This window comes from Amycolatopsis tucumanensis (assembly GCF_021654135.1).
Taxonomy (GTDB): domain Bacteria; phylum Actinomycetota; class Actinomycetes; order Mycobacteriales; family Pseudonocardiaceae; genus Amycolatopsis_E; species Amycolatopsis_E tucumanensis.
Map to the genome: position 1 here is coordinate 1 of NZ_JAKGSD010000057.1, position 52,678 is coordinate 52,678.

The window sequence follows — 52,678 nt, forward strand, 5'->3', positions numbered from 1 at the left end:
GACCGGCCGATGCCGGCCCGCCGTCCCGGCGTGCCGCGTCACGCCCGGCCCGAACCGCAGGCGCCTGCCACTCCGCCGACGCCTGCGGCGCCGCCCGCGCAGCCGCCGATGCCGCCGCGCCGTCCGCCCGCGCGCCGCCCGGCGCCGCCCGACCACGGCCTCGACCTGTTCGACGAGCGGCCTCCGCCGCCGCGTCCCCGCCGGCCGCGCCAGCCGCCGCCGGACGAGTCGCCCACCGAGATCATCCACCTCGAGGACGACTACGAGTACGACGACTACGACGACTACCCGGAGAACGCCGACGAGGAGCGCGCCGAGCCCGAGTACATCGAGCCGGCCGACGACGACGAACCGGCCGAGACGCGGCGCAAGCGCAAGCCGCTGCGCTGGCTGGTCGCCCTCGTCGTGCTCGCCCTGATCGGCGGCGGCGCCTGGTACGGCATCGACGCCGTGTTCGGCTACGACGACTTCGAGGGCAGCGGCGAGTCCGACGTGCTGATCGAGATCAGCGCGGGCGACTCGACCGGCGCGATCGGCCAGGAACTGGCCGGAGCCGGGGTGGTGGCCAGCGCGAAGGCGTTCGTGAAGGCCAGCGAGGACAACTCGAAGGTGCTGAGCCTGCAGCCCGGCTACTACGTCGTGAAGACGAAGATGTCCGGCGCCGCGGCGGTGGCGAAGCTGACCCAGGACGGCTCGCGCGTCGGCGTCCTGCAGGTGCGCGCCGGCACCCAGCTGGACGACATCACGCAGCCCGACGGCACGGTCACGCCCGGCGTGTTCACGCTGCTGTCGAAGGCCTCGTGCGCCCAGCTGAACGGGCAGAGCACCTGCATCCCGGTGGAGCAGCTGCGCGACACCGCGGCCAAGGCCGACCTGGCGGCGCTCGGCGCGCCGGACTGGGCGGTGCCGGTGGTCTCCGGGTCGACCGACGCCCGCCGCATCGAGGGCCTGGTCGCGCCCGGCGTCTACGACGTCAAGCCCGGCTGGTCCGCCGAGGAGCTGCTCGGCTACGTGCTGAAGACGTCGGCCACCCGGATCCAGACCGCCGGGCTGACCGCGACGTCGAAGTTCCAGGGCCGCACGCCGTACGAGACGCTGATCGTCGCCTCGCTCATCGAGCGCGAGGGCGTCAAGCAGGACTTCGAGAACATCGGGCAGGTCATCTACAACCGGCTCGCGCAGAACATGCGCCTGCAGCTGGACTCGACGGTGAACTACCTGCTGGACAAACCGGTCGTGACCACCACCGACGACGACCGGAACCGGCCGGGCCCGTACAACACGTACAAGATCCCGGGGCTGCCGCCGACGCCGATCTCCTCGCCGAGCCCGGAGGCGATCCAGGCGGCCGAGGAGCCGACGCAGGGCACGTACGTGTACTTCGTGAAGTGCGAGAAGAACGGGCTGTCCTGCTTCGCGTCGGACCTCCCGGAGCACGAGCAGAACAAGACACTGGCGAGGCAGCGCGGTGCGTACTGAGCGCAGGGCGGCGGTGCTGGGCAAACCGGTGGCGCACTCGCTGTCGCCGGTGCTGCACACCGCCGCGTACGCCGCGCTCGGCCTGGACGGCTGGACCTACGAGCGCGTCGAGATGGACGCCGCGGGACTGCCCGGCTTCGTGCGCGGGCTCGGCCCGGAGTGGGCCGGCCTGTCGGTGACCATGCCGGGCAAGCGGGCCGCGCTGGACTTCGCGAACGAGGCCACGCCGCGGGCGGTGGCGGCGGGCGCGGCCAACACGCTGGTGCCGACCGCGGACGGCTGGCTGGCCGACTGCACGGACGTCGACGGCGTCGCCGGGGCGCTGCGGTGCGCCGGCGGGTTCACCGGCGGGGAAACCGGCCTGGTCCTCGGGGCGGGCGGCACGGCGGCCGCGACCGTCGTGGCGTTCGCGGAGCTGGGCATCCGGCGCGCGGTGCTGGTGGTCCGCGACCCGGCCAGGGCGCGGGAGACCGTCGAGGCGGCCGGCCGGGCCGGCGTCGAGGCGGACGTGCGCGTGTGGGCCTCGGCGGACTTCGGCAAGCTCGCCGCCGACTGCGCGGTGCTGGTGAGCACGGTGCCGCCGGCGGCGGTCGCGGAGCACGCGGCCGAGCTGGCCGCGGCGCCGTGCGTGCTGGACGTGATCTACCACCCGTGGCCGACCCCGCTGGCCGAGGCGGCCGCCGGACGGGTCGCCACCGGGCTGGACATGCTGCTGCACCAGGCGTTCGGCCAGGTCGAGCACTTCACCGGCAGGCCGGCGCCGCGCGAGGCGATGCGTGACGCGCTGCGGGAGGCGACGGGCGGCATCCTGCCGCTGCCCCTGGACTAGCGTGAGCACCATGAAGATCGTGGTGCTGGACGACTATCAGGACGTCGCGCGGAGCCTCGCGGACTGGGACTCGCTGGGTGCCGAGGTCGAGGTGATCACCTCGTACGTGGGCGACCACGACGAGCTGGTCCGGCGGCTGGCCGGCGCGGAGGTCGTCGTCGCGATGCGGGAGCGCACCCGGTTCACCGCCGAGGTGCTGGAGCGGCTGCCCGACCTGAAGCTCCTGGTGAGCACCGGGCGCCGGAACGCGGCCATCGACCTCAAGGCCACCGAACGGCTGGGCATCACGGTCTGCGGCACCGGCTACCTGCCGCACCCCACGGCCGAGCACACCTGGGCGCTCGTCCTCGCCGCGCAGCGGCACCTGGAGACCGAGCTGGCCGCGATGCGGGACGGCGCGTGGCAGTCGACTGTCGGCATCGGACTGCACGGCAAGACGCTCGGCCTGCTCGGGCTCGGCAACCTCGGCCAGCGGGTGGCGCGCATCGGTCAGGCGTTCGGCATGGAAACCATTGCCTGGAGCCAGAACCTGACCGCTGAGCGCGCCGCCGAGCACGGCGTCACCGCGGTGTCCAAAGAGGACCTGTTCGCGCGGGCGGACGTCCTGTCCGTGCACTTGGTGCTGTCCAAGCGCACCCGCGGTCTGGTCGGGGCGGCCGAGCTGGCCGCGATGAAGCCGGGCGCGTTGCTGGTGAACACCTCGCGCGGGCCGATCATCGACGAGCAGGCGCTGCTGGACGTGTTGCGGGAGCGCCGCATCCGTGCCGCGCTGGACGTCTACGACATCGAGCCGCTGCCTGCCGACCACCCGCTGCGGGCGATGCGCAACGCGACGCTGACCCCGCACCTCGGCTACGTCACGCGCGAGGTGTACGAGATCTTCTACCGCGACGCGGTCGAGGACATCGCCGCGTGGCGGGACGGGAACCCGGTCCGGGTCATGACGCTGTGACCGGGGGCGCCTCCCCGGGCGGGAAGCGCCCCCGGCGGCTCAGCGGACGATCGTGCCGCTGGAGCTGATCCGGTTGCTGATGTTGGCGGAGAAGGACTGCACCTCGGCATAGACGCCCGGGTAGTCCGGCCGGGCGCAGCCTTCGCCCCAGCTCACGATGCCGACCTCGACCCACTCGCCCGCCGCGTTCTGCTTGACCATCGGGCCGCCCGAGTCGCCCTGGCAGGTGTCGGTGCCGCCCTCCGGGTAGCCGGCGCACAGTTCGTAGGCCGGCTGCAGGTCGCTGCCGTAGGACCGCTGGCAGGTGGAGTCGCTGACGTAGGGGACGGTCGCGTACTTGAGGTAGCGCGACTGGCCGCCGCCCTCGACGGTGGCGCCCCAGCCCATGATCGTGAAGGTGCCGCTGTTGAGGGAGGTGTCGCCCGGCGCGGCGAACTTCAGCGTCGGGGCCGATGCCGCGGACGCCAGTTCGATCAGCGCCCAGTCCTGCGCACCGGTGCTGGCGTACTGCGGGCTGCGGTAGACGTAGGTCGACTTGATCGACTGGCCCCCGCTCGCCTGCAGGTCCACCTTGCCGAGGGTGGCGGTGATGCTGGAGTTGGTGCCGGTCCGGCTGACGCAGTGCGCCGCGGTCAGGACGACGCGCGATGCGACGAGCGCGCCGCCGCAGCCCATCGACAGCCGAACCATCCACGGGAACTGGCCCTGGGTGGCGTTGGTGCCGCCGACGACGAACGGGGTGACGGTGTCACCGGACGGCTGCGCGGCGTGCGCCGGGGTCAGCGCGGCGGTGAGCGCGGTGGCGAACGCGGCGGTCGCGAGAATGGCGCGCCGGAGTGTTTTCCCGATTGATTTCCGCAATTTCAGACCCCCGCCGTCTGACTGATCCAGGACCGGTTCGCGGCGACGCTGCCATAGATCTGGGAAGAACTGCCGTCCGCCATGGACGCGACACCCACCTGAACTCCATTGGCCATTTGGGGGCCGCCGGAATCGCCCTTCCAGGCCACGCCGCTCACGCCGGTGGAGCAGATCGCACGACCGCCGTAGGCGTCGGTGCAGCCGCCGCCGATCCGGGTGTTGCGCACGGTCGCGGTCTTCAGCTGTTCGGCCGCCGAGCCGTTGTAGCTGGTGCGGCCCCAGCCGTAGATGGAGTTGGTGCTGCTGACCGCCGGGTCCGCACTGGCCAGCCTGGCGTAGGTGGTGCTGATCGAGGTGCCGAGCTGGAGCAGGGCGAAGTCGGTGCTGGGGTTGGCGACCTGCCTGGTGACGGTCGCGGTGACGCCGCCGGAGGAGCGGTACACGCTGCCGACGCGCACGGTCATGCCGGAGCCGAGGCAGTGCTTGGCGGTGAGCACCCACCGGGACGCGATGATGGTGCCCGAGCAGTTGAACTGACCGTTCACGAACACGGCCGCCGCCCACGGCGCGCTCGAAACGGTGCTGCCGCCGATGATGAACGGTTCGACGGCCGGTCCCGCGGCGACCGCGGGAGCGGCGCCGCCGACGGCTATCCCGGCCGCGGCGGTGATTGCGGATATCCACCGGAAAATGCGCATGACGAATAAACCTCCGCAGGGGTGAGGTATTCGCGCCCGACGATGTGCGCGACAGGCAGAAGTTAGCGCGCGGAGAACCCGACGAAAGTCGTCAATCCGGTGTCACCGGCGGGAAAACACCCCGGATGGCCTACGACCAGTGGCCGGTTTTCGGCGCCGCCCCGGAACGGCCGACACGACGCTCTCGGGCGCGAACACGCCGTGTTTGCCCGTCGGGCGGCCTGATTCGCCTTTCCCGCTGTCAGGCGGCGCGCAATTCCGCCAGCACCGCGTCGGTGAACGGGGGCCACGCCTCGATCGCCCACGGGCCGAAGTCCAGGTCCGTCAGCACGACGCACGCGGCGCCCGCGTCCGGGTCGACCCACAGGAACGTGCCGGACTGCCCGAAGTGCCCGAAGGTCCGCGGCGAGCTGTCCGCTCCCGTCCAGTGTGGACTCTTCGAGTCGCGGATTTCGAAGCCCAGCCCCCAGTCGTTGGGCTTCTGGTGCCCGAGTCCGGGCAGCACCCCGTTCAGCCCGGGGAACGCGACCGACGTGGCCGCGCGCAGGGTCGCCGGGTCGAGCAGCTTCGGCGCCTGCAACTCGGCCGCGAACCGCACCAGGTCGTCCACCGACGACACCCCGCCGGCGCCGGGGGAGCCCTCCAGCCGGGTCGACGTCATGCCCAGCGGGGCCAGGACCGCCTCGGACAGGTACCCGGCGAACGGGATGCCCGAGTGCTCGGCCAGCGCGTCGCCGAGGACCTGGAAACCGGCGTTGGAGTACATGCGCCGCGTGCCCGGCTGGGCCATCACGCGGTCGGAGTCGAAGCCAAGACCCGCGGTGTGCGCGAGCAGGTGCCGGATCGTCGACCCCTCCGGCCCGGCAGGCGTGTCCAGCTCGACCACGCCCTCCTCGACCGCGATCAGCGCCGCGTACGCGGTGAGCAGCTTGGTCACCGAGGCCAGCCGGAACGTGCGCGCGGTGTCGCCGTGGCTGCCGGCCACCGTTCCGTCCGCCCGCACCACGGCCGCCGCCGCGTGCGGGGCTGGCCACTGATCGATCCGCTCCAGGCTCCGCATACCCAAAGCCTAAACGGCGGCTGTCCCGCGCCGGGGACAGCCGCCGCCGGATCAGGCGTCGAGGTCGCTGGCGACCAGCTCGGCGACCGCGTCGACCGCGGCCTCCGCGCCGTCGCCCTCGGCGGCGATGACCACCTCGTCACCGTGGCCCGCCGCCAGCGTCATCAGGCTGAGCAGGCTCCCGGCGGGCACCGGCGCGCCGCCGTCCTTGGCGATCGTCACCGGCACCGCCTGCGCGGCCGCGGTCTTCGCGACCAGGGCGGCCGGCCGGGCGTGCAGGCCCACCTTGCTCGCGACGGTCACACGTCGTTCCGCCATGTTCGACCTCTCCTCACTTGCTGGGCGTGCCGGCGTCGGCGGACGGCTGTTCGGCGTCGTCCTCCCGGCCCGGCGTGCGCAGGTTCCACTTGGTGATCACCCACCGGAACAGGAAGTAGTAGATCACCGCGTACACCAGGCCGATCGGGATCAGCAGCCACGCCCGGTTCGCCGCGGGCGCCGACGAGTTGAGCGCGAAGTCGATGAACCCGGCCGAGAACGAGAACCCGAGGTGGATGTCCAGCGCGTTGCAGATGGCCAGCGACAGGCCGGTCAGCACCGCGTGGATCAGGTACAGCGGCCACGCCACGAACATGAACGCGAACTCGATCGGCTCGGTCACACCGGTCAGGAACGAGGTGACCGCACCGGCGATCATGATGCCGCCGACGACCTTGCGCTGACCCGGCCGCGCCGTCTGCCAGATCGCCAGCGCGGCGGCCGGCAGCGCGAACATGAAGATCGGGAAGAAGCCGGTGGTGAACGCGCCGGCGTTCGGGTCGCCCGCGAAGAAGTTGGTGATGTCACCGCCGTCGAAGATGAACCACACCGGCACGTTGATCAGCTGGTGCAGGCCGATCGGCAGCAGCAGGCGGTTGAGCAGGCCGTAGATCCCGCCGCCCACGACGGCGTTGCCGGTCACCGCGTCACCGAGCCACTGCATCGCGTTGTCCACGGCCGGGAAGATCAGGCCGAACACGACACCGATCAGCAGCAGCGCAACCGAGTTGATGATCGGCACGAACCGGCGGCCGCCGAAGAACGCCAGGTACGGCGGCAGTTTCACGCGGTGGAAGCGCTGCCACAGCACCGCGGTGACCAGGCCGACCACGATGCCGCCCAGCACGCTGTAGGGCCATTTGATGGGCTGCAGGTACCAGCCCTCCTTGAAGCCCTCCAGGTCGCTGACCGGCGCGAACACCTGCACGACCTTGTTGAACACCACGAACCCGACGACGGCGGCGACACCGGTCGAGCCGTCGCCCTTGCGCGCGAAGCCGACGGCGATGCCGACCGCGAACAGCAGCGGCAGCCAGTCGAACAGGCCACCGCCCGCCGCGGCGAGCACGGCGGCGACCTTGTCCCAGCCAAGGCCGTCCTTGCCGAGCAGGTCGTCCTGCCCGAGGCGGCTCAGCAGGCCTGCGGCGGGCAGGGTGGCGATCGGGAGCATGAGGCTGCGGCCGAAGCGCTGCAGCCCCGCCATCCCCCTCCCTTTGCCCTTGGTTCCATCTGCGACGGTGGCGCTCACGGGTTACCTCCGTGTTCGGCGGGGACTGTGCGATCGAGTTGCATGGACACCTCGTACCGGTCGCCCCGGTACCACGAGGTCATGTCCTCCACGGGGACTCCGGACGCGCTGGAGACCCGGCGGAAGACCAGGAGCGGGTCGCCGGCGCGGATGTCGAGCAGGCGCGCCGTCTCCCGGTCCGCCGCTTCCGACCACACCGTCTGGCGGGCGTGGTCCAAGCGGAGGTCGTAGCGCTGCGCGAGTTGCTCGTACAGCGAGGAGGTCAGGTCCAGATCCGGCAGCCCGGGCACCCGGCCGGGGTGGTACCAGCCGCGCTCGACGGCCAGCGGGGTGCCGTCCGCGCGGCGGCGGCGCACCAGACGGTACGCCTGCTCGCGCGTGCCCAGGCCGAGCGCGCCCGCCGTCTCCGCGGGCGGGGTCTCCAGCCCGCAGTGCAGCAGCTCGGTGGCCGGCGTCAGGCCGCGGCGGCGCATGTCGTCGGTGAACGACATCAGGTACAGCTGCAGCTCCATGCGCCGCGTCGCGGTGAAGGTGCCCTTCCCGCGGGCGCGGGTGAGCAGGCCTTCCTCGACGAGCTTGCCGATCGCGGAGCGGACCGTCAGCCGGGACACCCGGTAGCGCTCGGCCAGCTCGCGCTCCGACGGGATCGGCGACCCCGGCGGCAGCTCGCGCTCGATCGAGCGCCGCAGGATCTCGCGCAGCTGCGCGTGTTTCGGCGTCGGCCCGTCCACCACGCGGTCGGCGGTGGTCGCGGTCTGCGCCATGCCACCTCCAGGTTTCGGGTTGGTTTCCGGGGTCGCACCGGCGGCCCACAATTGGTACGTTCCGGTCTAGACCATTTCTTGATGGGGCAGAATGCTCCGCTACCCGGGCGGGTGTCAACCACCGTTACGGGTTCGTGTTCGGCAAGCAGAGAAGGAGGCCGCCGTGGCGGACGACAGGCCGGAAAAGATCCTCGCGGCACTGGGCGGCGCGGACAACGTCGTCGAGATCGAAGGCTGCATCACGCGGCTGCGGTGCGAACTCGAGGACGGCTCGCTGGTGGACGAGGCCGCGCTGAAGGCGGCAGGCGCGCACGGCGTGATGAAGATGGGGTCGGTCGTGCAGGTCGTCGTCGGCCCGGAGGCGGACACGATCGCCAGCGACATCCAGGACCTGATGTGAGCGTGACCGTGCAGAGCCCGGTGCCCGGCCGGGTCACGCCCATGTCCGAGGTGCCGGACCCGGTGTTCGCGCAGTCGATGGTCGGGCCCGGGGTCGCGGTGCTGCCAGCGGGCGGGCGGCAGGACGCGCTCAGCCCGGTCGACGGGACGGTGGTGACGCTGCACCCGCACGCGTTCGTCGTCGCGACCGCGGGTGGTCAGGGCGTGCTGGTGCACCTGGGCATCGACACGGTGAAGCAGAAGGGCGAGGGCTTCACGCTGCACGTCGTGAAGGGCGAATCGGTGCGCGCCGGGCAGCCGCTGATCAGCTGGGACCCGGACGCGGTCGCCGCGGCGGGGTACTCACCGGTGGTGCCGGTGGTGGCGCTCGACGCGGACGCCGAGGCGCTGTCGGGAGTGCTCACCGGCGGCTCCGTCGACGCCGGCGAGCAGCTCTTCACCTGGGACTAGGCGCCGCTCGGGCGGAGCGGGCCGCGATCCCTAGGCGGTCACCACGTTCTGGCCCTCGACCTTGACCGGGATGGGGGAGAGGCCGGTGTCCGCCGGGCCCTTCTCCAGCGCACCGGTCAGGGTGTCGAACTCCGAGCCGTGCAGCGGGCACTTGATGGCGTCGCCCTCGGGGGCCACCGTCGCGCCCTGGTGCGGGCACACGGCGCTGAAGCAGGCGGCGGTGGTCTCGGTGGGCCGGGCCAGGATGGCGGGCTTGCCGTCGACCGTGACGGACTTGGCCTGGCCGACCGGGACGTCGTTCAGCGCCGCGACGGTGGTGCCCGACGGGGCCGAGCCGGTGTTCTGGCTGCTTCCGGACGTGCCGCTGTCGCTGCCGCCGCAGGCGGCCAGGACAACGGTGCCTGCGGCGGCGCCGGCCACGGCGACCCCGGTCGTCAGGACGGTACGGCGGGTGGGTGAGTGAGCAGTCATGCCCCGTGACACGGTCGCGGTCCCGGCTCGGTTCAATCCGGCGGCGGATTGAACCCGATCGCGTTCCGCTCCGTGGTGAACGGGTGCAAGGATCGCCGGTGGAGGAGGTCGGGTCATGGTGGCGTGGCTGTTGCGGATCCTGGTGGTCCTCGGACTGCTGGGGTCGGCCTGGGTGCACTGGGACCTGTGGGCCAACGAGGGCTTCGACGAGATCGCGACGATCGGGCCGTTGTTCCTGGTCAACGTCGTCGCCGGGGTGGTCATCGCGGTGGCGGTGCTGTTCTGGCACCACTGGCTGCCGGTGCTGGCCGCGATCGGGTTCGGCGCGGTCACGCTGGCCGCGTACCTGATCTCGCTGACGCCCGGCGGGTTGTTCGGGGTGCGGGAGCAGTTCGCCACGTCCGCGGAGACCTGGGGCGTGATCACCGAAGCCGGGTGCGTGGTGTTCGGCGTGGCGTTGCTGTTCGCGCAGCGGGTCCGGCGGAAGCAGGGCGTGCTCGCGTGAGCGACGGCGCGGAAGACCAGTTGATGCGGGCGCTGCACGACGACCACGCGGCCGCTCTCTGGTCCTACGCGCTGCGGCTGACCGGCGGTGACCGGGCCCGGGCCGAGGACGTGGTGCAGGAGACGCTGCTGCGGGCCTGGAAGCACCCGCGGGTGCTGGACCAGACGCAGGGCTCGGCGCGGGCGTGGCTGTTCACGGTGGCGCGGCGGATCGCGATCGACGACTGGCGGTCGGCCGCGCACCGCTCCGAGGTGACCACCGATTCGCCGCCCGAGCTGGTCACGCCGGACGACACCGACCGGGCGTTGCAGGGCTGGCTGGTGGCGGAGGCGTTGAAGGAGTTGTCCACGGCGCACCGCGAGGTGCTGCTGCTGTGTTACTTCCAGGGTTTCTCGGTCGCCGACGCGGCCGCGAGGCTCGGGATTTCCGCCGGGACGGTGAAGTCCCGGACGCACTACGCGCTGCGGGCGTTGAAGCTCGCGCTGGAGGAGAAGGGGGTGACCCGGTGACCGAGCCCGACGAGTTCGTGACCTACGACGCGGCGTACGTGCTGGGCGCCCTGTCCCCGGAGGACCGCGCGGCGTACGAGGAGCACCTGCGCGGCTGTGCGCGGTGTTCCGCGGCGGTGGCGGAGCTGGCCGGCTTGCCCGGGCTGTTGTCGCAGGTGACGCCGGACATGGTCGAGGGGGAGCCGCCACCGGACCGGTTGTTGCCTGCGTTGCTGCGCGGAGTGCGCCGCGCCCGGCGGCGGCGGGTGGTGACGACGTTCGGGGTGGCGGTGGCCGCGGCGGCGGCGGTGCTGGCGGCGATCTTCGTGCCCCAGCCCGACGGCGGCGGTGGGACGGCCATGACGCCGCTGGGCGCGTACCCGGTCCAGGCGACGGCCGCGGTGGCCGAGGTGTCCGGTGGCAGCCGCGTCGACATGTCGTGCAGCTACCGGGGCGCCTACCAGGGCGCGGGGTACCTGCTGGTGGCCATCCGGGCGGACGGATCGGAGGCCCAGCTGGCGACGTGGAACGCCACCCCCGACCGGGACGCCCGCATCTCGGTCGGCACGGATTTGCCGCCGGAGGAGATCAAGGCGCTGGAGATCCGCACGACCGGAGGGGTGCCGCTTTTGCGGTGGCATCCGTGAGGGGAGTGGGGCGTTGTGCCGCGCTCGCGGATCTTCATGCCCGCGCTTGAAGGTTTCGCCGCGCTTTGTTTTTCGCCCTGCGAAAATTTTCCGCCGCGCCTGAAGATCTCGTCGCGCCTTGAATTTGCGCCTTGCCCCAGTTGCCCGCCAGACCTCAGCTGTCGATGGGTCGTGAATCTCGTGCCGCGCCTTTAATCTCCAGAGCGCGCCTCCAGTTTTCCCGCCGCGCCTACAGTTTCTTGACACCCCTCGGCTTCCCGCCCTGCCTCAGGTGTCTGCCGCGCTTCGGCTTCCTGCCCTGCCTCAGGTGTCTGCCGCGCTTCGGCTTCCTGCCCTGCCTCAGGTGTCTGCCGCGCTTCGGCTTCCCGCCCAGCCACAGGTGCCTGCCATGCGTTGAACCTTCTGTCGCCCCCCAACTCCTGCCTTCGCGTTCCAAGTTCCCGCCATCGCCCCAAAACCACTTCCGCCGCTACACGTCGCCCTGCGCGAGTGGGAACCTCGCGCGACGACGACTTGACCTCTCGCGCGGCCTGATTGCCGCACGAGAGGACCACTCGTGCGAACCCGCGCGCTCCGGCTAGGCGAGTGGGATTCTCGTGCGCCCGCGACTGGACTGTTCGCGCGTCACGAAATGACCACTCGCGCGACGGGTGCCGTGCGAGTGGGAATTTCGTGCGCCGCATGATTTGGCATTCCGCCGCCCGCGGCGCAGTCTGGGTTCGTGAACTGGGGAATCGTGGCGGCGGTCGGCGCCGCCGGAACGACAGTGGGTGCCGGGACGGTGAGCCTGCTCCGGAGAGCCGAAGCTCCGGTGCCGGCCGCCGTGGTGGCGCTCGGCACCGGCGCGGCCTGGGCGGGACTCGCCGTCCTGGCGCCTGCCTGGACGGCCTTCGTGCTGGCCGCGCTCGCCGTGCCGTTGATCGCGGCGGACCTGCGCCACCGGCGGCTGCCGGACGTGCTCACGCTGCCCGCGTACCCGCTCCTCGTCGCGGTGGCGCCGGATCCGGCGAAGGCCCTCGGAGCGGCCGCCGTCTTCGGCGGCGCGCACCTGGTGATCCACCTCGTGGCGCCCCATGCCATGGGCGCCGGTGACGTCAAGCTGGCAGGCGCCCTCGGCGCGGCGCTCGGCTCCATCGGCTGGTCCGCATTGCCGGTGGCAACCGTGCTGGCCGCGTTTGTCACAGCCGTCCTGGCCGCCACCCGCCGCTGGCGGAACGGGGTGCCGCACGGACCCGGCCTACTCGCTGCGGCCACCGCGCTGGTCCTGATCCGCCCTGGATGAGCACGGGCGAGGCCGGTGCCGCCTGCTGCGGGCATGTCGTGCTCCCCGGACAGGGTGCGGGAGTCAGGCGTGCCTGCCGCTCGCGGGCAACCGCCGGGGCGGAGCCGGGCGAACGCAACGGCAGGCAGCCGCCACCAGCGCGCCAGCTCGGGCACGGCGGCGCCACGAGCGGGTGGAGCCACAGCAGCCTCACCGCTGCGTGCGCCGCGCGCAGGCACCCCCGCCCGCCGGAGCCGGGCGAACGCAGCGGCAGACAGCCGCCGGCCGGCGCGCCATGCCGGACACACGCCGCGCCCACTCCGGATTCGCCGCAACTAGCGGGCGGACCACGTCAACCCCGCCGTCGCGACCACCGCGCGCGGGCCAGCCCCCGCCCGCCGGAGCCGGGCGAGCGCAATGGCCTGCAGCCACCGACCCCCGCCACGTCGGCCACACCGGCCCGCTACCCCGGGCGCGCCGGCCCGCTACCCCGGGCGCGTCGGCCCCCGACCCCGGGCACACCGGCCCCCGACCCCGGGCACACCGGCCCGCCAGCCCGGGCACACCGGCCCGCCAGCCCGGGCACACCGGCCCGCCAACCCGGGCACACCGGCCCGCCAAACCCGGGCCCAGCCCGGGCACACCGGCGCGCCACCGGCCCACCACGCGCGCACCTCGGGCACACCGGCCCGCCACCCGGACGCACCGGCGCGACCAGGGCACGGACCACGTCAACCCCGCCCTCGCGACCACCCCGCGCGGGTCAGCCCCCGCCCGTCGGAGCCGCCTGAACCGGGCGACAACCCGCATGACAGGATCGTCTGGTGGTACTGCGCTGGATAACCGCTGGTGAATCGCACGGTCCGGCCCTCGCGGCCGTGCTCGAAGGGATGGTGGCCGGGGTCGAGGTCACCACCGCCGACGTGAGCGAGCAGCTCGCCCGCCGGCGGCTCGGGTTCGGCCGCAGCCCCCGCATGGGCTTCGAGACCGACCACATCGAGTTCCTCGGCGGCGTCCGGCACGGCGTCACCCAGGGCGGACCGGTCGCGGTGCACATCGAGAACGCCGAGTGGCCCAAGTGGGAGAAGGTCATGTCGGCCGACCCGGTGGACCCGGCCGAGCTCGAGGGCCTCGCCCGCAACGAGCCGCTCACCCGCCCCCGCCCGGGCCACGCCGACCTGCCGGGCATGCAGAAGTACGGCTTCGACGAGGCCCGCCCCGTGCTGGAGCGCGCCAGCGCCCGCGAGACGGCCTCCCGCACGGCACTGGGCACCGTCGCCCGGAACTTCCTCCGCCAGCTCCTCGGCGCGGAGATCGTGAGCCACGTCGTCTCCATCGGCGCGGCCGTCGCCCCCGAAGGCCCGCTGCCCGGGCCCGAGGACCTCGCGGCGGTCGACGAATCCCCGGTCCGCGCGTTCGGCCAGGAAGCCACCGACGCGATGATCGCCGAGGTCGACGCCGTCCGCCAGGCCGGTGACACCGTCGGCGGCGTCATCGAGGTCATCGCCTACGGGCTGCCGCCGGGGCTCGGCTCCCACGTCCACTGGGACCGCCGCCTCGACGCGCGCCTCGCCGGCGCGCTCATGGGCGTCCAGGCCATGAAGGGCGTCGAGATCGGCGACGGCTTCACCACCGCCCGCCGCTGGGGCAGCAAGGCCCACGACGAGATCGACCGCGGCACCGGCCCGGTCGGCGTCACCCGCCGGTCCAACCGCGCCGGCGGCCTCGAGGGCGGCATCACCAACGGCGAGCCGGTCCGCGTGCGCGTCGCGATGAAGCCCATCTCCACCGTCCCGCGCGCGCTGTCCACTGTGGACGTCGTCACCGGGGAGCCCGCCGTCGCGATCCACCAGCGCTCCGACGTGTGCGCGGTGCCCCGCGCCGGGGTCGTCCTGGAGTCCGTCGTGGCGCTCGTGCTCGCCGACGCGGCACTGGAGAAGTTCGGCGGCGACTCGCTGGCCGAGACCAAGCGCAACGCCGAGTCCTACCTCGCGGCACTGGAGGAACGGTGGGCCAACCTCCCTGCATCGTGATCGCGGGCCCGCCCGGGTCCGGCAAGAGCACCGTCGGGCCGCTGCTCGCGCAGCGCCTCGGCGTGCCGTTCCGCGACAGCGACGACGACATCGTCGCCCGCGCCGGCCGTCCCATCGCGGAGATCTTCGCCGACGACGGCGAGCCGGCCTTCCGCGCGCTCGAGGAGGAAGTGATCGCCGAGGCGCTCGCCGAGCACGACGGCGTGCTCTCCGTCGGCGGCGGCGCGGTCCTCGCCGAGGGCACCCAGAAACGCCTGGTTGGCCACCCGGTGGTCTTCCTCAACGTCGGCTTCGCCGCGGGCGTGCAGCGGGTCGGCCTGTCCACCGCCCGCCCGCTGCTCGCCGGGGTCAACCCGCGCGCCACCTACCGCTCGCTGCTCGAAGCGCGGCTGCCGGTGTACCGCTCGGTCGCCACCATCGAGGTGTCCACGGACGACCGCACCCCGGCCGAGATCGTCGACGCCATCGCCCGCGAACTAGCCCTGGAGGAAACGCAGTGACCGACCCGGTCCGGATCGAGGTCCGCACCGCCCGGCCGTACCCGGTCGTCGTCGGCCGCGGCCTGCTCGGCGAGCTCACCGAGGCCGTCAAGGGCGCCTCCAGCGTGGCGATCATCCACCAGCCCACGCTCACCACCACCGCCGAAGCCGTGCGCGACGAACTCAACGCCGCCGGGCTGGACGCCCACCGCGTCGAGATCCCCGACGCCGAGGACGGCAAGGCGCTGTCCGTCGCCGGCTTCTGCTGGGAGGTCCTCGGCCGCATCGGCCTCGACCGCCAGGGTGTCGTCATCGGCCTCGGCGGGGGAGCGGTCACCGACCTCGCCGGCTTCGTCGCGGGCACCTGGATGCGCGGCGTCCGGCTGGTCAACGTGCCCAGCACGCTGCTCGGCATGGTCGACGCCGCCGTCGGCGGCAAGACCGGCATCAACACCGACGCGGGCAAGAACCTGGTCGGCGTCTTCCACGAGCCCAGCGCCGTCCTGGTCGACCTCGCCACCCTGGAAACCCTGCCGCGCAACGAACTGATCGCCGGCATGGCCGAGGTCGTGAAGGCCGGTTTCATCGCCGACCCGCGCATCCTCGAGCTCATCGAAGCCGACCCCGAGGCGGCGACCAACCCTGCCGGTGACGTCCTCGGCGAGCTGGTGCGCCGCTCGATCCAGGTCAAGGCGGACGTCGTGGCCGCCGACCTGCGCGAGTCCGACCTGCGCGAGATCCTCAACTACGGTCACACCCTCGGCCACGCCATCGAGCGCCGCGAGCGCTACCGCTGGCGCCACGGCGCGGCGGTCAGCGTCGGCCTGGTGTTCGCCGCCGAGCTGGCCCGCCTCGCCGGGCGGCTCGACGACGTCACCGCCGAGCGGCACGCCGCCATCCTGGAGCGCCTCGGCCTGCCGACCAAGTACGACCCGGACGCCTTGCCGCAGTTGATCGACTCCATGCGCAAGGACAAGAAGACCCGCTCCGGCGTGCTCCGCTTCGTCGTCCTCGACGGCCTGGCCAAACCGGGTCGCCTCGAAGGTCCCGACCCGGCCCTGCTGGCCGCGGCGTACTCGGCGGTCGCCGGACCGCGGCAGTCCGACGGTGGGAGCGTGCTGCTGTGAAGGTCTTCGTGCTCAACGGTCCCAACCTCGGCCGCCTCGGGAAGCGGGAGCCCGCCGTCTACGGCTCCACCACCCACGCCGACCTTGCGGAGCTGTGCGTCAAGACCGGCAGCGAGCTGGGCATCGACGTCGAGGTCCGGCAGACCGACCACGAGGGCGAGATGGTCGGCTGGCTGCACGAAGCCGCCGACGGTGGCAACCCCGTCGTGCTCAACGCGGGCGCCTGGACGCACTACTCGATCGCCGTGCGGGACGCCGCCGCGCAGCTCGCCGCGCCGCTGATCGAGCTGCACATCTCCAACGTGCACAAGCGTGAGGCGTTCCGCCACCACAGCGTGCTCTCCGACATCGCCACGGCTGTCATCGCCGGGCTCGGTGTCGACGGCTACCCGCTCGCCCTGCGCTGGCTCGCCGCCAACGCCGGATGACCGTCCCCGACCTCAGAACCGCCCGGCTGCGCCTGCGAGGCCTCGAACCCACCGACACCGAATCGATCGTCCGGGTCTTCGCCGACCCGGACACGAGCAGGTTCCTCGCCGCCGACCTCAGCGACCCGGACCAGTGCCGGGCCTCGGTCGAGCGGCGCCTCGCCTACACCGGGCCGGACGGCACCGGTCACTGGGTCATCGAGCGCGACGGCGACGTCATCGGGCTGGCGCACCTGCGGCCATCGGCCGAGCTGTCCGGCGACCTCGTGGAGATCGGGTACTTCCTCGACCCCGCCCACGGCGGCCACGGCCTGGCGACCGAGGCGGCCACCGCGCTGCTTCGCCACGCCTTCGTCGCGCTCGGGCTGCCCGCCGTGTGGGCGCTCGTGCACGAGTCCAATGTGGCCAGTCAAAACCTGGTGCGGCGCCTGGGTTTCGCCGACGTCGGCGGCGGCGAACACTACGGCGGGCCGCACCGCGTGTTCGTCGCGCTGCCCGCCACCGCAGGGCAGTGGCACCACGTCGAGCTGTGGGTGCCCGACCTCGCGCGCGCCGAGGAGAGCTTCGGCTGGCTGCTCACCGAACTCGGCTGGCAGGAACACCAGCGCTGGCGCGACGGCGTCAGCTGGAAACTCGGCGCGGGATACCTCGTGGTCGAGCAGTCCCCGGCGCTGACCGCCGCCACGCATGACCGCCGCGCGCCGGGCCTCAACCACCTGGCGCTGCACGCCGGCCCGCCCGAGCGCGTCGACCAGCTCGCGGAAGCCGCGCTCGCGCACGGCTGGCGCCCGCTGTTCGCCGACCGCTACCCGCATGCCGGCGGCCCTGATCATCACGCCGCGTATCTGGAGAACGCCGACGGCTTCGAAATCGAGCTCGTCGCCGACTCCCCGCGTGTCACTCGACCGGGTTAATCAGTCTCTACACTGAGCTTGCTGGCGGAAAGGGAAGGACGACGGGTGGGCAGACGCAGGGTGCTCGGCGCGTTGCTGGCCGCGGTGCTGGCCGTCCCCGCGCTGGCCGGGTGCACCGGCAGCGTGCCGCCGCAGGCCGAGGGCGCCGGGAAGGGCGTCATCGGCGGCGCCCAACCGGAGACCACCACTGCCACACCCGCCGCGGTCCAGCTCAAGACCGACTCGCCGCGCGAAAGCCCCGGCGTCGTCGCGGCCGGCGGCCCCGGCGCGCCCTACAACTACGGCCCCACGCTGATGGCCGACGGCGCCACCAACCGGATGTGGTGGTGCAGCCAGTACCCCGGCTCGCCGCCGCCCGGCGACGACATCCTCTACGCCGAATCCGCCTCGCTGGACGGCCCGTTCACCGGCCCCGGCGGGTCCGTGCCGCCCGCCGTGCTGTCCGGCAACCCCGGCCAGTTCGACGGCGTGCACGCCTGCGACCCGTCGGTGATCCGCGTCGACGGGACCTACTACCAGTACTACACGGGCGCCGCGGGCGACCACGCGCTCGGCAACTCCATCGGTCTCGCGACCAGCACCGACGGGATCACCTGGCAGCGCGCGAACGGCGGCAGACCCATCGTGGACCCCGCTCACGACACCCACCGCGAAAATCTCTACGGCGCCGGCCAGCCTGCTGCGGTGTACCTCGACGGCTGGTTCTACCTGATGTTCACCGACACCACCGGCCTCGCCGCCGGCTGGAACGGCGCGGGCCAGTTCGTGCTGCGGTCGAAGGACCCGGCGTTCGGCAGCGGCGTGGAGGCGCTGGGGGAGGCCGGGTTCGCCGCGGTCGCCGGCACGAACGCGCCGCGCACCAAGTCGCTGGTCGACGCGTTCAGTGCGGACCTGATGTGGATCGACGCGCTGAACGCGTGGGCGATCGCGCACGAAACCGCCGACGGCACCACCATCACGTTCTGGGACCGCGACTTCCTGCGCGCCCCGTTCCAGCCGCTGCTGATCCCCGGCGTGTGGCGGGAGGGGCCCGGCCTGGTGCGGCGGCCGGACGGGCACGCGCCGGTGTCGGCGAAGGACCCGTGCGGGCGGGTGCCGCTGGACGTCGTGCGCGCGACCGTGACCGGCGAGGCGGGCGCGCCCACCGACCTGCGGCGCTTCGGACTGGACATCGTCGGCGTCAACGCGTGCGCCGATCCGCAGCGCGCGCTGACGGTGCTGGACGGCTTCGCCATGCCCTCGCCGGTGCGGACCATGGACCTGGTCGTGTCGGGCCAGGTCGTGCGGATCGACCGCCGCTCGGTGGCGCAGGAACTGGCCGGGCACGTGCTCGACACGCGGCTGGACGTGCTGAACCAGTTCCCGGTCGCGGCGCGGCTGGAGTCCGGCACGCGCGCGCTGCAGGCCACCGGGCTGGGGGTGGGCTTCCTGCTCGACGACGGCCGCCTCTACCCGGTGCGCCGGGCGGAAGCGGTGATCGCCAACGGCTCGTCGACGGAAGACGTGACCCCGGCGCAGTGGCGCGGCTACCCGGCCGGCCCGGCGCTGGGCTAGATCCCCGGCGGCCCGTGGGCACGGGCTTGGGGCGCGGTGAGCCGCTTGAGCCGCGCGCCAGGACCAGCAGCGCGTGAACGCGGCCCTGCGGTGGCCGACGGCTCGTGGACCGAGGGACGTGACCCCAGCGCAGTGGCGCGGCTACCCGGCCGGCCCGGCGCTCGGCTGACTCAGTCCCCGGCGGTCCGCGGGCGCGGGCTGGGACGCGGGCGCTTGGGCGGCTCGTCCGCGGGTCGCTTGAGCCGTCCGCCGACGAACAGGCCCAGCCCGGCCGGTACCAGGACCAGCAGCGCCGTGAACGCGGCCCCGTCGGAGATCGCGGGCCACAGTTCCTCCGCGCCGGTCCGGTCGACGAAGATCGCGCGGCCGATCACGTACAGCACCCCGGACACCGGCCCGGCCACCAGCGACGCGATGAACCACGTGCGCCCGGCGTCCTCCCGGCGCAGCCACGCGTCCAGCGCGCTCCACAGCGCCGCGGCGCCCACCAGCAGCGCGATCACGGCGATCCGGGCCGTCGTCAGGCCCGTGGGGTCGTACACCGTCGCCTTGGCGAGCGCGACTTCGGCGATCGCGTGCAGCACCGCCATGCCGAGACCCCGTACCAGCCAGGACCGCATACCCATCCACCCATCGTCGCACCGCACTAAGCTGCCACTGTGCCCGACCTCCACGCCTCGCGGCGCGACGCCCTGCGCACGGTGCTCAACGAGTCCGGCGTCGACGCGTTGCTCGTCACCGACCTGCTCAACGTCCGCTACCTGACCGGCTTCACCGGCTCCAACGCCGCGCTGCTGGTCCACGGCGACGGCGAGAGCCGCACGCTGTTCTGCACCGACGGCCGCTACACCACCCAGGCCGCGGCCGAGGTGCCCGACCTGGAGCGGGTCATCGAGCGGGAGAGCGCCGCCGCCCTGCTCGCCCGCGCCGCCGGGGACGCGGCCGCCCACCGGCGCACCGGCTTCGAAAGCCAGCACGTCAGCGTCGAGGCCCACGACGAGTTCACCCGCGTCGCGGACGGCATCGAGCTGACCCGCGCCCCCGGCCTGGTCGAGCAGCTGCGGCTGATCAAGGACGAAACCGAGATCGAGGCGCTGCGCATGGCGTGCGCGGCCGCCGACCGGGCGCTGGCGAGCCTGCTGGAGCACGGCGGCATCCGGCCCGGCCGCACCGAGCTGGAGGTCGCCCGCGACCTGGAGAACCGCATGCTCGACCACGGCTCGTCCGGGCCGTCGTTCGAGTCGATCGTCGCCGCCGGGCCGAACTCGGCGATCCCGCACCACCGGCCCACCAGCCGCCCCCTGCACGCGGGCGACTTCGTCAAACTGGATTTCGGCGCGACCGTGGACGGGTACCACTCGGACATGACGCGCACCGTCGTGCTCGGCCGCCCCGCGGACTGGCAGGCCGACCTCTACGAGCTGGTCCGCCGGGCCCAGCAGGCCGGGCTGGAGGCGTCGCTGGCCGGGCAGGAGGTCGCCGACGTCGACCTGGCCGCCCGCCGCATCATCGAGCAGGGCGGGCACGGCGAGGAGTTCTCGCACGGGCTCGGCCACGGCGTCGGCCTGGAGGTGCACGAGGCACCGAGGCTCGCGATGAACGTCGCCGGTACACTGTCCGTCGGCATGACGGTCACCGTGGAGCCAGGCGTCTACCTCGCCGGCCGCGGTGGCGTGCGCATCGAGGACACGCTGGTCGTGCGGGACGCCGATCCCGAACTCCTCACCCTGAGCAGCAAGGAACTCGTGGTCGTGTAGCGCGGCCCGATCGGAAACAGGAGAACTGGACAACCCGTGGCCACCACCAACGACCTGAAGAACGGCCTGGTGCTGAACCTCGACGGACAGCTGTGGTCCGTCGTGAACTTCCAGCACGTCAAACCGGGCAAGGGCGGCGCCTTCGTGCGCACCACGCTCAAGCACGTCCTGTCCGGCAAGGTGGTGGACAAGACCTTCAACGCGGGCACCAAGGTCGACACCGCGACCGTCGACCGGCGCAACATGACCTACCTGTACAACGACGGGTCGGACTTCGTCTTCATGGACGGCGAGACGTTCGACCAGATCACCGTGCCGCGGGAGACCGTCGGCGACGGCGCGAACTACCTGCTGGAGAACACCGAGGTCCAGGTCGCGATGCACGAGGGCGTCGCGCTCTACGTCGAGCTGCCCACCTCGGTCGAGCTGGTCATCCAGCACACCGACCCCGGCCTGCAGGGCGACCGCTCCACCGGCGGCACCAAGCCGGCCACGCTGGAGACCGGCGCCGAGATCCAGGTGCCGCTGTTCCTCAGCACCGGCGAGAAGGTGAAGGTCGACACCCGCGACGGCCGTTACCTGGGCAGGGCCTAGGTTGTCCGACTCCGCATCGGCGCCCCGGCGCGGTGGCCAGACCGGCCGCCGCGCACTCCGCAGGCGCGCCGTCGAGATCCTGTACGAAGCCGCCCAGCGTTCACTCGATCCGGTGACGCTGCTGGCGGACCGGGTGGGCTCCACCGACGCCGACCCGATCGGCGACTACACGATCTCGCTCGTCGAGGGCGTCACCGCGAACCGGGAGCGCATCGACGAGCTGCTCGCCGAGCACGCGCACGGCTGGAGCCTGGAGCGGATGCCGCCGGTCGACCTGGCCGTACTGCGGGTGGGCGTCTACGAGCTGCTGTGGGCGGCCGACGTGCCCGACCCGGTGGCGATCGACGAGGCGGTGGGCCTGGCCAGGGAGCTGTCCACGGACGACTCGCCGCGGTTCGTCAACGGCGTGCTGGGCCGGATCGGCACGATCGCCGACCGCATCCGCGCGGTGCTCTGACCTGGCAGAAGACGCGAGAAAGGCCCGGCGCGCGGAGATCGCGCCGGGCTTTTCGCTGGTCAGGCGGTTTCGTCCCGCGGCGGGAGGGCAGTCAGCTCGCACCGCCGCGGGTTCTGGGTCGCGCGAGGCGCGTCCACCAGGGGTGGCCGGGCCGGCGCTGGTTCGAGGTTCAGCCACCCGCACCGCCACGCGGGCGGCGGGAGGGCCTGTTGCCTAGTCCTCCTTCGCCGGGCGGGCTTCCGGCGGGAGGACGCCCCAGTCGATGAGCTGCTCGGTCAGCTCGCCGGGGGTCATGTCGTAGATGATGGCCAGCGACCGCAGGTCCTCGGTGCGGATGGAGAGCACCTTGCCGTTGTAGTCGCCGCGCTGGCTCTGGATCGTGGCGGCGTAGCGGGCGAGCGGGCCGACCTTCTCGGCAGGCAGCTGCTGCAGCCGCTCCAGGTTGATGACGATCTTGGTGGCGGGTTCGGCCCCGGACGGCACCCGGCCCTCGGGCAGCAGCTCGACCACCGGCACGCCGTAGAAGTCGGCCAGCTCGGCCAGCTTCTGCACGGTCACCGCCCGGTCGCCGCGCTCGTAGGAACCGACCACGACAGCCTTCCAGCGTCCGCCGGACTTCTGCTCGACCCCGTGCAGGGACAGCCCCTGCTGCTGGCGGATCCCGCGGAGCTTCGCCCCGAGCGCCTTGGCGTAATCGCCCATCTGGTGGTTCTCCGTTTCCTCGCCCAGTCGGTCTCATGGGCCGCCGGGGGACTGCCGAGTTGAACACTCAGAGTAATGGTTACGCATTGTCGTCACCAGGTCAAGAACATGATGCCCCTGGCACCACCCGGACGGCTGAACGGTGCCGCCTGTTAACATCGGGGGGATTTCCTCGGCAAGCAGGAGATCGACGTCCTTTAAGGACCCGTCCGGTGAGGCGGGGAAGGAGTCCGCTGTGGCGTCACGCCCTCGTGACGCGGCAGCACCAGGCGGCGAGCGCGAGCTGCTCTCCGCCGGTGATGTCGCGCGCACCATCGCCCGGATGGCCCACCAGGTCATCGAGAAGACCGCCCTCGACGGCGGCACGGGCGCACCTCCCGTTCTCCTGGGCATCCCGACCCGGGGCACCTCGCTCGCGGCCCGGCTGGCCGAGCGGATCGCCGAGTTCTCCGGCGTCGAGGTCCCCACGGGCGCCCTGGACATCACCCTCTACCGCGACGACCTGCGCCGCCGCCCGACGCGGCCGCTCGCGGACACCACCCTGCCCGACACCGGCATCGACGACCGCGTGGTGATCCTGGTCGACGACGTGCTGTTCTCCGGCCGGACCGTGCGCGCGGCGCTGGACGCCCTGCGTGACCACGGCCGCCCCCGGGCCGTGCAGCTGGCCGTCCTGGTCGACCGCGGGCACCGCGAGTTCCCGATCCGGGCCGACTACGTGGGCAAGAACATCCCGACCGCACGCGCCGAAGACGTCGCCGTCCTGCTGTCCGAAGTGGATGGGCGTGACGCGGTGCTGCTGCGCGAGGGGGAAGCGAAGGCATGAAGCACCTGCTGGCCACCGAAGGCCTGGACCCCGACCTGGCGACCGCGGTGCTGGACACCGCCGACGGCCTCAAGCGCACCCTGCTCGGCCGCGAGGTCCGCAAGCTGCCGACCCTGCGCGGCCGCACGGTCATCACCATGTTCTACGAGAACTCCACCCGCACCCGGGTCTCGTTCGAGATCGCGGGCAAGTGGATGAGCGCCGACGTGGTGAACGTCTCGGCGGGCGGCAGCTCGGTCGGCAAGGGCGAGTCGCTGCGGGACACCGCGCTGACCCTGTCCGCGGCCGGAGCCGACTGCGTCATCGTCCGCCACCCGGCCTCCGGCGCCGCGCAGCGCCTGGCCGGCTGGCTGGAGGGCACCGGCACGTCGGTCGTCAACGCCGGGGACGGCATGCACGAGCACCCCACCCAGGCGCTGCTCGACGCCGCCACGCTGCGGGAACGTCTCGGCGGCATCAAGGACCGGCGGATCGGCATCGTCGGCGACGTGCTGCACAGCCGGGTCGCGCGCTCCAACATCCACCTGCTGTCCGCGCTGGGCGCCGAGGTCGTCCTGGTCGCCCCGCCGACGCTGCTGCCCGCCGGGGTCGGGGCGCTGCCGGTCACCGTGTCGCACGACCTGGACGCTGAGCTGCCCGGCCTGGACGCGGTGATGATGCTGCGCGTGCAGGCCGAGCGGATGCACGGCGGGTTCTTCCCGTCGGCGCGCGAGTACTCGATCGCCTACGGCCTGAACGAGGCGCGGCTGCGGCTGCTGCCCGAACACGCGGTCGTGCTGCACCCCGGCCCGATGCTGCGCGGCATGGAGATCGCCTCCGCGGTCGCCGACGCGCCGTCCGCGGCCATCACCGAACAGGTCCGCAACGGGGTGCACGTGCGGATGGCCGTGCTGTACCACCTGCTCGCCGGAGAGGAAGACGCGAAGTGAACCAGGTTCTGATCAAGGGCGCCCGGCTCTACGGCGAGGGCGACCCGGTGGACGTCCTGGTCACCGGCGGAACGATCAGCGAGATCGGATCCGTGAGCGCGCCCGACGACGCCGAGGTGATCGAGGCGAACGGCCAGGTCCTGCTGCCCGGCTTCGTCGATCTGCACACCCACCTGCGTGAACCCGGCCGCGAGGACACCGAGACCATCGAGACCGGCTCGGCCGCCGCCGCGCTCGGCGGCTACACCGCGGTCTTCGCGATGGCCAACACCGACCCGGTCGCCGACAACTCGGTGATCGTCGAGCACGTGTGGCGCCGCGGACGCGAGGTCGGCCTGGTCGACGTGCACCCGGTCGGCGCCGTGACCGTCGGCCTGAAGGGGGAGCGGCTGGCCGAGCTGGGCACGATGGCGAAGTCGGCCGCCGGGGTGCGGGTGTTCTCCGACGACGGCCACTGCGTGCACGACCCGCTGATCATGCGGCGCGCGCTGGAGTACTCGACCGCGCTGGACGTGGTGATCGCGCAGCACGCCGAGGAGCCGCGGCTGACCGTCGGCGCGCAGGCCCACGAGGGCGAGCAGGCCTCGCGCCTGGGCTACGCCGGCTGGCCCGCCTCGGCCGAGGAGTCGATCGTCGCCCGGGACTGCCTGCTCGCCGAGCACGCCGGCGCTCGCCTGCACGTCTGCCACGTCTCCACGAGCGGCACCGCCGACGTGCTGCGCTGGGCGAAGGAGCGCGGGACCAGGGTGTCCGCCGAGGTCACTCCGCACCACCTGCTGCTGACCGACGAGCGCCTGGCCACCTACGACCCGGTGAACAAGGTCAACCCGCCGCTGCGCACCGACGCCGACGTGGAGAAGCTGCGCGCCGCCCTGGCCGAGGGCGTCATCGACTGCGTCGCCACCGACCACGCCCCGCACGCGCCGCAGGACAAGGACTGCGAGTGGTCGGCCGCCCGGCCCGGCATGCTAGGCCTGCAGACCGCCCTGTCCGTGGTCGCCGCCACCATGGTCGAGACCGGCCTGCTGGACTGGCGCGGCGTGGCGAAGGTCATGAGCGAGCGCCCCGCGGAGATCGCCGGCCTGCCCGACCAGGGACGACCGCTCACCGTCGGGGAACCGGCCAACCTCGCGCTGGTCGACCCGGGCGCACAATGGACCGTGCGGGGGGCGGAGCTGGCCAGCCTCGCCGCCAACACCCCGTACGAGGGAATGCGGTTGCCCGCCGTGGTGACCGCGACGCTGCTGCGCGGGCGCGTGACGGCCCGCGAAGGGAAGATCTGCTGATGGAACGGTTGCTGCTCACCCTGCTGGTGTTCGCCTGCTTCCTGCTCGGGCTCTGGGCCATGCGACGAAGCTGGCGGCGCCGCGCGCGCTCGCAGAGCGCGCAGCTGCCGCCGTTCCCGCAGACCCCCGCCGAGCCGGGGGAGGAGCTGCTGCCGGCGAACAAGGGGCTCTACGTGAGCACCACCACGGCCGGCGACTGGCAGGACCGGATCGTCACGCGCGGCGTCGGCCTGCGCGGGCGGGCGGTGCTGCGGCTCTACCGCGAGGGCGTGGAGGTCGACCGGGCCGGCGCGCCCGGGTTCTTCATCCCGCGCGAGTCCATTGTGGAGGTCAAGCGCGCGAGCGGGATCGCCGGGAAGGTGATGGGCACCAACAGCCTCATCGTCATCACCTGGCGGCTCGGCGACAAGGAGCTGGACACCGGCTTCCGCGGCGACGACCTCGACGTCTATCCACAGTGGATCGAAAGCTTGTCCGAACGAGAGATCAAGGGAGGGGCCCAGTGACCGTGGGCACCAGGACACCGGCCGCATTGGTGCTGGAGGACGGGCGGGTGTTCCGCGGATCGGCCTATGGCGCCCAGGGCCGCACGCTGGGCGAGGCCGTGTTCTGCACCGGCATGACCGGCTACCAGGAGACGCTGACCGATCCGTCCTACCACCGCCAGATCGTGGTGCAGACCGCGCCGCAGATCGGCAACACCGGCTGGAACGACGAGGACGACGAGTCCGCCCGCATCTGGGTGTCCGGCTACGTCGTGCGCGACCCGGCCCGGACCCCGTCGAACTGGCGGTCCCGCCGCACCCTCGACGAGGAGCTGGCGCGCCAGGGCGTGGTCGGCATCAGCGGCGTCGACACCCGCACCCTGACCCGCCACCTGCGCGAGCGGGGCGCGATGCGGGCCGGCGTGTTCTCCGGCGACGCGCTGGACACCGAGGAGGCCATGACCGCTCAGGTGCTGGCCAGCCCGCCGATGAAGGGCGCCGACCTGGCCGGCGAGGTCACCACGAAGCAGCCGTACGTGGTCGCCCCTGAGGGCGAGCGCCGCTTCCGTGTCGCCGCGCTGGACCTGGGCATCAAGTCCAACACGCCGCGCCAGATGAGCCGCCGCGGCATCGAGCTGCACGTGCTGCCCTCGACCAGCTCGCTGGACGAGCTGCTGGCCGTCGAGCCGGACGGGGTGTTCCTGTCCAACGGCCCGGGCGACCCGGCCACCCAGGACCACGCGGTCGCGCTGACCGAGGAGGTCCTGCGCCGCGAGATCCCGCTGTTCGGCATCTGCTTCGGCAACCAGATCCTCGGCCGCGCGCTGGGGCTGGGCACCTACAAGATGCGCTACGGCCACCGGGGCATCAACATCCCGGTGATCGACGTGGAGACCGGCCGGGTGGCGATCACCGCGCAGAACCACGGCTTCGCCCTGGAGGGTGAGCCGGGTCAGCGGTTCGAGTCGCCGTTCGGCGCCGCGCAGGTCAGCCACTACTGCCCCAACGACGACACGGTCGAGGGCGTGCGCTGCGCCGACGTGCCCGCCTTCTCGGTGCAGTACCACCCCGAGGCGGCCGCGGGCCCGCACGACGCCGCGCCGCTGTTCGACGAGTTCGTGACCCTGATGGAGAAGAAGAGCCGCTGATGCCGAAACGTACAGACATCGAGCACGTGCTCGTCATCGGATCCGGCCCGATCGTCATCGGCCAGGCCGCCGAGTTCGACTACTCGGGCACGCAGGCCTGCCGGGTGCTGCGCGAGGAGGGCCTGCGGGTCTCGCTGGTCAACTCCAACCCGGCCACGATCATGACCGACCCGGAGTTCGCCGACTCGACCTACATCGAGCCGGTCACGCCGGACTTCGTGGAGAAGGTCATCGCGGCCGAGCGCCCGGACGCCCTGCTGGCCACCCTGGGCGGGCAGACCGCGCTGAACACCGCCGTCGCCCTGCACGAGCGCGGCGTGCTGGAGAAGTACGGCGTCGAGCTGATCGGCGCCGACATCGACGCGATCCAGCGCGGCGAGGACCGGCAGAAGTTCAAGGACATCGTCCGCGCCATCGGCGGCGACGTCCCGCGCAGCCGCGTGTGCCACTCGATGGACGAGGTCCGCGAGACCGTCGCCGAGCTGGGCCTGCCGGTCGTCATCCGGCCCTCGTTCACCATGGGCGGCCTCGGCTCCGGCATGGCGCACACCGACGAGGAGCTGGAGCGGCTGGCCTCGATCGGCCTCGCCGAGTCTCCGGTCACCGAGGTGCTCATCGAGGAGAGCGTGCTCGGCTGGAAGGAGTACGAGCTCGAGCTGATGCGCGACCGCCACGACAACGTCGTGGTGATCTGCTCGATCGAGAACATCGACGCGATGGGCGTGCACACCGGCGACTCGGTCACCGTCGCGCCCGCGATGACCCTGACCGACCGCGAGTACCAGCACATGCGCGACGTGGGCATCGCCGTGCTGCGCGAGGTCGGCGTCGACACCGGCGGCTGCAACATCCAGTTCGCGATCAACCCGCGCGACGGCCGCATGGTCGTCATCGAGATGAACCCGCGCGTGTCCCGCTCCAGCGCGCTGGCCTCGAAGGCCACCGGCTTCCCGATCGCCAAGATCGCCGCGAAGCTGGCCATCGGCTACTCGCTGGACGAGATCCGCAACGACATCACCGGCGAGACCCCGGCCTCGTTCGAGCCGACCCTGGACTACGTCGTGGTCAAGGTGCCGCGGTTCGCGTTCGAGAAGTTCCCCGGCGCCGACCCGATGCTGACCACCACGATGAAGAGCGTCGGCGAGGCGATGGCCCTGGGCCGCAGCTTCCCGGAGGCGCTGGGCAAGGCGCTGCGCTCGATCGACACCAAGGCGTCCGGGTTCTGGACCACCCCGGACCCCGAGGGCGCCACGCTGGAGAACACCCTGGAAGCGCTGCGCACCCCGCACGACGGCCGCCTCTACGCGGTCGAGCGGGCCCTGCGCCTGGGCGCGACCGTCCAGCAGGTGCACGAGGCCAGCGGCATCGACCCGTGGTTCATCGACCAGATCGCGCTGATCGGCGAGGTCGGCGCCGAGGTGCGCGACGCCCCGGTGCTGGACGCGCCGCTGCTGCGCGAGGCCAAGCGCGTCGGCCTGTCCGACCAGCAGATCGCCGCCCTGCGGCCGGAGCTGGCCGGCGAGGACGGCGTGCGCGCGCTGCGCCACCGCCTCGGTGTGCGGCCGGTGTACAAGACGGTGGACACCTGCGCGGCCGAGTTCGCCGCCAAGACGCCGTACCACTACTCGGCCTACGAGTCCGACCCCGCGGCCGAGTCCGAGGTCACCGCGCAGCCGGACAAGCCGAAGGTGCTCATCCTGGGCTCCGGGCCGAACCGCATCGGCCAGGGCATCGAGTTCGACTACTCGTGCGTGCACGCCGCGCTGGCGCTGCGCGAGGCCGGGTTCGAGGCCGTCATGGTCAACTGCAACCCGGAGACGGTGTCCACCGACTACGACACCTCCGACCGCCTCTACTTCGAGCCGCTGACCTTCGAGGACGTGCTCGAGGTCGTCTACGCCGAGCAGCGCTCGGGCACCGTGGCCGGCGTGATCGTCCAGCTCGGCGGGCAGACCCCGCTGAAGCTGGCGCAGCGCCTCGCCGACGCGGGCGTGCCGATCGTGGGCACCTCGCCCGAGGCGATCAACCTGGCCGAGGACCGCGGCGCGTTCGGCGACGTGCTGATGGGCGCGGGCCTGCCCGCCCCGAAGTACGGCACCGCGACCTCGTTCGAGGGCGCCAAGCGGATCGCCGACGAGATCGGCTACCCGGTCCTGGTGCGGCCCTCCTACGTGCTCGGCGGCCGCGGCATGGAGATCGTCTACGACGAGGCCTCCCTGGCCGGCTACATCCAGCGCGCCACCGAGGTCACGCCCGAGCACCCGGTGCTGGTCGACCGGTTCCTCGACGACGCCATCGAGATCGACGTGGACGCCCTGTTCGACGGCGAGGAGCTGTACCTCGGCGGCGTCATGGAGCACATCGAGGAGGCCGGCATCCACTCCGGCGACTCCTCGTGCGCGCTGCCGCCGATCACGCTGGGCCGCCAGGACGTCGAGGCGGTGCGCGCCTCCACCGAGGCGATCGCCCGCGGCGTCGGCGTGCGCGGCCTGCTCAACGTGCAGTACGCGCTCAAGGACGACGTGCTCTACGTCCTGGAGGCCAACCCGCGCGCCAGCCGCACCGTGCCGTTCGTGTCCAAGGCGACCGGGGTGCAGCTGGCCAAGGCGGCCTCGCTGATCATGACCGGCTCCTCGATCAAGGACCTGCGTGCCCGCGGCATCCTGCCCGCCGAGGGCGACGGCGGGCACCTGCCCATCGACGCGCCGGTCGCGGTCAAGGAGGCGGTCCTGCCCTTCCACCGCTTCCGCACGCCGGAGGGCAAGGGCGTGGACTCGCTGCTCGGGCCGGAGATGAAGTCCACCGGCGAGGTCATGGGCGTGGACACCTCCTTCGGCGAGGCGTTCGCGAAGTCCCAGGCCGGGGCCTACGGGTCGCTGCCCACCTCGGGCAAGGTGTTCGTCTCGGTCGCCAACCGCGACAAGCGGGCGCTGGTGTTCCCGGTCAAGCGGCTGGCCGACCTCGGGTTCGAGATCCTCGCGACCTCGGGCACCGCCGAGGTGCTGCGGCGCAACGGCGTGCCCAGCACGGTCGTGCGCAAGTACTCCGAGGGCAGCGCGCCGGACGAGCCGAACGTGGTCGAGGTGATCGCCTCCGGCGGCGTGGACATGGTGATCAACACCCCGTACGGCAACAGCGGCCCGCGCATCGACGGCTACGAGATCCGCACCGCGGCGGTGTCGCGGGACATCCCGTGCATCACCACGGTGCAGGGCGCCGCGGCGGCCGTGCACGGCATCGAGGCCCTGATCCGGGGCGACATCGGCGTCCGGTCGCTGCAGGACCTGCAGGCGGCGTTGCGGGCCAAGTCGTGAGCGTGACGGGCTTCGGCGCCCGGCTGGTGGAGGCGGTCGCCGCGCGCGGGAACCTGTGCGCGGGGATCGACCCCCACCCCGGCCTGCTCGACGCGTGGGGCCTGGACCGGGACCCGGGCGGGCTGGAGAAGTTCGCCCTGACGGCGGTTGACGTCCTCGCCGAGGAGGTCTCCGTGGTCAAGCCCCAGTCGGCCTTCTTCGAGGCCTACGGGCCGCCCGGGGTGGCCGTACTGGCCCGCGTGGTCGAGCACGCCCGGGACCGCGGCGCGCTCGTCCTGCTGGACGTCAAGCGGGGCGACATCGGGTCGACGATGGCGGCCTACACGGCGGCCTACCTCGGCGACGCGGCCCCGATCCGGGCGGACGCGATCACCGTCTCGCCCTACCTCGGGTTCGGCTCGCTGGCGCCCGCCCTGGGCGCCGGCGAGGGCCTGTTCGTGCTCGCCCGCACCTCCAACCCGGAGGCGGGTGGCCTGCAGAACGCCTTGCTGGCCAACGGGAAGACCGTCGCGCAGTCGATTGTGGACGAGGCTGCCCGGTGCAACGCCGGCGCCGCCTCCCTCGGCGACGTCGGCGTCGTCGTGGGGGCCACGATCGAGCCCGGCGAGCTCGACCTGACCGGGCTGAACGGGCCGGTCCTGGCGCCCGGTTTCGGGGCCCAGGGAGCCACCGTGGACGATCTTCGCCGCCTCTTCGGTGCGGACCTGCCGGGGGTGCTGCCCGCGTCGTCCAGGGACGTTCTCAGGCACGGTCCGGACCCCGTCGCGCTGCGCGACGCGGTGCGCCGCACGCAGGCGAGTCTGACCGGATAGCGCCAATATCAGGTCCCTGTCCAGGAACCGAGCGACCACCCCCCGCATTGTGGCCGGTGGCGCGGGGTGGGTACCGTCGCGTCACCCACCCAGAATTTTGAGTACTACGGAGGAAAACGTGGCACTTCCCCAGCTGACCGAGGAACAGCGCAAGGCGGCGCTGGAGAAGGCCGCTGCCGCTCGTCGTGCCCGCGCTGAGCTGAAGGAGCGCCTCAAGCGAGGCGGCACCACGCTCACCGACGTGCTGAAGCAGGCCGACGAGGACGAGGTTCTCGGCAAGATGAAGGTCTCCGCCCTGCTCGAAGCCCTCCCCGGCGTCGGCAAGGTGCGCGCTCAGCAGACCATGGAGCGCCTGGAGATCGCACCGAGCCGGCGGCTGCGCGGCCTTGGTGACCGGCAGCGCAAGGCGCTGCTGGCCGAGTTCAGCGGCGAGTGAGCGACACCGGCAGCGACCGCGTCACCGGGGCCGGCGGGCATGCCGGCCCGGCGTCGCACCGTGAGCCGGTTCCGGGCCAGGCGCACCAGGGGTCCCGGAGCCGGCTCACGGTCGTCTCCGGCCCGTCCGGGGTCGGGAAGTCCAGCGTGGTCGGCGCGCTGCGCCGGCTGGACCCGGACATCTACTTCAGTGTCTCGGTCACCACGCGGCCACCCCGCCCGGACGAGGTCGACGGGGTCCACTACCACTTCATCGACCGGGCGATGTTCGACAAGATGGTCGCCGCGGGCGAGCTGCTCGAACACGCCGAGTTCACCGGCAACTGCTACGGCACGCCCCGGGAACCGGTCGAGCGGGCACTGGCCGAGGGCAGGCCGGCCGTACTGGAGATCGAGCTGCAGGGGGCGCGCCAGGTGCGCGCCGCCATGCCCGACGCCAGGCTGGTCATGCTCATGCCGCCGTCCTGGGACGAGCTGGTCGGCAGGCTCAAGGGCCGCGGCACCGAGGAGGAGGCCGCTGTCAACGCCCGGCTGGCCGAAGCGGAGCGCGAGCTCGCGGCGGCGGGTGAATTCGACGTGCGGCTGGTGAACGCCGACGTCGGGGAAGCCGCGCGGCAGTTGTTAGACTTGCTGCGGGGAGACCACCGACTTCACGAAGAGAACTCAGGAGCATAGGCGCGTGACCGCATCGCTCGGCATTTACGGCGAGGAACTCGAAGGCATCACCAACCCGCCGATCGACGACCTCCTGGCCAAGGTCAGCTCGAAGTACGCGCTGGTGATCTACGCCGCGAAGCGCGCTCGCCAGATCAACGACTACTACGCCCAGCTCGGCGAGGGGCTGCTCGAGTACGTCGGCCCGCTCGTGGAGCCGGGCCCGCGCGAGAAGCCGCTGTCGATTGCGCTGCGCGAGATCCACGCCGGCCTGCTCGAGCACACCGAGGGTGAGTAAACCTCGCGTCGTGCTCGGTGTGGGCGGCGGGATCGCCGCCTACAAGGCGTGTGAGGTGCTGCGCGGGCTGACCGAGTCCGGTCACGACGTCCGCGTGGTGCCCACGGAGGCCGCGCTGAAGTTCGTCGGCGCGGCCACCTTCGAGGCGCTGTCCGGCCACCCCGTGCACACCGGCGTGTTCACCGAGGTGGACCAGGTGCAGCACGTCCGCATCGGCAAGGAAGCGGACCTGGTGCTGGTCGTCCCGGCGACCGCGGACCTGATGGCCCGCGCGGCCCAGGGCCGCGCCGACGACCTGCTCACCGGCACGCTGCTCACCGCGCGCTGCCCGGTCGTCTTCTTCCCGGCGATGCACACCGAGATGTGGGAGCACCCGGCCACCCGGGACAACGTGGCGCTGCTGCGGTCCAGGGGCGCCGTGGTGACCGAACCCGCCGCGGGACGCCTCACCGGCGCCGACACCGGCAAGGGACGGCTGGCCGACCCGGCCGAGATCGTCGACCTGGCCCGGCTGCTGCTGGCCCAGCCGTCGGCGCTGCCGCGCGACCTGGAGGGCCTGCGCGTCGTCGTCTCCGCGGGCGGCACCCGGGAGCCGCTGGACCCGGTCCGCTACCTGGGCAACCGCTCGTCGGGCAAGCAGGGCTACGCGCTGGCCCGCGTGGCCGCGCAGCGGGGCGCGGAGGTCACGCTGGTGGCCGGCCACACCGTCGAGCTGCCCGAGCCCGCGGGCGCCGTGCTGCGCCGCGTGTCGACGGCCGAGCAGATGCGCGACACCGTCACCGAGGCCGCCAAGGAGGCGGACGTCGTCGTGATGGCCGCCGCCGTCGCTGATTTTCGTCCCGCGAACCGATCCGGCCACAAAATCAAGAAAACCGACGACCAGCCGGATCCCGTCATCACGCTTTCCCGCAATCCGGACATTCTCGCGGAACTGGTAACGAATCGATTGCCAGGACAGGTCATTGTCGGTTTCGCCGCGGAAACGGGCGACGAGCGCGGTAGCGTACTCGACCACGGCCGTGCGAAGCTGCGGCGCAAGGGCTGTGACCTGCTGGTTCTGAACGCCGTCGGGGATGGCAGGGCGTTCGAGGTCGAGGAGAACGCGGGCTGGCTGCTGTCAGCCGACGGCACCGAGCGGCCTATCCCGCTGGGCTCCAAAGCGCAACTGGCCGCCGCGGTGTGGGACGCCGTCGGGGAATTCATCAGGCACTGACCGGCGCGCCTAGTCTGGACGCCGGAGGGACAGAAGAGTTGATGGGATGTGAGCGTGGTGACCGCGTCTAACCGCAGGTTGTTCACTTCGGAGTCGGTGACCGAGGGGCACCCGGACAAGATCTGTGACGCCATCAGCGACTCGATCCTGGACGCCCTCCTCGCCAAGGACCCGCGCTCCCGCGTCGCGGTGGAGACGCTGATCACCACCGGCCAGGTGCACGTCGCAGGCGAGGTGACCACCGAGGCCTACGCCGACATCCCGACGATCGTGCGCGAGCGGATCCTCGACATCGGCTACGACTCCTCGGCCAAGGGCTTCGACGGCAACTCCTGCGGCGTGAACGTCGCCATCGGCGCGCAGTCCCCGGACATCGCGCAGGGCGTGGACACCGCCTACGAGTCGCGCGTCGAGAACGCCATCGACGAGATCGACCGGCAGGGCGCCGGCGACCAGGGCCTGATGTTCGGCTACGCGTGCTCCGACACGCCCGAGCTGATGCCGCTGCCGATCGCGCTGGCCCACCGGCTGTCCCGCCGCCTGGCCCGCGTGCGCAAGGACGGTGTGCTGCCCTACCTGCGCCCGGACGGCAAGACCCAGGTCACCATCGAGTACGCGGGCGACCAGCCGGTGCGGCTGGACACCGTCGTGGTGTCCACCCAGCACGCCGACGGCATCGACCTGGACACCATGCTCGGCGTCGACGTGCGCGAGCAGGTCGTGATGCCCGAGCTGAACGAGATCGAGCTCGACCACAGCGACGTGAAGCTGCTGGTCAACCCGACCGGCCGGTTCGTCATCGGCGGCCCGATGGGTGACGCCGGGCTGACCGGCCGCAAGATCATCGTCGACACCTACGGCGGCATGGCCCGCCACGGCGGTGGCGCCTTCTCCGGCAAGGACCCGTCGAAGGTGGACCGCTCCGCGGCCTACGCGATGCGCTGGGTCGCCAAGAACGTCGTGTCCGCCGGTCTGGCCGGGCGGGTCGAGGTGCAGGTCGCCTACGCGATCGGCAAGGCCTCGCCGGTCGGCCTGTTCGTGGAGACCTTCGGCACCGAGACGGTCGACCCGGCCAAGATCCAGGCCGCGATCACCGAGGTGTTCGACCTGCGCCCGGCCGCGATCATCCGCGACCTGGACCTGCTGCACCCCATCTACGCCGCGACGGCCGCGTACGGCCACTTCGGCCGCACCGACGTCAAGCTGCCCTGGGAGAACACCGACCGCGCCGACGCGCTGCGGTCCCTCGCCGGGGCCTGAGCCCCGGGGCGTGTCTGGTAGAGAACAAGCGTGACCTCTTCCGACGCGCTCTGGGACCTGCCCGCGTCCCCGAAACGGGCCGCGGCGAAGCGTCCGGCGTCCCGGAAGGGGCAGCAGAAGCCGGCGGAGAAGGATCCCGTCGCACGCATCGTGGTGGACGTGCCGCTCGCGCACCTGGACCGCACCTTCGACTACCAGGTGCCGGACAAGCTCGACGCCGACGCGGTGCCCGGCTGCCGCGTGCGGGTGCGGTTCGCCGGGCAGCTGGTCGACGGGTTCCTCGTCGAGCGCGCGTCCACCACCGAGCACAAGGGGCGGCTGGCGTTCCTGGAGCGGGTGACCTCGCCCGAGCCGGTCCTGTCGCCGACCCTCTACGGGCTGGCCCGCCGCGTCGCCGACCACTACGGCGGCACCCTCATGGACGTGCTCCGGCTGGCCATCCCGCCCCGGCACGCCAAGGCCGAGTCCGAGCCCGCCCGTGAGCGCGCCGAGGTGACCGAGGCGCCCTCGGCGCAGGCGTGGCAGCGGTACCAGTTCGGCGGGTCGTTCACCGAAGCGCTGCGCGCCGCCCGGCAGGCCCACGCCGTGTGGCAGGCGCTGCCGGGGGAGGACTGGCCCGCGCGGCTGGCCGAACTCGCGGCCCTCGCCGCCGCGAGCGGGCGCGGCGCGCTGCTGGTCGTGCCGGACCACCGCGACCTGACGCGCGTGCACGACGCGTGCGTGCGGATCGCCGGTGCGGACGCCGTGGTCGCGTTGTCCGCCGATACCGGGCCGGCCGAACGGTACCGGCGGTGGCTGGCGGTGTCGCGCGGGTCGGTGCCGATCGTGGTCGGCACCCGCGCGGCGATGTTCGCCCCGGTCGCCGACCCGGGGCTGTTCGTGGTGTGGGACGACGGCGACGACCTGCACGTCGACCCGCACATGCCGTACCCGCAGGTGCGGGACGTGCTCGCGCTGCGGGCCCACGCCCAGGGCGCGTCGTTCGTCGCGGCCGGGTTCGCCCGCACCGCGGAGGCCCAGCTGCTGGTCGAGACGCGGTGGGCGCACCCGATCGTCGGATCCCGCGACGAGCTGCGGAAGGCCGCGCCGCGCGTGACCCCGGTCGGCGAGGACTTCGACGTGGCGCGCGACGAGGCCGCGCGCGTGGCCCGGCTGCCCTCGGTGGCGTTCGAGGCCGCGCGGCAGTCGTTGTCGGCCGGCGCGCCCGTGCTGGTGCAGGTGCCCCGGCGCGGTTACGTGCCCGCGCTGGCATGCGGGCAGTGCCGGACGCCCGCGCACTGCCGCCGTTGCGCCGGTCCGCTCGGGTTGCCGGGCGGGGCGGGGGCCGACGTGGCGCACCCGCCGAGCTGCCGGTGGTGCGGCACGCCCGAGGCGCACTTCCGGTGCCCCGCCTGCGGTTCCGCGCGGCTGCGGGCGGTGGTGGTCGGCGCGAAGCGGACGGCGGAGGAGCTGGGCCGGGCGTTCCCGGGCGTGCCGGTGCGCACCTCGGGCGCGCGGGAGGTGCTGGCGTCCGTGCCCGGGCGGCCGGCGCTGGTCGTGTCCACGCCCGGGGCCGAGCCGGTGGCCGAGGGCGGCTACGGCGCGGCGCTGCTGCTGGACGGCTGGGCGCTGCTGGGGCGGCAGGACCTGCGGGCGGCGGAGGAGACGCTGAGGCGGTGGATGGCGGCGGCGGCGCTGGTGCGGCCGTCGTCGGCGGGCGGCCGGGTCGTCGTCGGCGCGGAGGCCCCGCTCGCGCCGGTGCAGGCACTGGTCCGCTGGGACCCGGCCTGGCACGCCGAGCGGGAATTGGCCGAGCGCCGCGAACTGGGCTTCCCGCCCGCGGTGCGGATGGCGAGCGTGGAAGGCACGCCGGAGGCGGTGGCCGCGCTGCTCGCGGAGACGGAGCTGCCGCCGTCCGCGGAGGTCCTCGGGCCGGTGCCGCTGACCGAGCCGGACGAGGAGGGCCGCTCCGAGCGGGAGCGGGCGCTGATCCGCGTGCCCCGCGCGGACGGGCGGGCGCTGGCATCCTGCCTGGCCTCGGCGCAGGCCGCGCGGGCCGCGCGCAAGGAAACCGCGGCGGTGCGGATCCAGCTGGACCCGCTGGCCCTCATCTAGATGAGTGAGTCCCAACCCTGGGTGGTGTTGGAGATGGGTGAAGGGTGTTCAAGATCAGTTTGTGAGGACCGACCTGAACGCCCTTCTGACCGCACTGTCGTCAAGATCGATGACCACGTCGGTAAGCCCGCCCGTGTCGGCAGGCCACCCCCAAAATCGACGAGCGCCAGGTGCTGATGGCCGTGCTGGACGCCGACCGCGCCCTGCTGCACGACCGGCCAGGACTGCTCATCCTGGCCGACAAGGGCTACGTCTCCCGAGAACTGGACACCTACCTGACCGACCGCGGAGTGCGACTGCTGCGACCGTCTACCGCAACCGCACCCCGCACCCGGCCCAGCACCTGCTCAAACCGGTCCGCCACCCTCAAAGGCCAACTCGAGCTCGAGCTGCACGGCGGTCGCACCATCGAAGGAGTCGCCGCCCGCATCGCACAACGCCTCCTCGCGCTCACCGCCGCCATCCGGCACAACCACCGCCACCGCCAACCCACCACCCGATCCCTGATCGCCTACGACCACTAACCAAGATCGGAATTACTCATCTAGGGGCGAGCGCGTGACCGGCCGCGGCGAACAACGCGAAGCCGGACAGCACACCCGCCACCAGGCCGATCACCGCCGCGCTCGCGCTCACGGCGGCGAGCACGAACCCGGCCACCCCGAGCACCGTCATGGCCCCGCCCAGCGTCACGAACCGGGCGAGCCGGAACGCCCGCCCCATCGCGACGAAGTGCACCCCGACCACCACGGCGATCCACGCGACACCCGCTTCGCCGTGCCCGAGCACGCCGTTGATCACGAACAACCCGCCGAACAGCGCCACCACCTCGGCCGCGACGATCAGCCAGAACCGGTGCCGGCCGAAGAACGTCGTGCCCGCGCCGCCCACCGGCTTCCCGCGCCGCGCCAGCAGCGCGAACAACGCCACCGCCACCACCGCGGCGGCGATCCGGAGCACCAGCGGCCACGGCGCGGCGAGCCCGCCGCTGTTGACGAGCACGAACACGAGGCCGAACACGATCGCGATGAGGGAGCCGATCGCTTCGCCGGCGCTGATCCTGGACACGGTGATCATCCTGCCCTGCTCCGGTTGAGCGCGGGCGCGGAACCGGGCAGACTGCGGAAAATGCGGACTCTGCGTGCTTTCGCGGTTCTCGTCAGTGCGGTCCTGCTCGCCCCCGGCGTCGCGTACGCCGAAGAGGCCCCACCGAAACAGCCGGTCGCCACCGGGTTCGGCGGCGCGGTCGCCAGCATCGACGCCGACGCCACCGCGATCGGCACCAGGGTGCTGGCCGAAGGCGGCAACGCGGTGGACGCGGCCGTCGCCACCGCCGCGGCCCTCGGCGTCACCGACCCCTTCTCCGCCGGCATCGGCGGCGGCGGGTTCTTCGTCTACTACGACGCCCGCACCCGCCAGGTCCACACCCTCGACGGCCGCGAGACCGCGCCCGCCAGCGCCGACGAAAACCTCTTCGTCGAAAACGGGCAGCCGATCCCGTTCGCCGAGGCCGTCACCAGCGGCCTGTCCGTCGGCGTGCCCGGCACGCCGGCCACCTGGCAGGACGCGCTGCGCAAGTGGGGCACCCGGTCGCTGAACCAGGTGCTGCGCCCCGCCGCCCGCCTGGCCCGCGACGGCTTCACCGTGGACCAGACCTTCCACACGCAGATCGCCAACAACGCGCAGCGGTTCTCGGCGTTCCCGAGCACCCGCGAGCTGTACCTGCCCGGGGGCGCGCCGCCCGCGGTCGGCAGCACGTTCGCCAACCCGGACCTGGCCGCGACCTACGAAACGCTGGCGCGCCAGGGCGTGCGCGCGCTCTACCGCGGCCCGATCGCCGAGGAGATCGCGGCGACCGTGCAGCAGCCGCCGGTCGATCCGGCCGCCGGGCTCAACGTCCGGCCCGGCAAGCTGACCACCGACGACATCGCCGCCTACCGCACGGTGGAGCGCGAACCCACCCGCACGCGCTACCGGGGCCTCGACGTCTACGGCATGCCCGCGCCGTCCTCCGGCGGGCTGACCGTGGGCGAGGCGCTGAACATCCTGGAGAACTTCGACATCGCCCGGTTCGGCGAGGCCGACTACCTGCACCACTTCCTGGAAGCGAGCCGTCTCGCGTTCGCCGACCGCAACCGGTGGATCGGCGACCCGGCGTTCGTCGACGTGCCCGCGCGGGAGCTGCTCAGCCAGCGGTTCGCGGACAGCCGCGCGTGCCTGATCGACCCGTCCCGCGCGGCGGAGGGCACCGTCGCCGCCGGGGACCCGCGCCACCCGCAGCCGTGCGCGGCCGGGACCGCGGCGCCGACCCCGTACGAGGGCGAGAACACCACCCACCTGACCGTCGCCGACCGGTGGGGCAACGTGGTCGCCTACACGCTGACGATCGAGCAGGAGGGCGGCAGCGGCATCGTGGTGCCCGGCCGCGGTTTCCTGCTCAACAACGAGCTGACCGACTTCTCGTTCACCCCGGTCACCCCGGGCGTGCCCGACCCGAACCTGCCCGGCCCGGGCAAGCGCCCGCGGTCGTCCATGGCGCCGACGATCATCCTGGAGCACGGCAAGCCGCTGCTCGCCACTGGTTCGCCCGGTGGCGCGTCGATCATCACGACGGTGCTGCAGGTGCTGCTCGGCCGGCTGGACCGCGGGCTGTCGCTGGAGGAGGCGATCGCCGCGCCGCGGGCCTCGCAGCGCAACTCCGGGCCCGCCCAGGTCGAACCGGCGTTCCTCGCGCTGCGGGAGGCCTCCGACCTGCGGGCACGGGGCCAGCTCTTCTCGTCGACGCCGGCCGAGATCGGCGCCGCGACGGGCGTGGAGCGCCTCCCGGACGGCCGGTGGCTGGCCGCGGCCGAGCCGGTGCGCCGAGGCGGGGGAGCGGCGCAGGTGGTGCACCCCGCGCCCTGATCGCGGATCTCGCCCCCGCCGGGCCGGACGCCCTGATCCGGCCGGGCGGGGCGCCGGGGCCGGTCACTAGACTGGCTCCGATGCCCACCCACTCCACACCCGTCGCCGAGGTGCGTTGATGCGCCTCGTCTTCGCCGGTACCCCCGAACCCGCCGTGCCGTCGCTGCGCGCGCTCCTCGACTCGCCGCGGCACGAGGTCGTCGCCGTCGTCACGCGGCCCGACGCGCCCGCGGGCCGGGGCCGCAAGCTGCTGCGCTCACCCGTCGGCGCCCTCGCCGACGAACACGGCATCGAGGTCCTCACCCCGCCCAAGGCCGGCGACCCGGACTTCCTGCGGCGCCTGACCGAACTCGCCCCGGACGCGTGCCCCGTCGTCGCCTACGGGGCGCTCCTGCCGCAGCGCACCCTCGACATCCCGCGGCACGGCTGGATCAACCTGCACTTCTCGCTGCTGCCCGCGTGGCGCGGCGCGGCGCCGGTGCAGGCCGCCATCCGCGCCGGCGACGAGATCACCGGCGCGTCCACCTTCCGCATCGTCAAGGAACTCGACGCGGGCCCGGTCTTCGGCGTGGTCACCGAGAAGATCGCCGGCGACGACACCGCGGGCGCGCTCCTGGACCGCCTCGCGGTCTCCGGCGCCCGCCTCCTTGCGTCCACATTGGACGGCATCGAGGACGGCGAGGTCCAGGCGGTGCCCCAGCCCGCCGACGGCGTCACCTACGCCCCGAAGGTCAGCGTCGAGGACGCGCGCGTCACGTTCACCGACCCGGCCACCGCGGTCGACCGCGTGATCCGCTCGGTCACGCCGGATCCGGGCGCGTGGACCGAGTTCCGCGGCGAACGCTTCAAGCTCGGCCCGGTCACGATCGTCGACGAGCCCCCGCTGGCGCCCGGCGAGCTGCGCGTCGAGCGCAAGCGCGTCCTGGCGGGCACGGCGACGAAACCGGTGCGGCTGGGCGAGGTCCAGGCGCAGGGCAAGAAACGCATGGCGGCCACCGATTGGGCCCGCGGCACCCGCATCGAGCAAGGAGAACGGCTGTCATGAACGAGCGCAGGCCTGCCCGGCCCCAGCGCGGCCGACCGGCGCCCCGCAAACAGGGCCCCCGCCGCCCACCGGCCGAGGACCCGGCGCGCCGCGTCGCGCTGGAGGTGCTGCGCGCCGTCCGCCAGCGCGACGCCTACGCCAACCTCGTGCTGCCCGACATGCTGCGCCGCAACCGGCTGTCCGGCCGGGACGCCGCGCTGGCCACCGAGCTCGCCTACGGCGCCTCCCGCGCCCAGGGCACGCTCGACGCGATCCTCGCCGCGTGCCTGGACCGCCCGCTGGACAAGGTCGACGGACCGGTCCTGGACTGCCTCCGCCTCGGCGCCTACCAGCTGCTGCGCACCCGCATCCCGGAGCACGCCGCGGTCACCTCGACCGTCGACCTGGCCCGCGCCGACGCCGGCTCGCACGTCGCCGGGTTCGTCAACGCCGTCCTGCGCAGCGTCTCGGAGAAGGACGAGGACGCGTGGATGGCGGAGCTGACCCCGGACCGCGACAAGGACCCGATCGGTCACCTCGCGATGCGCACCGCCCACCCGCGGTGGGTGGCGCGCGCGTTCGCCGAGGCGCTCGGCGACAAGGGCGACGACCTGCAGGCGGCGCTGGAGGCCGACGACGCCCGGCCCGCCGTCCACCTGGCCGCCCGGCCCGGTGAGATCAGCGCCGACGAGCTGGCCGCCATCACCGGAGGCGACGTCGCCCCGTACTCGCCCTACGGCGTGCACCTGCCCCCGGGCGCGGGCGACCCCGGCGACTCGGAGCCGATCCGGGAACGCCTCGCGGTGGTGCAGGACGAGGGCAGCCAGCTGTGCGCGGTCGCGCTCACCCGGGTGCCTCTGGAGGGCGCCGACGAGCGCTGGCTCGACCTGTGCGCGGGCCCCGGCGGCAAGGCCGGGATGCTCGGCGCGCTCGCCGCGACCCAGGGCGCGCACGTGGACGCCGTCGAGCAGGCTCCGCACCGCGCGAAGCTCGTCGAGCAGGCGACCGAGGGCCTGCCGGTCACCGTGCACGTCGCCGACGGCCGCGACCCCGGCCTGGAACCCGGCTTCGACCGCGTCCTGGTCGACGCGCCGTGCAGCGGCCTGGGCGCGCTGCGCCGCCGCCCCGAGGCGCGGTGGCGGCGCAAGCCCTCCGACGTGCCGGACCTGACCAGGCTGCAGGGCGAGCTGCTCACCTCGGCGCTGGACCTCACCCGCTCCGGCGGCGTGGTGGCCTACGTCGTCTGCTCGCCGCACCTGGCCGAGACCGAGGGCGTCGTCGGCGAGATCGCCCGCCGCAGCAAGGCCGAGGTGCTGGACGCGCGCGAGTTCTTCCCCGGCGTGCCCCAGCTCGGCGACGGGCCGTACGTGCAGCTGTGGCCGCACCGGCACGGCACGGACGCGATGTTCTGCGCCGTGCTGCGCAAGCCGTGACCGTCCTCGGCCTGATCGGCAGCTCGTGCGGGGGACTGGACACCCGGTTCCGCGCCGAGCTGGCCGCGCCCGCCGCCGCCCGCGGCCACCGGCTCGCGATCACGCTCACGCCGACCGCGCACCGCTGGCTGGACGCGGCCGGTGAACTCGAGCCGCTGGCCGCGCTGACCGACCTGCCGGTCCGCGCCGCCTCGCGGCTGCCCGGCGAGCCGCGCCCGCACCCGGACCCGCCGGTCTTCCTGTTCGCGCCGGCGTCGGCCAACTCGGTCGCCAAACTCGCGCTGGGCATCGCCGACAACCAGGCCCTCACCGTCCTGGGTGACGTGCTCGGCGACCCGGCCGTCACGATCATCGTCGGATACCAGGTGCAGGACGCCCGGTTCCGGCACCCGGCCTGGCGGCGGCACCTGGACACCCTCGCCGAGGCGGGCGTGCGGGTGCGGCGGCTGGAGTACGGCAAGCCCTGGTCGGAGATCCTGGACCTGCTGCCCGCGTCCACAGGATGAGTGGGGCCACGGGCGCGCGGACGCACGATCTACACTCCGTAACCGTGGCCCACCGACCTCTCATCGCGCCCAGCATCCTGTCCGCCGACTTCGCCCGTCTGGGCGAGGAGATCCACGCCGTCGCCGGTGCCGGCGACACCAGGGCCGACTGGGTCCACGTGGACGTCATGGACAACCACTTCGTGCCCAACCTGACGCTGGGCCTGCCGGTCGTGCAGTCGCTGTTGACGGCCACGGACATCCCGCTGGACTGCCACCTGATGATCGAGGACCCGGACCGCTGGGCCATCGGTTACGCCGAGGCCGGCGCCTACAACGTCACCGTGCACGTCGAGGCCGCCGCCGACCCGGTGATGCTGGCGAAGAACCTGCGTGCCGCGGGCGCCAAGGCCGGGCTGTCCATCAAGCCGGGCACCCCGCTGGAGGACCACGTCGAGACCCTCAAGCACTACGACACGCTGCTGGTGATGTCGGTCGAGCCGGGCTTCGGCGGCCAGTCGTTCATCCCGGACGTGCTGGAGAAGGTCCGCACCGCGCGCCGCCTCGTCGACACCGGCCACCTCAAGCTGGTCGTGGAGATCGACGGCGGCATCAATGCCGACACGATCGAGCAGGCCGCCGAGGCCGGCGTGGACTGCTTCGTCGCCGGCTCCGCCGTCTACGGTGCGGAAGACCCCGGCAAGGCCGTCGCGGCCCTGCGCGAACGTGCCGCCCGCGCAGGCGCGGCACACTGACACCGACAAGGAGGGGCGCGCCAGTGTTCACCGGGATTGTGGAGGAGCTCGGCGAGATCACCGCCGTCGAGCAGGTTCCCAACGCCGCGCGGCTCACCGTGCGCGGGCCCGTGGTGACCTCCGACGCCAAGCACGGCGACTCGATCGCCGTCAGCGGGGTGTGCCTGACCGTCGTCGACGTGTTCGGCGCCGAGTTCACCGTCGACGTGGTGCACGAAACGTTGCAGCGGTCCCGGCTGGCCCGGATCGCCGTCGGTGACCGGGTGAACCTGGAGCGCGCGACCGCGGTCGGGGACCGGCTCGGCGGGCACATCATGCAGGGCCACGTCGACGGCACGGGGGTGTTCCTGTCCCGCGATCCGGACGGGCTGACCCGGTTCGCGCTGCCGGAGGGGCTGTCCCGCTACGTCGTGGAGAAGGGCTCGATCGCGGTCGACGGCATCTCGCTCACCGTGGCGAGTGTGACGAACGACGAGTTCTCCGTGGCGCTGATTCCGACGACACTGGAACTGACCACCCTCGGCCGTGCCGAGCCGGGTGATCCGGTGAACCTCGAGGTCGACGTGCTCGCCAAGTACGTGGAGAAGCTCGCGACGCCCCATCTGCCCGGCCGCACGGAGCACACTGGAGCCGGGGCAGGCTCGAAGGAGGACGCGTGAGCAGCGCAGCAACACCGTGCGGGGCGGGGGTGCCGGTCGACGTCGCCGGCATCGAGAAGGCGATCGCGGACATCGCCGCCGGGCGGCCGGTGGTCGTCGTCGACGACGAGGACCGCGAGAACGAGGGCGACCTGATCTTCGCCGCCGAGAAGGCGACGCCGGAGCTGCTCGCCTTCATGGTGCGCTACACCTCGGGCTACGTCTGCGTGGCGCTCACCGAGGAGGACTGCAACCGGCTGGACCTCCCGCCGATGTACCACACGAACCAGGACCAGCGCGGCACCGCGTACACGGTCACGGTGGACGCGGCCGAGGGCATCACCACCGGCATCTCCGCCTCCGACCGGGCGCACACGATCCGGCTGCTCGCGGACCCGAAGTCGCAGGCCAGCGACTTCCGCAGGCCGGGGCACGTGGTCCCGCTGCGCGCCAAGGAGGGCGGCGTGCTGCGCCGCCCCGGGCACACCGAGGCCTCCGTCGACCTGGCCCGCATGGCCGGGCTGCACCCGTCGGGCGTGCTGTGCGAGATCGTCTCCCAGAAGGACGAGGGGGACATGGCGCGCCGGGACGAGCTGGAGGTGTTCGCCTCCGACCACGACCTGCAGATCATCACGATCGCCGACCTGATCGCCTACCGGCGCCGCCACGAGAAGCAGGTCGAGCGGGTGGCCGAGGCGCGCATCCCGCTCGAGGCCGGCGTGTTCCGCGCCGTCGGTTACGACAGCCTGCTGGACGGCATCGAGCACGTCGCGTTCGTGTACGGCGAGATCGGCGACGGCGAGGACATCCTGGTGCGGGTGCACTCGGAGTGCCTCACCGGCGACGTGTTCGGTTCGCTGCGCTGCGACTGCGGCCCGCAGCTGGACGCGGCGCTGCGGATCGTGGCCGACGAGGGCCGGGGTGTCGTGCTCTACATCCGCGGCCACGAAGGCCGTGGCATCGGGCTGCTGCACAAGCTGCAGGCCTACCAGCTGCAGGACCTCGGCGCGGACACGGTGGACGCGAACCTGGCGCTCGGGGTGCCCGCGGACGCCCGCGACTACGGCACGGGCGCGCAGATCCTGTGCGACCTGGGTGTGCGGTCGATGCGGCTGCTGACGAACAACCCGGCGAAGCGGATCGGCCTGGAGGGCTACGGCCTGAAGGTCACCGGCCGGGTGCCGCTGCCGATCTCGCCGAACCCGGAGAACCTGCGTTACCTGCGCACGAAGCGGGACCGGATGGGCCACGACCTGTCCAACCTGGAGGAGTTCGACCAGGTCGGCGCCGACCTGGAGGCACGGAACGGGAACGGTGCTTCGCAGTGAGTGGTGAGGGCAGGCCGGACGTCGAGCTCGACCTGAGCGAGTGCGAGAACCTGCGGCTGGGCATCGTGGCCACGCGGTGGCACGCGAAGATCACCGACGCCCTGCTGGAGAACGCGCTGAAGGCCGTGCGCGAGGCGAAGCTGTCGGAGGAGCCGACGGTGGTGCGCGTCGCCGGCGCGGTGGAGCTGCCGGTGGTGGCGCAGGCGCTGGCCCGCACGCACGACGCGGTGGTCGCGCTCGGCGTGGTCATCCGCGGCGGCACGCCGCACTTCGAGTACGTGTGCGACGCGGTGACGGCCGGCCTGACGCGGGTCGCGCTGGACGAGGGCACGCCCGTCGGCAACGGGGTGCTGACCTGCGACACCGAGCAGCAGGCGCTGGACCGGTCCGGGCTGCCCGGGTCGAAGGAGGACAAGGGCCGCGAGGCCACGCAGGCGGCGCTGGACGCGGCGCACGTGCTGCGGTCGCTGCGGCAGCCGTGGACCGATCGGAAGTTCGTGTGAGCGCAGCCGTGGCGGAGAAGTCGGAGGCCGTGGTGTTCCGGCCGCACCGGGCGACGTGGATGTCGGCGGTGCTGGCGGTCGTGCTGCTGGCGGTGTTCGTGGTCGTGGCGATCCTGCTGCGCGGCTCGGACACCGGCGTGATCTTCCAGCGGTCCGACCAGATCGCCATGGTGTTCATCGGACTGCTGCTCGCCGGGGCGACGATGCTGTTCGCGACGCCCAGGGTGCGGGCGGACGCCTCGGGCGTGCAGGTGCGCAACGTGCTGGTGGGGCGCCGGTTCACCTGGCTGGAGGTGCTGTCGGTGAGCTTCCCCGACGGCGCCTCGTTCGCCCGGCTGGAGCTGCCGGAGGACGAGTACTACGCGATGCTGGCGATCCAGGCGGTCGACCGGGACCGCGCGGTCGAGGCGGTGCGCACGCTGCGCCGGCTGCACAAGGAAGCCTGGGCCGCGCAGGACTGAGCTCGCCCGTCCACCCCTGCCCGGACCGCCCGAGCGCAGAACTCGAGCGCGTGAGCGTGGGACTCGCGTGGCGCCGGCGAGTCCCACGTTCGGGACGACGAGTTCCACGTTCAGGAGCGTGAACTCCACGTTCGCGCCCCGCGCGGCGCGGGTCAGACCGTCAGGTCCACCACCACCGGCGCGTGGTCCGACGTGCCCTTGCCCTTGCGCGCCTCCCGGTCCACGTACGCGTCGCTCACCGCGCCCGTGAACTTCGCCGATCCGAAGACGAGGTCGATCCGCATCCCGTTGTTCTTCGGGAACGCCAGCTGCCGGTAGTCCCAGTACGTGTAGGGCGTGTCGTACTTCAGGGCGCGCGGCAGGACCTCCTCCAGGCCCGCCTCGCGCAGCGCCGCCAGCGCCGCCCGCTCCGCCTCGGTCACGTGGGTCATGCCGTCGAACAACGTGATGTCCCAGACGTCGGCGTCGGTGGGCGCGATGTTGAAGTCGCCCAGCACGGCGAACGGCCGGTCCTCCGCCGCCTCGGCCGCGACCGTCGCCCGCAGCGCCGACAACCACTGCAGCTTGTACGCGTAGTGCGGGTGCGCCACCTCCCGCCCGTTGGGCACGTACACCGACCACACCCGCACCCCGCCGCACGTCGCGCCGATCGCGCGCGGCTCGGAGACGTCGTCGAACGTCGGTTCGCCGTCCAGCCCGCGCCGCACGTCCGCCAGCCCCACCCGGGACAGGATCGCCACGCCGTTCCACCGGCCGGTCCCGTACGCCGCCACCTCGTAGCCCGCCGCGGCCACCTCGGCCGGGAACGCCTCCGTGGCGCACTTCAGCTCCTGCAGGCACACCACGTCCGGCTGGGCGGTCTCGAGCCAGGACAGCAGCTTCGGCAGCCGCGCGGTGACGGAGTTGACGTTCCAGGTGGCGATGCGCATGATCCCGAGAATCGCATACCCGCCCGGCCCGGCCGCACGCGGCGGGAGGGGTGCGTCGGACTGTCACACCCGAGCCATAGGCTGGAGGGCGTGGCTGACCCGTCCACCTACCGTCCCTCGCCGGGGAGCATCCCGGAAGAGCCCGGCGTCTACAAGTTCCGCGACGCGACCAAGCGGGTCATCTACGTCGGCAAGGCCAAGAGCCTGCGCAGCCGGCTGAACTCCTACTTCGCCGACCTGTCCGGGCTGCACCCGCGCACCCGGCAGATGGTGACCACCGCGGCCAGCGTCGAGTGGACCGTGGTCTCCACCGAGGTCGAGGCACTCCAGCTCGAGTACAACTGGATCAAGGAGTTCGACCCGCGGTTCAACGTCCGCTACCGCGACGACAAGTCCTACCCCGTGCTGGCGGTGACCCTGCACGAGGAGTTCCCGCGGCTGCACGTCTACCGCGGCCCGCGCAAGAAGGGCGTCCGGTACTTCGGCCCGTACGCCCACGCGTGGGCGATCCGCGAGACGCTCGACCTGCTGCTGCGCGTGTTCCCGGCGCGCACCTGCTCCAACGGCGTGTTCCGCCGCCACGGCCAGATCGGCCGCCCGTGCCTGCTCGGCTACATCGACAAGTGCTCCGCCCCGTGCGTGGGCCGCGTCAGCGCCGAGGAGCACCGGGACATCGTGGAAGACTTCTGCGACTTCCTCTCCGGCCGCACCGACGCGATGGTGCGCAAGCTGGAGCGGGACATGGCCGAGGCGGCCGAGAACCTGGAGTTCGAGAAGGCCGCCCGCCTGCGTGACGACATCGGCGCGCTGCGGCGGGCGATGGAGAAGCAGGCCGTCGTGCTCGGCGACGGCACGGACGCCGACCTGGTCGCCTTCGCCCACGACGAGCTGGAGGCCGCGGTCCAGGTCTTCCACGTACGCGGCGGCCGGGTGCGCGGCCAGCGCGGCTGGGTGATCGACAAGGCCGACGAGATGGGCGTGCCCGAGCTGGTCGAGCAGTTCCTCACCCAGTTCTACGGCGAGCAGGTCGAGCTGGCCGAGCAGGGCACCGACCTGGGCACGCCGGTGCCGCGCGAGGTGCTGGTGCCGGAGCTGCCCGAGGACGCCGAGGCGATGACCGAGTGGCTGTCCGGGCTGCGCGGCTCGCGGGTGCAGCTGCGGGTGCCGCAGCGCGGCGACAAGCGCGCGCTCGCCGAGACGGTGGAGCGCAACGCGCAGGAGGCGTTCCAGCAGCACAAGCTGCGCCGCGCGGGCGACCTGACCGCGCGCTCGGCCGCGCTGGCCGAGCTGCAGGAGCACCTCGGCCTGGACAGCGCGCCGCTGCGCATCGAGTGCGTCGACATCAGCCACACGCAGGGCACCGACGTGGTGGCGTCGCTGGTGGTGTTCGAGGACGGCGTGGCGCGCAAGTCGGAGTACCGGCGGTTCGCGCTGCGGGAGGCCGCCACCGAGGGGGATGTCGCCTCCATTGCCGAGGTCGTGCGGCGGCGGTTCGCTCGCTACCAGACCGAAACCCAGGAGGGCCTGGCGGGCGAGAAGCCGGGCATCGACCCGGAGACCGGGCGGCCGCGCAAGTTCGCGTACCCGCCGAACCTGCTCGTGGTCGACGGCGCGGGCCCGCAGGCGACGGCGGCGGCGGACGTGCTGGCGGAGATGGGCATCACCGACATCGCCGTGGTCGGCCTGGCGAAGCGGCTGGAGGAGGTGTGGCTGCCCGGCGACCCCGACCCGGTGATCCTGCCGCGCACCTCCGAGGCCCTGTACCTGCTGCAGCGGGTGCGGGACGAGGCCCACCGGTTCGCCATCGCCTACCACCGGCAGAAGCGCGCCAAGCGCGTTCAGGTGTCCGCTTTGGACGGTGTGCCGGGGCTGGGGCAGGCGCGGCGGGCCGCGCTGATCAAGCACTTCGGCTCGGTGAAGCGGCTGAAGGAAGCAGGGGTGGACGAGATCGCGCAGGTGCCTGGCGTGGGGAAGCGCACGGCCGAGGCGATCTTCGCGGCGTTGGCCTCGCAAGGGGAGTCGGAGAAGCAGTGACGGGAGAGACGATGGCCGAGGACCGGGGCACCGGCATGGAGGTCGCGGTGGTGACCGGCCTGTCCGGCGCCGGCCGCAGCACGGCCGCGAAGTGCCTGGAGGATCTGGGCTGGTTCGTGGTGGACAACCTGCCGCCCGAGCTGATCGCGACCATGGTCGAGCTGGGGGCGCAGGCCCGCGGCGCGATCACGAAGGTGGCCGTCGTGATGGACGTGCGCTCGCGCGCGTTCACCGACGACCTGTCCTCCATCATCAAGGACCTCGACGCGCGCGGCTACAAGCCGCGGGTGCTGTTCCTGGAGGCCACGGACGCGGTGCTGGTGCGCCGGTTCGAGCAGGTGCGCCGCGGCCACCCGCTGCAGGGCGACGGCCGCCTGATCGACGGCATCACCGCCGAACGGCAGATGCTCGCGCCGCTGCGCGAGGAGGCCGACCTGGTGCTGGAGACCTCCGCGCTGTCGGTGCACGACCTACGCGCCAAGATCGAGGACGCGTTCGGCACCGAGTCGGCGACGCAGACGCGGGTCACCGTGCTGTCCTTCGGCTACAAGTACGGCCTGCCGATGGACGCCGACCTGGTGATGGACGTGCGGTTCCTGCCGAACCCGTTCTGGATCCCGGAGCTGCGCGACCACACCGGGCTGGACGCGGAGGTGCGCAATTACGTGCTGTCGCAGGAGGGCGCCGAGGAGTTCCTCGACCGCTACCACCAGCTGCTGCGCCTGATCGGCGCCGGCTACCGGCGCGAGGGCAAGCGGTACCTGACGCTGGCGGTGGGCTGCACCGGCGGGAAGCACCGGAGTGTCGCGATCTCCGAGGAGCTGTCCCGGCTGCTGTCCAATGAGGACGGTATGGCGGTGAAGGTCATCCACCGGGACCTGGGACGCGAGTGACTCCGACGTTGCGCGCCGTCGCGCTGGGTGGTGGTCACGGGCTGCACGCGACGCTGACCGCGTTGCGGCGGCTGACCCCGGACGTGACCGCGGTGGTCACGGTCGCCGACGACGGTGGTTCGTCGGGCAGGCTGCGGCGTGAGCTGGGTCTGCTGCCGCCGGGGGACCTGCGGCAGGCCTTGGCCGCGCTGGCGGTCGCCGAGAAGGGCGAGTCGCTGTGGGCGGAGGTGTTCCAGCACCGCTTCGGCGGCAGCGGCGCCCTCACCGGGCACGCGGTCGGCAACCTGGTGCTGGCCGGGTTGTTCGAGGTGCTGGGCGATCCGGTGGCCGCGCTGGACGAGGCGCGGCGGCTGCTGGGGGTGTCCGGCCGGGTGCTGCCGATGTCGCCGGAGCCGCTGGAGATCGAGGCGGAGGTGTCCGGCCTCGACGACGACGGGACGCTGCGCCGCATCCGCGGCCAGGTCGCGGTGGCGAGCACGCCGGGCCGGGTGGAGCGGATCACGCTGCGCACGCCGAAGCGGCCCGGCGGTGTGCCCACCGCGTGCGACGAGGCGGTGCAGGCCGTGCTGGACGCCGAGGCGGTGTTCCTGGGGCCGGGATCGTGGTTTTCGAGCGTCATCCCGCACCTGATGGTGCCCGGCCTGCACGACGCGCTGCTGCGCACCGAGGCGACGAAGATCGTGGTCCTGAACCTCGTCCCTCAGCCGGGTGAGACGGCGGGGTTCTCACCCGAACGGCACTTGGACGTACTCTTCCAGCACGCGCCCGGGCTGCGGGTGGACGCGGTGATCGCCGACCGGGATTCGGTGCCGGCACCGGCCCGCCTGCGGGACGCGGCGGCGGGACTGGGGGCCAAGGCGCTTCTGGCGGACGTGGCGGACCCTGGTCGCGAGGGTGTGCACGATCCGGATGCGCTGGCGAGCTGTGTGCGGGAAGCTCTCGGTCTCAGCGGGACCGAGGGCCGGAAAGGGTAGGGAGGGGCCATGGCGATGACCGCCGCCGTGAAGGACGAGCTCAGCAGGCTGCAGATCACGAAGATCGGGCCGCGCCGGTCCGAAGTCGCGTCGATGCTGCGCTTCGCCGGGGGCTTGCACATCGTGGGGGGACGGGTGGTGGTGGAGGCCGAGCTCGACACGGGTTCGGTCGCGCGGCGCCTGCGCAAGGAGATCCACGAGCTGTACGGCCACCACTCGGACGTGCACGTGCTGTCCGCGGGCGGGCTGCGGAAGACGACGAGGTACATCGTCCGGGTGGTTCAGGACGGCGAAAGCCTGGCGCGGCAGACCGGCCTGATCGACCAGCGGGGCCGCCCGGTGCGGGGCCTGCCCGCCGCGGTGGTGTCCGGCGGGATCGCCGACGCCGAGGCCGCGTGGCGGGGCGCGTTCCTGGCGCACGGTTCGCTGACCGAGCCCGGCCGGTCGTCTTCGCTGGAGGTCACCTGCCCCGGCCCGGAGGCGGCGCTGGCGCTCGTGGGGGCCGCCCGGCGGATGGGCATCCAGGCGAAGTCGAGGGAGGTGCGGGGAGCCGACCGGGTGGTGGTCCGCGACGGCGACGCCATCGGCGCCCTGCTGACCCGCTTGGGCGCCCACGCGAGCGTCCTGCAGTGGGAAGAGCGCCGGATGCGCCGCGAGGTCCGGGCGACGGCCAACCGCCTGGCCAACTTCGACGACGCCAACCTGCGGCGCAGCGCACGAGCAGCGGTCGCGGCGGCCGCCAGGGTGGAGCGAGCGCTGGACATCCTGGCCGACACCGCACCCGAACACCTGCTCGCCGCCGGACGGTTGCGGCTGGAGAACCGGCAGGCGTCGCTGGAGGAGCTGGGCCAGCTGGCCGACCCCCCGATGACGAAGGACGCGGTGGCCGGCCGCATCAGGCGCCTGCTCGCCATGGCCGACAAGCGGGCGAAGGAACTGAACATCCCCGACACCGAAAGCGCCGTGACCCCGGAAATGCTCGAAGAGGAAAGCGTTTAACGGCGCCCAGCGCCAATCTTTGAACCCAACCGGAGCTGGGTGGTCATCCCGTCGCCTGACACGCAACGATCACCTTGAGCCAGGGCCG

The 52,678-nt window shown here is 72.8% G+C and carries 55 protein-coding genes and 1 pseudogene; 45 read left to right on the plus strand and 11 right to left on the minus strand.

Translation table 11 applies throughout. The features are described from left to right. From mltG to L2C96_RS36385, 3 genes are all read left to right on the plus strand, one after another. The coding region (gene mltG, locus L2C96_RS36375; RefSeq protein ID WP_308191219.1) for an endolytic transglycosylase MltG at positions 1 to 1,479 on the plus strand (1,479 nt) is incomplete at its 5' end. A 13-nt stretch (positions 1,480 to 1,492) separates the two neighbouring features. Further along, on the plus strand, positions 1,493 to 2,308 hold the full coding sequence (locus L2C96_RS36380; protein ID WP_237339448.1) for a shikimate dehydrogenase: 816 nt from the start codon (positions 1,493 to 1,495) through the stop codon (positions 2,306 to 2,308). A gap of 10 nt (positions 2,309 to 2,318) precedes the next feature. Next, the gene (locus L2C96_RS36385; RefSeq protein ID WP_237339430.1) at positions 2,319 to 3,260 is read left to right on the plus strand and encodes a D-2-hydroxyacid dehydrogenase family protein; all 942 of its coding nucleotides are present in this window, start codon (positions 2,319 to 2,321) and stop codon (positions 3,258 to 3,260) included. 39 nt (positions 3,261 to 3,299) lie between these two features. Here the strand turns inward: L2C96_RS36385 and L2C96_RS36390 are convergent, their stop codons facing one another. From L2C96_RS36390 to L2C96_RS36415, 6 genes are all read right to left on the minus strand, one after another. Further along, positions 3,300 to 4,121 (minus strand): S1 family peptidase, encoded by an 822-nt coding sequence (locus L2C96_RS36390; RefSeq protein ID WP_237339431.1) that lies wholly within the window; start codon positions 4,119 to 4,121, stop codon positions 3,300 to 3,302. A gap of 2 nt (positions 4,122 to 4,123) precedes the next feature. Beyond that, entirely contained in the window at positions 4,124 to 4,819 is a 696-nt protein-coding gene (locus L2C96_RS36395) for a S1 family peptidase (RefSeq protein ID WP_237339432.1), read from the minus strand. A 241-nt stretch (positions 4,820 to 5,060) separates the two neighbouring features. Further along, on the minus strand, positions 5,061 to 5,879 hold the full coding sequence (locus tag L2C96_RS36400) for a serine hydrolase domain-containing protein (protein WP_237339433.1): 819 nt from the start codon (positions 5,877 to 5,879) through the stop codon (positions 5,061 to 5,063). Positions 5,880 to 5,930: 51 nt separating this feature from the next. Continuing rightward, the gene (locus L2C96_RS36405) at positions 5,931 to 6,197 is read right to left on the minus strand and encodes an HPr family phosphocarrier protein (RefSeq protein WP_027936689.1); all 267 of its coding nucleotides are present in this window, start codon (positions 6,195 to 6,197) and stop codon (positions 5,931 to 5,933) included. A gap of 13 nt (positions 6,198 to 6,210) precedes the next feature. After that, positions 6,211 to 7,401 carry a PTS transporter subunit EIIC gene (locus L2C96_RS36410; RefSeq protein ID WP_020423434.1) on the minus strand — a complete coding sequence of 397 codons (1,191 nt, stop codon included), beginning with the start codon at positions 7,399 to 7,401 and terminating at the stop codon, positions 6,211 to 6,213. A 41-nt stretch (positions 7,402 to 7,442) separates the two neighbouring features. Next, positions 7,443 to 8,210 (minus strand): GntR family transcriptional regulator, encoded by a 768-nt coding sequence (locus L2C96_RS36415; protein ID WP_237339434.1) that lies wholly within the window; start codon positions 8,208 to 8,210, stop codon positions 7,443 to 7,445. Positions 8,211 to 8,301: 91 nt separating this feature from the next. Here L2C96_RS36415 and L2C96_RS36420 point away from each other — a divergent pair, with 91 nt between their 5' ends. Together L2C96_RS36420 and L2C96_RS36425 are read left to right on the plus strand one after the other, a co-directional pair. Next, positions 8,302 to 8,610 carry a PTS sugar transporter subunit IIB gene (locus L2C96_RS36420; RefSeq protein ID WP_268246446.1) on the plus strand — a complete coding sequence of 103 codons (309 nt, stop codon included), beginning with the start codon at positions 8,302 to 8,304 and terminating at the stop codon, positions 8,608 to 8,610. Next, positions 8,607 to 9,059 (plus strand): PTS sugar transporter subunit IIA, encoded by a 453-nt coding sequence (locus L2C96_RS36425; protein WP_020423432.1) that lies wholly within the window; start codon positions 8,607 to 8,609, stop codon positions 9,057 to 9,059. The genes L2C96_RS36420 and L2C96_RS36425 overlap by 4 nt, the downstream gene beginning before the upstream one ends. Before the next feature lie 30 nt (positions 9,060 to 9,089). On the opposite strand, the gene L2C96_RS36430 is transcribed toward L2C96_RS36425, so the two are convergent. Next, entirely contained in the window at positions 9,090 to 9,530 is a 441-nt protein-coding gene (locus tag L2C96_RS36430) for a Rieske (2Fe-2S) protein (protein ID WP_237339435.1), read from the minus strand. Between the two features lie 115 nt (positions 9,531 to 9,645). Between L2C96_RS36430 and L2C96_RS36435 the strand changes: the two genes are divergently transcribed. From L2C96_RS36435 to L2C96_RS36480, 10 genes are all read left to right on the plus strand, one after another. Beyond that, on the plus strand, positions 9,646 to 10,035 hold the full coding sequence (locus tag L2C96_RS36435) for a hypothetical protein (RefSeq protein WP_020423430.1): 390 nt from the start codon (positions 9,646 to 9,648) through the stop codon (positions 10,033 to 10,035). Next, positions 10,032 to 10,544: a sigma-70 family RNA polymerase sigma factor gene (locus L2C96_RS36440; RefSeq protein WP_020423429.1), complete on the plus strand. Its 513-nt coding sequence runs from the start codon at positions 10,032 to 10,034 to the stop codon at positions 10,542 to 10,544. The genes L2C96_RS36435 and L2C96_RS36440 overlap by 4 nt, the downstream gene beginning before the upstream one ends. Beyond that, positions 10,541 to 11,170 (plus strand): anti-sigma factor family protein, encoded by a 630-nt coding sequence (locus L2C96_RS36445; protein ID WP_020423428.1) that lies wholly within the window; start codon positions 10,541 to 10,543, stop codon positions 11,168 to 11,170. Before L2C96_RS36440 ends, L2C96_RS36445 begins: the two co-directional genes overlap by 4 nt. Before the next feature lie 811 nt (positions 11,171 to 11,981). Then, complete coding sequence (locus L2C96_RS36450; protein WP_020423530.1) at positions 11,982 to 12,452, plus strand: prepilin peptidase; 471 nt, start codon at positions 11,982 to 11,984, stop codon at positions 12,450 to 12,452. An 800-nt stretch (positions 12,453 to 13,252) separates the two neighbouring features. Then, entirely contained in the window at positions 13,253 to 14,464 is a 1,212-nt protein-coding gene (aroC, locus tag L2C96_RS36455; RefSeq protein WP_027936509.1) for a chorismate synthase, read from the plus strand. Next, the gene (locus L2C96_RS36460; protein ID WP_020422367.1) at positions 14,461 to 14,964 is read left to right on the plus strand and encodes a shikimate kinase; all 504 of its coding nucleotides are present in this window, start codon (positions 14,461 to 14,463) and stop codon (positions 14,962 to 14,964) included. Before aroC ends, L2C96_RS36460 begins: the two co-directional genes overlap by 4 nt. Next, positions 14,961 to 16,070 carry a 3-dehydroquinate synthase gene (aroB, locus tag L2C96_RS36465; protein WP_020422366.1) on the plus strand — a complete coding sequence of 370 codons (1,110 nt, stop codon included), beginning with the start codon at positions 14,961 to 14,963 and terminating at the stop codon, positions 16,068 to 16,070. The genes L2C96_RS36460 and aroB overlap by 4 nt, the downstream gene beginning before the upstream one ends. Beyond that, a complete protein-coding gene (gene aroQ / locus L2C96_RS36470; protein WP_020422365.1) occupies positions 16,067 to 16,498 on the plus strand; it encodes a type II 3-dehydroquinate dehydratase in 432 nt (143 codons plus the stop codon). Before aroB ends, aroQ begins: the two co-directional genes overlap by 4 nt. Continuing rightward, a complete protein-coding gene (locus L2C96_RS36475) occupies positions 16,495 to 17,412 on the plus strand; it encodes a GNAT family N-acetyltransferase (protein WP_020422364.1) in 918 nt (305 codons plus the stop codon). Before aroQ ends, L2C96_RS36475 begins: the two co-directional genes overlap by 4 nt. 60 nt (positions 17,413 to 17,472) lie before the next feature. After that, a complete protein-coding gene (locus L2C96_RS36480) occupies positions 17,473 to 18,966 on the plus strand; it encodes a glycoside hydrolase family protein (RefSeq protein ID WP_020422363.1) in 1,494 nt (497 codons plus the stop codon). A gap of 170 nt (positions 18,967 to 19,136) precedes the next feature. Here the strand turns inward: L2C96_RS36480 and L2C96_RS36485 are convergent, their stop codons facing one another. Continuing rightward, a complete protein-coding gene (locus tag L2C96_RS36485; RefSeq protein ID WP_237339449.1) occupies positions 19,137 to 19,556 on the minus strand; it encodes a hypothetical protein in 420 nt (139 codons plus the stop codon). Between the two features lie 69 nt (positions 19,557 to 19,625). On the opposite strand from L2C96_RS36485, the gene L2C96_RS36490 reads away from it, so the two are divergent. Genes L2C96_RS36490 through nusB form a run of 3 tightly spaced genes read left to right on the plus strand, consistent with a single transcriptional unit; the run spans position 19,626 to position 21,774 of the window. Continuing rightward, positions 19,626 to 20,723, plus strand: coding sequence for a M24 family metallopeptidase (locus L2C96_RS36490; protein WP_020422361.1), 1,098 nt, complete (start codon positions 19,626 to 19,628; stop codon positions 20,721 to 20,723). Between the two features lie 36 nt (positions 20,724 to 20,759). Then, complete coding sequence (gene efp / locus L2C96_RS36495; protein ID WP_020422360.1) at positions 20,760 to 21,317, plus strand: elongation factor P; 558 nt, start codon at positions 20,760 to 20,762, stop codon at positions 21,315 to 21,317. A gap of 1 nt (position 21,318) precedes the next feature. After that, positions 21,319 to 21,774 (plus strand): transcription antitermination factor NusB, encoded by a 456-nt coding sequence (gene nusB / locus L2C96_RS36500; RefSeq protein ID WP_020422359.1) that lies wholly within the window; start codon positions 21,319 to 21,321, stop codon positions 21,772 to 21,774. A 213-nt stretch (positions 21,775 to 21,987) separates the two neighbouring features. On the opposite strand, the gene bldD is transcribed toward nusB, so the two are convergent. Further along, positions 21,988 to 22,476, minus strand: a complete 489-nt coding sequence (gene bldD / locus L2C96_RS36505) for a transcriptional regulator BldD (protein ID WP_020422358.1) — start codon at positions 22,474 to 22,476, stop codon at positions 21,988 to 21,990. A 235-nt stretch (positions 22,477 to 22,711) separates the two neighbouring features. Here bldD and pyrR point away from each other — a divergent pair, with 235 nt between their 5' ends. The 14 genes and pseudogenes from pyrR to L2C96_RS36575 all read left to right on the plus strand — a co-directional run. After that, on the plus strand, positions 22,712 to 23,302 hold the full coding sequence (pyrR, locus tag L2C96_RS36510) for a bifunctional pyr operon transcriptional regulator/uracil phosphoribosyltransferase PyrR (RefSeq protein ID WP_020422357.1): 591 nt from the start codon (positions 22,712 to 22,714) through the stop codon (positions 23,300 to 23,302). Beyond that, a complete protein-coding gene (locus L2C96_RS36515; protein ID WP_237339436.1) occupies positions 23,299 to 24,231 on the plus strand; it encodes an aspartate carbamoyltransferase catalytic subunit in 933 nt (310 codons plus the stop codon). Before pyrR ends, L2C96_RS36515 begins: the two co-directional genes overlap by 4 nt. Then, positions 24,228 to 25,517 carry a dihydroorotase gene (locus L2C96_RS36520; protein ID WP_237339437.1) on the plus strand — a complete coding sequence of 430 codons (1,290 nt, stop codon included), beginning with the start codon at positions 24,228 to 24,230 and terminating at the stop codon, positions 25,515 to 25,517. The genes L2C96_RS36515 and L2C96_RS36520 overlap by 4 nt, the downstream gene beginning before the upstream one ends. Next, positions 25,517 to 26,023: a PH-like domain-containing protein gene (locus L2C96_RS36525; RefSeq protein WP_020422355.1), complete on the plus strand. Its 507-nt coding sequence runs from the start codon at positions 25,517 to 25,519 to the stop codon at positions 26,021 to 26,023. The genes L2C96_RS36520 and L2C96_RS36525 overlap by 1 nt, the downstream gene beginning before the upstream one ends. After that, positions 26,020 to 27,150 (plus strand): glutamine-hydrolyzing carbamoyl-phosphate synthase small subunit, encoded by a 1,131-nt coding sequence (gene carA / locus L2C96_RS36530; protein ID WP_237339438.1) that lies wholly within the window; start codon positions 26,020 to 26,022, stop codon positions 27,148 to 27,150. The genes L2C96_RS36525 and carA overlap by 4 nt, the downstream gene beginning before the upstream one ends. After that, positions 27,150 to 30,464 (plus strand): carbamoyl-phosphate synthase large subunit, encoded by a 3,315-nt coding sequence (gene carB / locus L2C96_RS36535; RefSeq protein ID WP_020422353.1) that lies wholly within the window; start codon positions 27,150 to 27,152, stop codon positions 30,462 to 30,464. The genes carA and carB overlap by 1 nt, the downstream gene beginning before the upstream one ends. A 2-nt stretch (positions 30,465 to 30,466) precedes the next feature. Further along, complete coding sequence (pyrF, locus tag L2C96_RS36540) at positions 30,467 to 31,276, plus strand: orotidine-5'-phosphate decarboxylase (protein WP_027936506.1); 810 nt, start codon at positions 30,467 to 30,469, stop codon at positions 31,274 to 31,276. Positions 31,277 to 31,394: 118 nt separating this feature from the next. Further along, positions 31,395 to 31,712 (plus strand): integration host factor, actinobacterial type, encoded by a 318-nt coding sequence (gene mihF, locus L2C96_RS36545; protein WP_017983071.1) that lies wholly within the window; start codon positions 31,395 to 31,397, stop codon positions 31,710 to 31,712. After that, positions 31,709 to 32,386: a guanylate kinase gene (gmk, locus tag L2C96_RS36550; protein ID WP_237339439.1), complete on the plus strand. Its 678-nt coding sequence runs from the start codon at positions 31,709 to 31,711 to the stop codon at positions 32,384 to 32,386. Before mihF ends, gmk begins: the two co-directional genes overlap by 4 nt. 4 nt (positions 32,387 to 32,390) lie before the next feature. Then, entirely contained in the window at positions 32,391 to 32,663 is a 273-nt protein-coding gene (rpoZ, locus tag L2C96_RS36555) for a DNA-directed RNA polymerase subunit omega (RefSeq protein WP_017983069.1), read from the plus strand. Beyond that, on the plus strand, positions 32,656 to 33,876 hold the full coding sequence (gene coaBC, locus L2C96_RS36560; protein WP_237339440.1) for a bifunctional phosphopantothenoylcysteine decarboxylase/phosphopantothenate--cysteine ligase CoaBC: 1,221 nt from the start codon (positions 32,656 to 32,658) through the stop codon (positions 33,874 to 33,876). Before rpoZ ends, coaBC begins: the two co-directional genes overlap by 8 nt. Positions 33,877 to 33,933: 57 nt before the next feature. Continuing rightward, entirely contained in the window at positions 33,934 to 35,136 is a 1,203-nt protein-coding gene (gene metK / locus L2C96_RS36565; protein ID WP_027936504.1) for a methionine adenosyltransferase, read from the plus strand. Positions 35,137 to 35,166: 30 nt separating this feature from the next. Further along, positions 35,167 to 37,230, plus strand: a complete 2,064-nt coding sequence (locus L2C96_RS36570; protein WP_237339441.1) for a primosomal protein N' — start codon at positions 35,167 to 35,169, stop codon at positions 37,228 to 37,230. A gap of 143 nt (positions 37,231 to 37,373) precedes the next feature. Further along, positions 37,374 to 37,754, plus strand: a pseudogene (locus L2C96_RS36575) (transposase family protein); the annotation flags it as partial. A gap of 16 nt (positions 37,755 to 37,770) precedes the next feature. Here the strand turns inward: L2C96_RS36575 and L2C96_RS36580 are convergent. Further along, entirely contained in the window at positions 37,771 to 38,307 is a 537-nt protein-coding gene (locus L2C96_RS36580) for a hypothetical protein (RefSeq protein WP_237339443.1), read from the minus strand. A 51-nt stretch (positions 38,308 to 38,358) separates the two neighbouring features. Here L2C96_RS36580 and ggt point away from each other — a divergent pair, with 51 nt between their 5' ends. From ggt to L2C96_RS36625, 9 genes are all read left to right on the plus strand, one after another. Next, positions 38,359 to 40,134, plus strand: a complete 1,776-nt coding sequence (ggt, locus tag L2C96_RS36585; protein WP_237339444.1) for a gamma-glutamyltransferase — start codon at positions 38,359 to 38,361, stop codon at positions 40,132 to 40,134. A gap of 118 nt (positions 40,135 to 40,252) precedes the next feature. Next, entirely contained in the window at positions 40,253 to 41,179 is a 927-nt protein-coding gene (gene fmt / locus L2C96_RS36590) for a methionyl-tRNA formyltransferase (RefSeq protein WP_020422344.1), read from the plus strand. Continuing rightward, positions 41,176 to 42,591, plus strand: a complete 1,416-nt coding sequence (locus L2C96_RS36595; protein WP_027936502.1) for an RsmB/NOP family class I SAM-dependent RNA methyltransferase — start codon at positions 41,176 to 41,178, stop codon at positions 42,589 to 42,591. The genes fmt and L2C96_RS36595 overlap by 4 nt, the downstream gene beginning before the upstream one ends. Then, positions 42,588 to 43,097 (plus strand): flavoprotein, encoded by a 510-nt coding sequence (locus L2C96_RS36600; RefSeq protein ID WP_020422342.1) that lies wholly within the window; start codon positions 42,588 to 42,590, stop codon positions 43,095 to 43,097. The genes L2C96_RS36595 and L2C96_RS36600 overlap by 4 nt, the downstream gene beginning before the upstream one ends. Positions 43,098 to 43,141: 44 nt before the next feature. Next, entirely contained in the window at positions 43,142 to 43,831 is a 690-nt protein-coding gene (rpe, locus tag L2C96_RS36605) for a ribulose-phosphate 3-epimerase (protein ID WP_020422341.1), read from the plus strand. A gap of 23 nt (positions 43,832 to 43,854) precedes the next feature. Then, positions 43,855 to 44,490 carry a riboflavin synthase gene (locus L2C96_RS36610; RefSeq protein WP_020422340.1) on the plus strand — a complete coding sequence of 212 codons (636 nt, stop codon included), beginning with the start codon at positions 43,855 to 43,857 and terminating at the stop codon, positions 44,488 to 44,490. Between the two features lie 29 nt (positions 44,491 to 44,519). Continuing rightward, positions 44,520 to 45,797 (plus strand): bifunctional 3,4-dihydroxy-2-butanone-4-phosphate synthase/GTP cyclohydrolase II, encoded by a 1,278-nt coding sequence (locus L2C96_RS36615; protein ID WP_020422339.1) that lies wholly within the window; start codon positions 44,520 to 44,522, stop codon positions 45,795 to 45,797. Further along, positions 45,794 to 46,300 carry a 6,7-dimethyl-8-ribityllumazine synthase gene (ribH, locus tag L2C96_RS36620; RefSeq protein WP_020422338.1) on the plus strand — a complete coding sequence of 169 codons (507 nt, stop codon included), beginning with the start codon at positions 45,794 to 45,796 and terminating at the stop codon, positions 46,298 to 46,300. Before L2C96_RS36615 ends, ribH begins: the two co-directional genes overlap by 4 nt. Continuing rightward, positions 46,297 to 46,761: a PH domain-containing protein gene (locus L2C96_RS36625; protein ID WP_020422337.1), complete on the plus strand. Its 465-nt coding sequence runs from the start codon at positions 46,297 to 46,299 to the stop codon at positions 46,759 to 46,761. The genes ribH and L2C96_RS36625 overlap by 4 nt, the downstream gene beginning before the upstream one ends. Before the next feature lie 152 nt (positions 46,762 to 46,913). Here the strand turns inward: L2C96_RS36625 and L2C96_RS36630 are convergent, their stop codons facing one another. After that, entirely contained in the window at positions 46,914 to 47,690 is a 777-nt protein-coding gene (locus tag L2C96_RS36630) for an exodeoxyribonuclease III (RefSeq protein WP_237339445.1), read from the minus strand. A gap of 90 nt (positions 47,691 to 47,780) precedes the next feature. Here L2C96_RS36630 and uvrC point away from each other — a divergent pair, with 90 nt between their 5' ends. From uvrC to whiA, 4 genes are read left to right on the plus strand one after another with little or no spacing between them, the layout of a single operon-like run. After that, on the plus strand, positions 47,781 to 49,724 hold the full coding sequence (uvrC, locus tag L2C96_RS36635) for an excinuclease ABC subunit UvrC (RefSeq protein WP_237339446.1): 1,944 nt from the start codon (positions 47,781 to 47,783) through the stop codon (positions 49,722 to 49,724). A gap of 35 nt (positions 49,725 to 49,759) precedes the next feature. Then, positions 49,760 to 50,617: an RNase adapter RapZ gene (rapZ, locus tag L2C96_RS36640; RefSeq protein ID WP_051079538.1), complete on the plus strand. Its 858-nt coding sequence runs from the start codon at positions 49,760 to 49,762 to the stop codon at positions 50,615 to 50,617. An 8-nt stretch (positions 50,618 to 50,625) separates the two neighbouring features. Next, on the plus strand, positions 50,626 to 51,591 hold the full coding sequence (locus L2C96_RS36645) for a gluconeogenesis factor YvcK family protein (RefSeq protein WP_237339450.1): 966 nt from the start codon (positions 50,626 to 50,628) through the stop codon (positions 51,589 to 51,591). A 9-nt stretch (positions 51,592 to 51,600) separates the two neighbouring features. Further along, positions 51,601 to 52,590, plus strand: a complete 990-nt coding sequence (gene whiA / locus L2C96_RS36650) for a DNA-binding protein WhiA (RefSeq protein WP_020422333.1) — start codon at positions 51,601 to 51,603, stop codon at positions 52,588 to 52,590. Positions 52,591 to 52,678: the final 88 nt, after the last annotated feature.

Excerpts from the sequence above, each read along its gene's own strand:
- ggt (WP_237339444.1), top strand. The coding sequence starts at position 38,359 with ATGCGGACTCTGCGTGCTTTCGCGGTTCTCGTCAGTGCGGTCCTGCTC.
- L2C96_RS36405 (WP_027936689.1), bottom strand. The coding sequence starts at position 6,197 with ATGGCGGAACGACGTGTGACCGTCGCGAGCAAGGTGGGCCTGCACGCC.
- L2C96_RS36580 (WP_237339443.1), bottom strand. The coding sequence starts at position 38,307 with ATGATCACCGTGTCCAGGATCAGCGCCGGCGAAGCGATCGGCTCCCTC.
- L2C96_RS36485 (WP_237339449.1), bottom strand. The coding sequence starts at position 19,556 with ATGGCGGTGCTGCACGCGATCGCCGAAGTCGCGCTCGCCAAGGCGACG.
- rapZ (WP_051079538.1), top strand. The coding sequence starts at position 49,760 with ATGGAGGTCGCGGTGGTGACCGGCCTGTCCGGCGCCGGCCGCAGCACG.
- L2C96_RS36415 (WP_237339434.1), bottom strand. The coding sequence starts at position 8,210 with ATGGCGCAGACCGCGACCACCGCCGACCGCGTGGTGGACGGGCCGACG.
- L2C96_RS36430 (WP_237339435.1), bottom strand. The coding sequence starts at position 9,530 with ATGACTGCTCACTCACCCACCCGCCGTACCGTCCTGACGACCGGGGTC.
- fmt (WP_020422344.1), top strand. The coding sequence starts at position 40,253 with ATGCGCCTCGTCTTCGCCGGTACCCCCGAACCCGCCGTGCCGTCGCTG.
- L2C96_RS36435 (WP_020423430.1), top strand. The coding sequence starts at position 9,646 with ATGGTGGCGTGGCTGTTGCGGATCCTGGTGGTCCTCGGACTGCTGGGG.
- carB (WP_020422353.1), top strand. The coding sequence starts at position 27,150 with ATGCCGAAACGTACAGACATCGAGCACGTGCTCGTCATCGGATCCGGC.
- L2C96_RS36410 (WP_020423434.1), bottom strand. The coding sequence starts at position 7,401 with ATGGCGGGGCTGCAGCGCTTCGGCCGCAGCCTCATGCTCCCGATCGCC.
- L2C96_RS36475 (WP_020422364.1), top strand. The coding sequence starts at position 16,495 with ATGACCGTCCCCGACCTCAGAACCGCCCGGCTGCGCCTGCGAGGCCTC.
- L2C96_RS36630 (WP_237339445.1), bottom strand. The coding sequence starts at position 47,690 with ATGCGCATCGCCACCTGGAACGTCAACTCCGTCACCGCGCGGCTGCCG.
- L2C96_RS36420 (WP_268246446.1), top strand. The coding sequence starts at position 8,302 with ATGCTCCGCTACCCGGGCGGGTGTCAACCACCGTTACGGGTTCGTGTT.
- L2C96_RS36595 (WP_027936502.1), top strand. The coding sequence starts at position 41,176 with ATGAACGAGCGCAGGCCTGCCCGGCCCCAGCGCGGCCGACCGGCGCCC.
- L2C96_RS36525 (WP_020422355.1), top strand. The coding sequence starts at position 25,517 with ATGGAACGGTTGCTGCTCACCCTGCTGGTGTTCGCCTGCTTCCTGCTC.
- bldD (WP_020422358.1), bottom strand. The coding sequence starts at position 22,476 with ATGGGCGATTACGCCAAGGCGCTCGGGGCGAAGCTCCGCGGGATCCGC.
- L2C96_RS36515 (WP_237339436.1), top strand. The coding sequence starts at position 23,299 with ATGAAGCACCTGCTGGCCACCGAAGGCCTGGACCCCGACCTGGCGACC.
- whiA (WP_020422333.1), top strand. The coding sequence starts at position 51,601 with ATGGCGATGACCGCCGCCGTGAAGGACGAGCTCAGCAGGCTGCAGATC.
- L2C96_RS36400 (WP_237339433.1), bottom strand. The coding sequence starts at position 5,879 with ATGCGGAGCCTGGAGCGGATCGATCAGTGGCCAGCCCCGCACGCGGCG.
- L2C96_RS36395 (WP_237339432.1), bottom strand. The coding sequence starts at position 4,819 with ATGCGCATTTTCCGGTGGATATCCGCAATCACCGCCGCGGCCGGGATA.
- L2C96_RS36385 (WP_237339430.1), top strand. The coding sequence starts at position 2,319 with ATGAAGATCGTGGTGCTGGACGACTATCAGGACGTCGCGCGGAGCCTC.